Source organism: Gammaproteobacteria bacterium, assembly GCA_013697705.1.
Lineage (GTDB): Bacteria > Pseudomonadota > Gammaproteobacteria > UBA6002 > UBA6002 > UBA6002.
The window spans coordinates 1-57,671 of record JACCWJ010000005.1 but is presented as its reverse complement, the minus strand read 5'-3'; the positions used below and the strand labels follow the sequence as shown (position 1 = coordinate 57,671).

Annotated in this window: 58 protein-coding genes, 1 tRNA gene and 1 pseudogene (1 of these 60 running past the window's edge); 16 read left to right on the top strand and 44 right to left on the bottom strand. The window is 37.4% G+C overall.

Annotated elements, in window-relative coordinates:
* Positions 1-1,403, top strand: the 3' portion of a protein-coding gene (gene rpoD / locus H0U71_01845; GenBank protein ID MBA2653792.1) for an RNA polymerase sigma factor RpoD. The gene continues 652 nt to the left of window position 1, outside the view; only the last 1,403 of its 2,055 coding nucleotides appear in the window; the start codon falls outside the window, past its left edge; the stop codon is at positions 1,401-1,403.
* Between the two features lie 52 nt (positions 1,404-1,455).
* Here the strand turns inward: rpoD and H0U71_01840 are convergent, their stop codons facing one another.
* The gene (locus H0U71_01840) at positions 1,456-3,720 is read right to left on the bottom strand and encodes a bifunctional SulP family inorganic anion transporter/carbonic anhydrase (protein ID MBA2653791.1); all 2,265 of its coding nucleotides are present in this window, start codon (positions 3,718-3,720) and stop codon (positions 1,456-1,458) included.
* A gap of 601 nt (positions 3,721-4,321) precedes the next feature.
* Positions 4,322-5,176 (bottom strand): hypothetical protein, encoded by an 855-nt coding sequence (locus H0U71_01835; protein ID MBA2653790.1) that lies wholly within the window; start codon positions 5,174-5,176, stop codon positions 4,322-4,324.
* Between the two features lie 163 nt (positions 5,177-5,339).
* Between H0U71_01835 and H0U71_01830 the strand changes: the two genes are divergently transcribed.
* From H0U71_01830 to H0U71_01820, 3 genes are all read left to right on the top strand, one after another.
* Positions 5,340-5,416: transfer RNA gene (locus tag H0U71_01830), tRNA-Ile, on the top strand.
* Between the two features lie 229 nt (positions 5,417-5,645).
* Positions 5,646-6,089, top strand: a complete 444-nt coding sequence (locus tag H0U71_01825; GenBank protein ID MBA2653789.1) for a nuclear transport factor 2 family protein — start codon at positions 5,646-5,648, stop codon at positions 6,087-6,089.
* Positions 6,090-6,266: 177 nt separating this feature from the next.
* The gene (locus H0U71_01820; protein MBA2653788.1) at positions 6,267-7,070 is read left to right on the top strand and encodes an SDR family oxidoreductase; all 804 of its coding nucleotides are present in this window, start codon (positions 6,267-6,269) and stop codon (positions 7,068-7,070) included.
* A gap of 126 nt (positions 7,071-7,196) precedes the next feature.
* Here H0U71_01820 and H0U71_01815 read toward each other — a convergent pair whose 3' ends face one another.
* The 7 genes from H0U71_01815 to H0U71_01785 all read right to left on the bottom strand — a co-directional run bounded on the left by H0U71_01815 (position 7,197) and on the right by H0U71_01785 (position 13,767).
* Positions 7,197-7,799 (bottom strand): hypothetical protein, encoded by a 603-nt coding sequence (locus H0U71_01815; protein MBA2653787.1) that lies wholly within the window; start codon positions 7,797-7,799, stop codon positions 7,197-7,199.
* Positions 7,800-8,128: 329 nt separating this feature from the next.
* A complete protein-coding gene (locus H0U71_01810; GenBank protein MBA2653786.1) occupies positions 8,129-9,115 on the bottom strand; it encodes an AAA family ATPase in 987 nt (328 codons plus the stop codon).
* A complete protein-coding gene (locus tag H0U71_01805) occupies positions 9,112-10,167 on the bottom strand; it encodes a toprim domain-containing protein (protein MBA2653785.1) in 1,056 nt (351 codons plus the stop codon). The genes H0U71_01810 and H0U71_01805 overlap by 4 nt, the downstream gene beginning before the upstream one ends.
* Complete coding sequence (locus H0U71_01800; protein MBA2653784.1) at positions 10,160-10,525, bottom strand: helix-turn-helix domain-containing protein; 366 nt, start codon at positions 10,523-10,525, stop codon at positions 10,160-10,162. The genes H0U71_01805 and H0U71_01800 overlap by 8 nt, the downstream gene beginning before the upstream one ends.
* A gap of 88 nt (positions 10,526-10,613) precedes the next feature.
* The gene (locus H0U71_01795; protein MBA2653783.1) at positions 10,614-11,462 is read right to left on the bottom strand and encodes a hypothetical protein; all 849 of its coding nucleotides are present in this window, start codon (positions 11,460-11,462) and stop codon (positions 10,614-10,616) included.
* Between the two features lie 12 nt (positions 11,463-11,474).
* Positions 11,475-12,545, bottom strand: coding sequence for a DUF1016 domain-containing protein (locus tag H0U71_01790; protein MBA2653782.1), 1,071 nt, complete (start codon positions 12,543-12,545; stop codon positions 11,475-11,477).
* Entirely contained in the window at positions 12,529-13,767 is a 1,239-nt protein-coding gene (locus tag H0U71_01785) for an integrase family protein (protein ID MBA2653781.1), read from the bottom strand. The genes H0U71_01790 and H0U71_01785 overlap by 17 nt, the downstream gene beginning before the upstream one ends.
* Before the next feature lie 511 nt (positions 13,768-14,278).
* On the opposite strand from H0U71_01785, the gene H0U71_01780 reads away from it, so the two are divergent.
* The 3 genes from H0U71_01780 (at position 14,279) to H0U71_01770 (ending at position 17,346) form a co-directional block, all read left to right on the top strand.
* Positions 14,279-15,817 (top strand): hypothetical protein, encoded by a 1,539-nt coding sequence (locus tag H0U71_01780; protein ID MBA2653780.1) that lies wholly within the window; start codon positions 14,279-14,281, stop codon positions 15,815-15,817.
* Complete coding sequence (locus H0U71_01775; GenBank protein MBA2653779.1) at positions 15,817-16,812, top strand: aminoglycoside phosphotransferase family protein; 996 nt, start codon at positions 15,817-15,819, stop codon at positions 16,810-16,812. Before H0U71_01780 ends, H0U71_01775 begins: the two co-directional genes overlap by 1 nt.
* Positions 16,813-17,007: 195 nt before the next feature.
* A complete protein-coding gene (locus H0U71_01770) occupies positions 17,008-17,346 on the top strand; it encodes a hypothetical protein (protein ID MBA2653778.1) in 339 nt (112 codons plus the stop codon).
* On the opposite strand, the gene H0U71_01765 is transcribed toward H0U71_01770, so the two are convergent.
* Entirely contained in the window at positions 17,343-17,891 is a 549-nt protein-coding gene (locus H0U71_01765) for a hypothetical protein (protein MBA2653777.1), read from the bottom strand. The two genes, H0U71_01770 and H0U71_01765, sit on opposite strands and share 4 nt — an antisense overlap.
* A gap of 3 nt (positions 17,892-17,894) precedes the next feature.
* The gene (locus H0U71_01760) at positions 17,895-18,668 is read right to left on the bottom strand and encodes a transglycosylase SLT domain-containing protein (GenBank protein ID MBA2653776.1); all 774 of its coding nucleotides are present in this window, start codon (positions 18,666-18,668) and stop codon (positions 17,895-17,897) included.
* A 115-nt stretch (positions 18,669-18,783) separates the two neighbouring features.
* On the opposite strand from H0U71_01760, the gene H0U71_01755 reads away from it, so the two are divergent.
* On the top strand, positions 18,784-20,091 hold the full coding sequence (locus H0U71_01755) for an amino acid permease (GenBank protein ID MBA2653775.1): 1,308 nt from the start codon (positions 18,784-18,786) through the stop codon (positions 20,089-20,091).
* Between the two features lie 127 nt (positions 20,092-20,218).
* Here H0U71_01755 and H0U71_01750 read toward each other — a convergent pair whose 3' ends face one another.
* The 19 genes from H0U71_01750 to H0U71_01660 form a co-directional block, all read right to left on the bottom strand.
* On the bottom strand, positions 20,219-20,941 hold the full coding sequence (locus H0U71_01750; protein ID MBA2653774.1) for a DUF1003 domain-containing protein: 723 nt from the start codon (positions 20,939-20,941) through the stop codon (positions 20,219-20,221).
* Positions 20,942-21,025: 84 nt separating this feature from the next.
* Positions 21,026-21,175: a CBS domain-containing protein gene (locus tag H0U71_01745; protein MBA2653773.1), complete on the bottom strand. Its 150-nt coding sequence runs from the start codon at positions 21,173-21,175 to the stop codon at positions 21,026-21,028.
* A gap of 163 nt (positions 21,176-21,338) precedes the next feature.
* Positions 21,339-22,304, bottom strand: a complete 966-nt coding sequence (locus tag H0U71_01740; GenBank protein MBA2653772.1) for a hypothetical protein — start codon at positions 22,302-22,304, stop codon at positions 21,339-21,341.
* A 16-nt stretch (positions 22,305-22,320) separates the two neighbouring features.
* Entirely contained in the window at positions 22,321-22,794 is a 474-nt protein-coding gene (locus H0U71_01735) for a hydrogenase maturation protease (protein MBA2653771.1), read from the bottom strand.
* Positions 22,791-24,083: a Ni/Fe hydrogenase subunit alpha gene (locus tag H0U71_01730; GenBank protein ID MBA2653770.1), complete on the bottom strand. Its 1,293-nt coding sequence runs from the start codon at positions 24,081-24,083 to the stop codon at positions 22,791-22,793. The genes H0U71_01735 and H0U71_01730 overlap by 4 nt, the downstream gene beginning before the upstream one ends.
* A gap of 9 nt (positions 24,084-24,092) precedes the next feature.
* On the bottom strand, positions 24,093-24,917 hold the full coding sequence (locus tag H0U71_01725; GenBank protein ID MBA2653769.1) for a sulfhydrogenase subunit delta: 825 nt from the start codon (positions 24,915-24,917) through the stop codon (positions 24,093-24,095).
* 1 nt (position 24,918) lies between these two features.
* Positions 24,919-25,758, bottom strand: a complete 840-nt coding sequence (locus H0U71_01720) for an FAD/NAD(P)-binding protein (protein MBA2653768.1) — start codon at positions 25,756-25,758, stop codon at positions 24,919-24,921.
* Positions 25,751-26,899, bottom strand: a complete 1,149-nt coding sequence (locus tag H0U71_01715) for a 4Fe-4S dicluster domain-containing protein (protein ID MBA2653767.1) — start codon at positions 26,897-26,899, stop codon at positions 25,751-25,753. The genes H0U71_01720 and H0U71_01715 overlap by 8 nt, the downstream gene beginning before the upstream one ends.
* A gap of 21 nt (positions 26,900-26,920) precedes the next feature.
* Positions 26,921-27,988: a hydrogenase expression/formation protein HypE gene (gene hypE, locus H0U71_01710; protein ID MBA2653766.1), complete on the bottom strand. Its 1,068-nt coding sequence runs from the start codon at positions 27,986-27,988 to the stop codon at positions 26,921-26,923.
* Between the two features lie 13 nt (positions 27,989-28,001).
* Positions 28,002-29,123: a hydrogenase formation protein HypD gene (gene hypD, locus H0U71_01705; GenBank protein ID MBA2653765.1), complete on the bottom strand. Its 1,122-nt coding sequence runs from the start codon at positions 29,121-29,123 to the stop codon at positions 28,002-28,004.
* 49 nt (positions 29,124-29,172) lie between these two features.
* Entirely contained in the window at positions 29,173-30,093 is a 921-nt protein-coding gene (locus tag H0U71_01700) for a histone deacetylase family protein (protein MBA2653764.1), read from the bottom strand.
* Positions 30,090-32,765: a bifunctional acetate--CoA ligase family protein/GNAT family N-acetyltransferase gene (locus H0U71_01695; protein MBA2653763.1), complete on the bottom strand. Its 2,676-nt coding sequence runs from the start codon at positions 32,763-32,765 to the stop codon at positions 30,090-30,092. The genes H0U71_01700 and H0U71_01695 overlap by 4 nt, the downstream gene beginning before the upstream one ends.
* 55 nt (positions 32,766-32,820) lie before the next feature.
* On the bottom strand, positions 32,821-33,039 hold the full coding sequence (locus H0U71_01690) for a HypC/HybG/HupF family hydrogenase formation chaperone (GenBank protein ID MBA2653762.1): 219 nt from the start codon (positions 33,037-33,039) through the stop codon (positions 32,821-32,823).
* A 9-nt stretch (positions 33,040-33,048) separates the two neighbouring features.
* Positions 33,049-35,277 carry a carbamoyltransferase HypF gene (hypF, locus tag H0U71_01685; GenBank protein MBA2653761.1) on the bottom strand — a complete coding sequence of 743 codons (2,229 nt, stop codon included), beginning with the start codon at positions 35,275-35,277 and terminating at the stop codon, positions 33,049-33,051.
* A complete protein-coding gene (gene hypB / locus H0U71_01680; GenBank protein MBA2653760.1) occupies positions 35,277-36,071 on the bottom strand; it encodes a hydrogenase nickel incorporation protein HypB in 795 nt (264 codons plus the stop codon). Before hypB ends, hypF begins: the two co-directional genes overlap by 1 nt.
* Positions 36,071-36,412: a hydrogenase maturation nickel metallochaperone HypA gene (gene hypA / locus H0U71_01675; GenBank protein MBA2653759.1), complete on the bottom strand. Its 342-nt coding sequence runs from the start codon at positions 36,410-36,412 to the stop codon at positions 36,071-36,073. The genes hypB and hypA overlap by 1 nt, the downstream gene beginning before the upstream one ends.
* A 38-nt stretch (positions 36,413-36,450) precedes the next feature.
* A complete protein-coding gene (gene ppsA / locus H0U71_01670; protein MBA2653758.1) occupies positions 36,451-38,808 on the bottom strand; it encodes a phosphoenolpyruvate synthase in 2,358 nt (785 codons plus the stop codon).
* Positions 38,744-39,358: a cation:proton antiporter gene (locus tag H0U71_01665; GenBank protein MBA2653757.1), complete on the bottom strand. Its 615-nt coding sequence runs from the start codon at positions 39,356-39,358 to the stop codon at positions 38,744-38,746. The genes ppsA and H0U71_01665 overlap by 65 nt, the downstream gene beginning before the upstream one ends.
* A 4-nt stretch (positions 39,359-39,362) precedes the next feature.
* Positions 39,363-42,062, bottom strand: coding sequence for a cation-transporting P-type ATPase (locus tag H0U71_01660; protein ID MBA2653756.1), 2,700 nt, complete (start codon positions 42,060-42,062; stop codon positions 39,363-39,365).
* A 211-nt stretch (positions 42,063-42,273) separates the two neighbouring features.
* Here H0U71_01660 and H0U71_01655 point away from each other — a divergent pair, with 211 nt between their 5' ends.
* Both H0U71_01655 and H0U71_01650 read left to right on the top strand, forming a co-directional pair.
* Complete coding sequence (locus H0U71_01655; protein ID MBA2653755.1) at positions 42,274-42,627, top strand: CBS domain-containing protein; 354 nt, start codon at positions 42,274-42,276, stop codon at positions 42,625-42,627.
* Positions 42,628-42,681: 54 nt separating this feature from the next.
* A complete protein-coding gene (locus tag H0U71_01650; GenBank protein MBA2653754.1) occupies positions 42,682-43,524 on the top strand; it encodes a universal stress protein in 843 nt (280 codons plus the stop codon).
* Between the two features lie 36 nt (positions 43,525-43,560).
* Here the strand turns inward: H0U71_01650 and H0U71_01645 are convergent, their stop codons facing one another.
* The 10 genes and pseudogenes from H0U71_01645 to H0U71_01600 form a co-directional block, all read right to left on the bottom strand.
* Complete coding sequence (locus H0U71_01645; GenBank protein ID MBA2653753.1) at positions 43,561-43,890, bottom strand: hypothetical protein; 330 nt, start codon at positions 43,888-43,890, stop codon at positions 43,561-43,563.
* A gap of 34 nt (positions 43,891-43,924) precedes the next feature.
* Entirely contained in the window at positions 43,925-44,770 is an 846-nt protein-coding gene (locus tag H0U71_01640; protein MBA2653752.1) for an MBL fold metallo-hydrolase, read from the bottom strand.
* A gap of 229 nt (positions 44,771-44,999) precedes the next feature.
* Positions 45,000-45,350 carry an IS66 family insertion sequence element accessory protein TnpB gene (tnpB, locus tag H0U71_01635; protein ID MBA2653751.1) on the bottom strand — a complete coding sequence of 117 codons (351 nt, stop codon included), beginning with the start codon at positions 45,348-45,350 and terminating at the stop codon, positions 45,000-45,002.
* On the bottom strand, positions 45,344-45,676 hold the full coding sequence (locus H0U71_01630) for a hypothetical protein (GenBank protein MBA2653750.1): 333 nt from the start codon (positions 45,674-45,676) through the stop codon (positions 45,344-45,346). The genes tnpB and H0U71_01630 overlap by 7 nt, the downstream gene beginning before the upstream one ends.
* A gap of 657 nt (positions 45,677-46,333) precedes the next feature.
* Positions 46,334-47,218: pseudogene (locus H0U71_01625) on the bottom strand (ribose-phosphate pyrophosphokinase).
* The gene (locus tag H0U71_01620) at positions 47,219-47,443 is read right to left on the bottom strand and encodes a hypothetical protein (GenBank protein MBA2653749.1); all 225 of its coding nucleotides are present in this window, start codon (positions 47,441-47,443) and stop codon (positions 47,219-47,221) included. It abuts the pseudogene before it with no gap.
* A gap of 56 nt (positions 47,444-47,499) precedes the next feature.
* Entirely contained in the window at positions 47,500-48,159 is a 660-nt protein-coding gene (locus H0U71_01615) for a dienelactone hydrolase family protein (GenBank protein ID MBA2653748.1), read from the bottom strand.
* A 2-nt stretch (positions 48,160-48,161) separates the two neighbouring features.
* Positions 48,162-48,824, bottom strand: a complete 663-nt coding sequence (locus H0U71_01610) for a phosphoribosyltransferase (GenBank protein MBA2653747.1) — start codon at positions 48,822-48,824, stop codon at positions 48,162-48,164.
* 383 nt (positions 48,825-49,207) lie between these two features.
* Positions 49,208-49,348, bottom strand: a complete 141-nt coding sequence (locus H0U71_01605) for a 2-oxo acid dehydrogenase subunit E2 (protein MBA2653746.1) — start codon at positions 49,346-49,348, stop codon at positions 49,208-49,210.
* A gap of 65 nt (positions 49,349-49,413) precedes the next feature.
* Positions 49,414-49,596, bottom strand: coding sequence for a 2-oxo acid dehydrogenase subunit E2 (locus H0U71_01600; protein ID MBA2653745.1), 183 nt, complete (start codon positions 49,594-49,596; stop codon positions 49,414-49,416).
* A gap of 483 nt (positions 49,597-50,079) precedes the next feature.
* On the opposite strand from H0U71_01600, the gene H0U71_01595 reads away from it, so the two are divergent.
* The 3 genes from H0U71_01595 (at position 50,080) to H0U71_01585 (ending at position 52,470) form a co-directional block, all read left to right on the top strand.
* A complete protein-coding gene (locus tag H0U71_01595) occupies positions 50,080-51,381 on the top strand; it encodes an erythromycin esterase family protein (GenBank protein MBA2653744.1) in 1,302 nt (433 codons plus the stop codon).
* Between the two features lie 326 nt (positions 51,382-51,707).
* Positions 51,708-52,127, top strand: a complete 420-nt coding sequence (locus H0U71_01590) for a CBS domain-containing protein (protein MBA2653743.1) — start codon at positions 51,708-51,710, stop codon at positions 52,125-52,127.
* Positions 52,128-52,197: 70 nt separating this feature from the next.
* Positions 52,198-52,470: a transposase gene (locus H0U71_01585; GenBank protein ID MBA2653742.1), complete on the top strand. Its 273-nt coding sequence runs from the start codon at positions 52,198-52,200 to the stop codon at positions 52,468-52,470.
* Here H0U71_01585 and H0U71_01580 read toward each other — a convergent pair.
* The 3 genes from H0U71_01580 to H0U71_01570 all read right to left on the bottom strand — a co-directional run bounded on the left by H0U71_01580 (position 52,467) and on the right by H0U71_01570 (position 54,352).
* Positions 52,467-53,273: a hypothetical protein gene (locus tag H0U71_01580; protein ID MBA2653741.1), complete on the bottom strand. Its 807-nt coding sequence runs from the start codon at positions 53,271-53,273 to the stop codon at positions 52,467-52,469. The genes H0U71_01585 and H0U71_01580 overlap by 4 nt on opposite strands.
* A gap of 436 nt (positions 53,274-53,709) precedes the next feature.
* A complete protein-coding gene (locus H0U71_01575) occupies positions 53,710-54,030 on the bottom strand; it encodes a transcriptional regulator (GenBank protein MBA2653740.1) in 321 nt (106 codons plus the stop codon).
* Positions 54,017-54,352 carry a type II toxin-antitoxin system RelE/ParE family toxin gene (locus tag H0U71_01570; GenBank protein ID MBA2653739.1) on the bottom strand — a complete coding sequence of 112 codons (336 nt, stop codon included), beginning with the start codon at positions 54,350-54,352 and terminating at the stop codon, positions 54,017-54,019. Before H0U71_01570 ends, H0U71_01575 begins: the two co-directional genes overlap by 14 nt.
* 285 nt (positions 54,353-54,637) lie before the next feature.
* On the opposite strand from H0U71_01570, the gene H0U71_01565 reads away from it, so the two are divergent.
* Entirely contained in the window at positions 54,638-54,847 is a 210-nt protein-coding gene (locus H0U71_01565) for a hypothetical protein (GenBank protein MBA2653738.1), read from the top strand.
* Positions 54,848-54,936: 89 nt separating this feature from the next.
* Here the strand turns inward: H0U71_01565 and H0U71_01560 are convergent, their stop codons facing one another.
* On the bottom strand, positions 54,937-56,082 hold the full coding sequence (locus tag H0U71_01560; protein MBA2653737.1) for a transposase: 1,146 nt from the start codon (positions 56,080-56,082) through the stop codon (positions 54,937-54,939).
* A 55-nt stretch (positions 56,083-56,137) separates the two neighbouring features.
* Here H0U71_01560 and H0U71_01555 point away from each other — a divergent pair, with 55 nt between their 5' ends.
* Together H0U71_01555 and H0U71_01550 are read left to right on the top strand one after the other, a co-directional pair.
* On the top strand, positions 56,138-57,085 hold the full coding sequence (locus tag H0U71_01555) for a hypothetical protein (GenBank protein ID MBA2653736.1): 948 nt from the start codon (positions 56,138-56,140) through the stop codon (positions 57,083-57,085).
* A gap of 60 nt (positions 57,086-57,145) precedes the next feature.
* The gene (locus H0U71_01550) at positions 57,146-57,529 is read left to right on the top strand and encodes a hypothetical protein (GenBank protein ID MBA2653735.1); all 384 of its coding nucleotides are present in this window, start codon (positions 57,146-57,148) and stop codon (positions 57,527-57,529) included.
* Positions 57,530-57,671 lie beyond the last annotated feature (142 nt).

The window sequence follows — 57,671 nt, the reverse complement described above, 5'->3', positions numbered from 1 at the left end:
AGAAAAAGTTAGACGAAGAAATTCCTGAAGAAATAGCCTTAGCACCTGAAGGTGATGAAGAAGGCGATGGAACCGAAGCCAAAACGGGTGAAGAAACCGAAGAGGAAGAAGAATTCGAGGCCGCTAAGCCTAAAGGTGATGAAGAAGAGGATGAAGAAACGACCGAAGGCGCCGACATCATGGACAGTGGTCCAGATCCCCTCATTGCAAAACAGCGTTTCGAGGAATTACGCTCGGTTTATAATTCTTTCTGCACTACCGCAGCAAAACACGGCAAACACAGCGCCAAAGCGTTAAAGATCCAAGAAAATTTAACAGATCTCTTTATTCATTTCAAATTGTCTCCTAAACAATTCAATAAGTTATCGCGTAAGTTACGGGAAATGTTGGTAGAGGTGCAGGAACAAGAACGTATCATTGTAAAATTGTGCGTTGATAAAGCCAAAACCCCTAAAGCTAATTTTCTAGATTCTTACATTAATAACGAGACCAATCTTGAGTGGTTTGAAAGTTATATTACTAAGCACAAAGATAAAGAGAAGATTTTGCGTGCTCATGAAACCGAAATTTTAAGGCTGCAAAAAAAACTTATTATTATTGAAAAAGAATACAAGCTCACTATTCCAGATATCAAAGAAGTCAATCGCCGCATGTCTATTGGTGAAGCCAAAGCCCGGCGCGCCAAAAAAGAAATGATTGAGGCAAATTTACGTTTAGTTATTTCTATTGCGAAAAAGTACACCAACCGTGGCCTTCAATTTCTGGATCTAATCCAAGAAGGTAATATTGGTCTTATGAAAGCGGTGGATAAATTTGAATATCGCCGTGGCTATAAGTTTTCTACCTATGCAACCTGGTGGATACGTCAAGCCATTACCCGTTCGATTGCTGACCAAGCCAGGACTATTCGAATTCCTGTGCATATGATTGAAACTATCAATAAGCTCAATCGTATATCTCGTCAAATACTGCAAGAAACCGGAATAGAACCCAGTCCAGAAGAACTGAGCAAGTTTATGGACATGAGTGAAGATAAAATACGCAAGGTTCTAAAATTGAAAGAACCCGTTTCGTTAGAAACGCCGATAGGCGATGATGACGACTCGCATCTCGGTGACTTCATTGAAGATACCACAATGTTATCTCCGATTGATGCTGCTACGATTGAGGGCCTCAGAGAGGCCACCAAGACGGTACTTTCCAGTCTTACCCCTCGCGAAGCCAAAGTATTACGGATGCGCTTTGGTATTGATATGAATACTGACCATACGCTCGAAGAAGTGGGCAAACAATTCGATGTTACCCGTGAGCGTATACGACAAATTGAAGCGAAAGCATTACGTAAATTACGCCATCCTAGCCGATCAGAAAAATTACGTAGTTTCTTAGACGTAGAAGAGTAGTTTCAGGTGATAGCCCGGACAAGCTAAGTCCGGGCTATCATTCAAAGTGACATTAATTAAATACCTCGACTGTTTCCTTGTCTGCATTTAATAGTTTTGGCATCGCAGTCCCCTCAGCACCAATCGCTGTGAAGCTTTTAACACGCTCATTCCATTCAAAAATCACATGTTGCTCTAAATCAATAAACCAACCATGAATGTTAAGAGATTTCTTTTCCAGTTTTTGTTTAACTAATGAGTATTGTTTTAAGTTACCGATTTGATTCATTACATTCTGTTTAGCGAGTTCGTTAACATCTTTAATGCTTAAATTTAACTGACTCTTGATCCTATCTACCCAACCCGTTAACTGTGCAGGTAAATTTAGATTGCCTTCGCTAGCCGCTTTCATGGCGCCACAGTTACTGTGACCACAGATTACAATCTCTCTGATATCAAGTTGGGTGAGGGCAAACTCAAGCGCAGCCACTTCACTGTGCAGCTCCTCCGGGTTATAGGGAGGAATAAAATTACCCACATTTCGAACGATAAATAATTCTCCTGGATCAGATTGAGTGATCATGGATGTTAAAATGCGACTATCAGAACAAGTGATAAATAAAGTATGCGGATCTTGCCGGTTGGCAATATGTTCGTATAGCCGTTTGTCCGCCCCTTCTATATCCGCATGAAACTTCTGCACCCCATGCAATAAGCGTCCATGAAAGGATTTTAATGATAATTTATCTTTTAATTCACTTTCTGACGAAATGTAACATTCCTCAAATATTTTCTCTCCTTCACACACCATGAAGAGCGATTCAAATCGTCGTGGTAAACCTTTGAGGAAGACATTGAAGTCGCGATTATGAAAGTTATTTACAAAGTCGATGATAGCGGAAGCCCCTGAGCTATCTAAATCTGTTACATCCGACAGATCTAAAATGATCGGTTTTGAGGGGGATTCATCTTGCAAATTTTTCTCCAGTTCTGAGACCTTAGTCATTGATAAGAATGTGAGAGGTCCATGGAGTGATAAGCGCACCGCATCTTTAGAATGAGAAGAAATATGCATATGGTTTTTTGAAGCCCGCACTAAGATAATCAAACAAGCGGCAAGAATACCGACCTGAATACCCGCGGTAAGATCCACAAAGATAATCATTAAGAAGGTCACCGCATAAATAGCGGCCTCACTATGAGAAGTGCGTAATAAATTGCGGAACTCTTGATAATTGATCATCGAGAATGCGACCGATACTAATACCCCTGCTAATGCTGCAATAGGGATCATCGCAATAAGTGGTGCTGCAAAAAAAACTGCTAATAATAGGACAATAGAATGAATAATGCTTGCTCGTCTGGTCTTTGCGCCTGACTTAACATTCACTGCTGACCGCGCGATTACGCCAGTCAGCGGGATGCCACCAAAAAGAGAGGATACAATGTTACCTAAGCCTTGCCCTATCAATTCTTGATCTGGGTCATGCTTCTCTACCTTAATGAGTTTATCAATGGCGCTAGAGGACAGCAGGGTCTCAAGACACGCCAGCATATAAATAGTAAATGTTGTTAGCATCAGTTCACCCATGGAACTTATCGCCATGGAAGGTAATTTAGGCATAGGTAAGGTACGGGGTATGTCTCCGATAACGGGAAGCCCAGATAGAGAAAAGAGGTGCACTATACTTGTAGCTGCTATCACAGCGATAATGGCCGCAGGGATTTTTGGCAAGACCTTTGGCAATAAACGAATTATAGTGATAGTAACCGCTACCACAATCAACGCTACTGGTTGAATCGAGGACAAATACTGCCAAAGATGACTAATAACACTAAAAATGCTCGCCGTAGCAGGCTGACTTAATCCAAAAATCCGGGGCAATTGGCCAATAATAATGATAACGCCGATACCGGAAGTAAAGGCAGCGATTACAGGAAGGGGGACAAAACGACTCAATCTTCCCAGCCTAAGAACTCCGCTCAGAAGCTGCATCAACCCAATCACTAAACAGATAAACACGAGACCTTTGACACCAAACTTTTCCACACTATTCGCGATTAGAATAGTCATCGCTGCCGCAGGACCACTCACTGCTAATGGGGTACCTCCAAATAAAGCACAAACGATACCCCCAATTATGGCAGTGACCAAACCTACAGCAGGGGAAACACCTGACGCCAAAGCAATCGCAAGAGAAAGTGGAATGGCGACACAAGCAACTGTGAGGCCTGCGTTAATATCATCAAGAAGGTATTGTTTAGAGAATAGCTTTTTCCATTCGGGTATTAAATTGGGAATTCCAAAATCTAAATTCAGATATCTTCTTAGGCTCATGATGTTATTTTCCTCGTTGCAATTTAAGGGGAAGCGCGACACCTACCATGTCTTCCTCTATTGAACTTGATTTGATCTAACAAACCCCGGGTCACTTTTAAATGACAAAAGTATTCAGTCTACTGTTTGAATATTAATATTTTCTTAAAGTCTGCTTCTAAGAGCCGTCCCGTAGTTCCCTCAGTCGTCGTCTTGCGACTTGATCGCGGGATCCAGCGATCAGTCGGAGATGGCGAATGGATTTTGCGTTTTGTCTCGTACCAGTGGCTCAAATCGCTAAAAACCTTGATTTCGCTTTGCTACATCAAGGCTACTTTGTTGGTGTTCTGTATTTCTTTTAAGAAGGGAGGTTATGGGTATTAAGTGTAAATTTTTCATCCATTTTCTTACCTTTCTTCTTTCAAACCATAAGCACTATACAGCATTTTAGCCAAAAAATTAAGATCGAAAGCAAAGATTCAAGAAATGTCCTCTTTGGCGCCTAAAATGAGCAAAAGTGAATTGCGTGGCTAGATGGTGGATTACAAGCATTTCTAAAGTTAGTTATTACATGAGACAAACGCAGCAACTTCTTACTGAACAAAATTTAGGCACCGCATAATTACGGAATAGGCAGCCCTAGATGTACAGGCATTAATTCAGCTCCAGACTCCACACAGTAGTTAACCGATTCCTCAATGCCACGTGCTTTTTTGTTGACGCTTCTTGCGTTTGCTGTGTGCTCAGCATATGCAGACACAAGCCCAGCTACAATCGATACGGCTAAAAGCCCACCCATTCCACCGGTGGGTATACTTACGCCTGCAACAATGATAATCACACCTATAAGAGCGCATGTATAACAGATCGCTGACGCTATATTGCCCAGTTTTTGCATTTTCTTTTCACGGGTCATACTTTGCATACACCTGGAAAAAGAACGGAAATCATCTTGAACAGATTTATCATTAAAATTTACGATACGCTGCTTTGCCAGCGCTGTAAGAAGTAGAATATCCAGTAGGTTGGCGGGGGTTTTATTCTTAGACGCTTCAACTAGCTCTTGACCCACGATTGAATTGACACAAGTTTTGAAGTCCGATAGCTGTTGCTTCAGCTTATCTACGGCTATTTGATTGGAAATATTTGCTTCAGGTTTGCACTGGATTTCGGGAATACCCTGCATTGTTTGCACAATCCAATTGCGAAGATCAACATGAGACGCCATGTCTTGAAATTGATCTTTTATTTGTTCTTTAATCACTTCTGAGAAGGCTATTTTCTTCATCTCAAGCTGATGAGCCAATAAAAGCAGTGCCAATAAAACGTTAATTTTAACAACTTCATCTGTCTTATTAGCAGCCAGATATTCTAATTCCGACTCAATCTGTGTTGCTGCATCCTCTTTAAGAGCGGAGGTTATATCTTTGGGCACTGTAAGAAGTTTAGCTTTTAAGTAATCCAATTTATCATACATTTTTAGCTTCCTTTTCTAACCAAAAGCACTATACAGCATTCGAGCGGAAAACTTAAGACCGAAAGCAAGGATTAAAAGCGCCTTCGTTCCTCACCGAAAATTTGCAAATTAACACCCCTATTTACCTCGCCAAAACAATACGTTATTATTCTACCCCTTCACCGGGCCCGTAGCTCAGCTGGTTAGAGCAGGGGACTCATAATCCCTTGGTCCTTGGTTCGAGTCCAAGCGGGCCCACCAGTATTTTCAATGACTTAGGATGGAGTTGGGAATTTTGGAAAAATCCATGTAGAAGCTATGTAGAAGGATTAGGGCTCTTCCCCTAAAAAAGGAGAACTTTCTACCTACATAGAACTCTAATCCTAAAACGATAATTCTCAAAAATCCTTCTTTTAAACTGCTTGATATTACAAAAAAAGAAAAACCTAGCTTATGATTATTTATATAGTCAAATTTAAAGAGGCGTTGTATGGATAGAGAAGTCTTTGAAAATCATCAAATTCTTAAAGAAACTGCTGAGAAAATTTACCACGAATGGGACACAGCTCTTGCAAAGAACGATGTGGAAGCCTTACTAAAGCTATATGCTCCTGATGCAATCATTGAAAGTCCGTTAATACCACATCTATTAGAAACTGATACTGGTATCTGCAAGGGCAGAAACGAACTCAGAAAATTATTAGAGATAGTTTCTAAACGTAAGCCACCTACACGCAAATATTTTAAGCAGAATTTTTTTACAGATGGCAAAACTCTCATTTTCGAATATCCGAGACAGACACCCCAGGGAGAGCAAATGGATTTCGTTGAGGTTATGGAAATTAAAGATGGTCTTATTCAGTATCATAGAGTTTACTGGGGTTGGCGCGGTTTCAAAGTTATTAATGAGGATAAGTACCATCACCCGGAGTAAATTAGTTTTGCTTTGGGGCTAGCCAAATAATTTTAGTTTTAATAATGTAATGAATAATTTTGCACTAGGTGTTATCCCAGATTTGATGTCTCTAATTGCAGCAATCAAATATCAGTTTCAAGAATATGAATCTAGATTACATTAAATCGTGGCTAATTTTTTATAATGGGGTCATCAGTGAAAAGATTGTCGAATAAAACTTGTTTAATAACTGGAGCAGCGAGTGGGATCGGCAAAGCTATTGCGAGGTTATTTCATTCAGAAGATGCACTGGTTATTCTAAGTGATATTGCAGATAAGTCAGGTTCTAAGATTGCTAATGATCTTGGAACAGGTGCTACATATATCCATTTAGATGTCAGTAAGGAAAATGATTGGATTACAGCATTTGAATACATAAAAGAAAAATTCGGCAAACTAGACATCCTGGTTAATAATGCTGGCATTGGTGGATTTACACAAACAAAGGGACCCCATAATGCAGAAAATTTTGATCTTGAGAGTTGGCACAAAGTTATGGCCGTCAATTCAGATGGTGTTGCTCTTGGATGTAAATACGCAATTCAATTAATGAAATCAAATAAATCAGGCAGTATAGTTAACATATCTTCGCGCTCAGGACTTGTAGGCATCCCACATATGGTTGCTTATGCTGCAAGTAAAGCAGCAGCTAGAAATCATACTAAATCCGTCGCGCTTTACTGTGCAGAAATGCAATATAATATCCGGTGTAATTCTATTCATCCTGGAGCGATATTAACACCCATGTGGGATCCTATGCTTGGCAAAGGTATAGACAGAGAAAATATGATTAAAAAAATCTCTTCTGAAATACCACTTGGAAAAATGGGAACTGCCTTAGATGTTGCCTATGCAGCTTTATATTTGGCTTCGGATGAGTCTACCTACGTTACTGGTGTAGAATTAAATATTGATGGCGGTATCTTAGCAGGTAGCACAGCAACACCAGAAGAACTCTAGCTGTTACATATTCTCTAACTCTAAATTTTATTTAATGATTTCCGACACTCTGAAATAAAGAGCCCGACACTTCTCATGTTCTTATTATACATGCCATCCTTGCATGCATTGGTCCGGCTGGAGGCTTTACCATGAAGTGTCTTTGGACCTGTAGACCATCTCCACGGTTTCTGGATCCTGATTAACTGAGCCTGTTTTAAGCGTTCCTCCAAAGTCCATTGCCTCATACTTCTCCTTCCTTATCAGTTCGTTTTTGAGATTTTTTTTCCTAAAATTCATCGCTTTCGCATTGTTCACCTGCTGCGTCAGTGCTACATTCTGTTGTCTCACGATAGTCTGTTGCACAGGATTTTTAAGCGAATTTATACCCAGAATAGTTTTTCGGCCTTGGTTTTGTGCCTTAAAAGCAATTTCCATATAAGCTCTAAACATCTCAACATTTTTTGAACCAAGAGCGCGGCTGACCATGTGATTAAAAAGAGTATCAAGTGACTTAGCCTGAGCACATAACATTACCTCATAACCACAAGTATCTCCCTTTAATGATTCACTAACTTGTGCATCAATCTGCTCATGAAGAGTTTTAACATCGACCTCACCAACATCCATCTGCCCCACAATATCATTTATAGTAAGAGCTGCCATTTTGATACTATTCGTGAAAACCTTTGTTCTGGAGATGGCAGTATTTTTTAATTCTTTCATTTTTTCAGATGGCTTTTTATGCATAATCCCCCCATAAATTTTCCTGATAGCTGAAACGCTATAGATAGCAGTGATGCTAAGTCGATAAAAAATTATTTACTTAACTTTCTTATGTTGCGTTTATTATCAATAAAGATTTAAAAAATAATTTAATCCTTTATTTATGTTCAGAATAGGTACCTCTCACCCGAAATTATTTTTATTACACAATACAACTGATTAGTTGTCTTTAAAGTTGCAGCATCAGTTGCATTTTTCGGTATCAAGTTCGCTATAAATAGTCAGTTTATTTCATGGTTGCGTAATTAGTTGCTGGTAGAGTTGTCATTTCGCCTATTAGTTGCATAGTTGCTTTACTTAGTAGAGCAACCATGCAACTTATTATTTTGCTTTTTTTCAATTTTTCCTTCTTGTGTTGCACGCTGCACATAACGAGAAATAGTTCCCTTGTTAAGGTTTAATTCGGATGCAATTTCCTTTTGTTTACGTCCCTCATTCAAAAATTTATAAGTTTTCATGTAATTGCTTTCTTCTAGTGCTCTAGTTTGCCAATTGCTTTTCCCGTTATCATCAATTAATTGTGCCTCAAACTCTCTGGCATCATCCCCATAAAAACCTCTCGCCTTTTCAAACTTGACCAGAAACCTTGCGCCTTGACTAGGATCGTAATCATTGGGTCGTTGCAAAGTAATAACTGTATCAAGAACATCTTCTTTTCTTGAAGTACCACGCTGAAGACCAGTTTTTCCAGAATGATGAATCATGAGAACAGATTTTCCTCGCGCTCGCATTCTGAGTATCCATGTCTGTATCAGGGACCAATCGGCGGCATCATTTTCTTTTATACTTGAGGCTAAGCAAGACATATTATCTAGGATGACCAAGTCCACATCATCCGATATAGATCGATTTAATAAAAGTTGCCCTTCCTCTGTTGCAATATCAGGCATACCTTCGGGTTGCAGATCAGGAGTAATTATCATTAGGTTTTCAGGTATAGATAAATCACCTGACATTTTGGTAATAAGTTTGAGACGCTCTTGTAGTGTAGAGGCTGGCATTTCACCATCCACAAATAGAATCTTCCTGGGAATTAGCGCTTTCCATCCTAAAAATTCACCGCCTGTGGCAACGGCATATGCCACTCCAAGCGACATGTGGGTTTTTCCAATGCCACGGTAAGCATGAATCATACAAAGCCCTGCTTTTGGTAGCCAAGGACTCAGAATTAATTCTCGAGGTGGTAATTCCATTTCAAGAAAACTTTTTAAATCCAAAGTTATTAAGGTTGGAAGTGATTCAAGATAAAAATTATTAGTATTTTCCTTATTATGCATCATAGCCCTACCTCCGGTAAGAGCTCTATCAATTGCTCTGCTCTTTTAGGCTTTATCTTCTTAACTTTTCGCCCTTCACTTATAAGCCTTTTATGTAATAAATTAATAGCTCTTTGGCTCTTCCAATTATCTTCACTTACTACTAGCAAAACTTCGTTTACTTCTTTTGGTAGTAAAATTCTATCCATTCCTTCTTCGCTTAATGCGGCCCACACTGGAGTTTGAGTTGAGTTAAAAAAGGCCAGTGCTCTTTCTATTCCAGCGGTCAGTGCAAGTTTACCTTGATTAGGACCGTACAATTTAATTGTGGCTCCAACAGTAGATCCGGGAATTATAGGTGCCATGAGCTTTCTTGGTTGATGAACTTTTGCAAGACAGCCACTTCCTAAGTAAGTGCGGTGTATTGTGACGCACTTGTTATCTTTATCCTGAACAAGGGTAACTATGGCTGGAAATGCTCCTACAAGAACATGATGGTCACCATAATAGGATAATTGTGGGTGAAAACGTAATATGGATGGAAATGTATCCAATTTGATGCCCTGTAATCTTAAGTAATGATCTATCGGATCACCAATAGATATTGGCTTTCCTTGGTTCCATATAAGATTTAGTGACTTTCTACGTTTGCCCAGATCATTTTTCGATATGTTATTAGGTTGGTTAGCCTTCTGAATATTTAGGTAACTGCTAATATGCTTTGAACTCGTGATATTTCGTTTGATTGGATTACATAGCGCTTTTGAAACCATCGCAAATGCAGTTGCTAAATCACATTTTCTATAAAGCTGTAAAAGCCTAAGGCCGTCGCCAGACTCGCACCAATAACAGATGAAAGAACCAAAACCATTATCGATAAATCTAAAACAATTAAGACCACACCAAATTGGGCAAGTACTAGTTTCTTTTTTTAATAATGAATTATTGATTCCACTGAAACTTAATATTTTCTCCCAGCGGTCTTGAGCTTTCGATGTAATTGATTTTAGCGTAGAATCATTTTTGATTGATTTGTTAAGCGCCGTTTGCAGCGGCGCCTGATTGATACTAACCATTGTTCACCTCCCGGCTATATGCACTTGTGGAAGTAACCAACTGATGGCTTTCTAACCATTCAATTACATCTTTTTTTTGATAAAGAACGCGTCCTCCTACTTTTCTAAATGGAATATCACTTTTCTTCCAGCGATAGCATTCTAAGGTTTTAACACTCCTGCCAGTAATCAAGGCTATGACTTCCTGATTAAAATACGCTTCCAATGAGGCCATCCAAAATAATTGAATAGCCTCAAAATCAGCTTTCACATGCTTAGAGAAACGCATTTTTTGGTTTGAAATATTATAAAACCTCAGTTCTTCTTCTGAGCCCGCATTCTGTAGGAGTTGTTTAGAGAATTCGCTATTAGTACTCATTACAATTACCTCTTCTCGATTAAAAGTTATTCGAGAGAGATCGTAATGGAAAGAAAATGCAATGTAGTGCCGGCTGGATTAGCCTTTTTTAAGCAGTCCAGCCGCTAAATAGATCTATGTGACTCTCAGGTATATCTAAGAAGCTCTTTCTTTGAGATGCTGACTCTTTAATACAATTATTTTTAATGAGTTCGGCCATTTTATTTGCATCATGCTTTTGCTTTGTCTGATAAAAAAATATTCCTGTGATGTCTAATGCAATGTTAGTTACAATATTACAATTAATTTCATTTCCAAAAAAAACAAACATAGACTGCATAATTCTTTTCGTCAGGTGGTCTCTTAATAGATACGAATAGGGTTTTCCTGAATTATAAATACTTCCTTTATTATTTAATTTGTCTACGAGATCACGAAACAAGGCCCCGTCCGATTCAAGCTCAAAATTGCGGCTTAGCATTAATAAATCGGTTTTATGCTTATCTATAAACTTTTGTGAATCAACAGCCACAAAAACAACTTGATTTAAATCGTCAACACAGCAACACCAACAAATCGCTGTTGCTGTAATAATCTCAAGTGCGTACTGCTTAGTATAAAAAAATATATTATTTTGTATGGCCTCAGGTAATTTCCCAGCTAGTAATTTCTTTTTAACCAACCTCTCCTTCGCTTCTTTAAAGTTAGTAGCTTTATTAATCCAACTAGAAAATAGATCTTTATTAATTTCGTTAAAAATAGCTTGGCATTCAGAGAATGTTTTATCTGAAACAGACTTAGTCTCACTTAAGTGCAAAGGGTATAAGCCGGATTCAATCCATAATAAGAGATAATTTTTAGCGTAAGGGTATAGGATCTTTAATACCTCTTCAGCATATTTTGTTTTATTATTATTAATTTTTGATATTTTTTTACTAAGTTCATTCGGCTGCTTCATCAATATCCTTACTTAGTATGAGTCTTCACTATTAGTCTTATTAAGCTCTGCCTCTAGCTGCTCAATTGTCGGCAACTTTGTCTTGAGCTCCTTAGGTAATGCTTTTGCTAAGGTATATTCGGAAACACCAATAGGAGCTTTTATATTTCGTAGTGCATATTCAGCAATAACTTTATTCTTCGATTTACATAACAGTATTCCAATTGTTTGGTTATCACCCTCCTTTCGTAACAAATCATCCACAGCAGCAAGATAAAATCCGAGTTGACCTGTATGTTCAGGTTTGAATTTTGTTGCTTTGAGCTCAATAACAACAAAACAGCGCAAATTTAAGTGGTAAAAAAGTAAATCGACAAAAAATTCTTGATCATCAAATGTCAGTGGCACTTGTGAGCCGACAAATGCAAACCCTTGACCTAACTCCAGCAAGAAATCACGTATATGTGCGATTAACCCTTCTTCGACTGATCTTTCATAGGCTTGACCGTGAATAGTAAGAAAATCGAAATTATAAGGGTCTTTCAAAATTTCATTTGCTAAATCAGATTGTGGAGGCGGTAAGTGCAGGTGATAATTTGATATTTTCTTTGTTAAAATTCCCTGGCGTTCATACAAACCACTTTCAACCTGCATTTCCAATATTGTTCGGGACCAGCCATTTTTAATAGCTTGTTGCGCATACCATTCTCTTTGTAAATCATCTTTGACCATCTGCATTAGCCGCGTAATATGTCCCCAAGGTAATTGCGACACAGCTTGTGTCGTAATTGATAGATTGGGATAAAGAGTGGCGAACTGCTTCATTCTTTGCAGGTTACGGACGGAAAACCCCTGCATTTCGGGAAAAGCCAGCCTCATATCATGAGAAAACTGCTCTAAAAAATGTACCCCCCACTTTAGAGCTTTTTGCTTCTCTATTAAATCGGTGCCAAGCTCCCAATAGAACTTAATAAGCTCACTGTTCGCTGCCAGCGCTGCACGTATTTGAGCTGTTTTTAAGCGTTCTTTTATACCACCTAAGAAATCCTTATAATTCTTATCCAGATCTAGTGATGATGCTTTTTTCTCAAGCTGTTTCCCCATGAGCAACTCCTTTTTCATATTGTTTTATTGTTATTATCTCTGCAGATTTCTGCACACCCATACACTTCAACAAATAATCAGTTATCTGCTGCATAGGTTTTCGCAATCGTTCAACATCGGTAACAATGTAACTAGAAGTGATATCTTGTTTCATTTTATGGTTAGCTAAACGTTTAACCGCATAGGCCGAAATGTCTAAGCTCTCAGCAATCGTAATAAAGGTGCGGCGTAGATCATGAAGGATAAAAGAAATTCCAGAGGTTTGGATTACCTTGTCCATCTGTTTGCGGGGTTCAACGATGTAACCACCGACACCTCCTCCAGGAAAAACAAACTGGCTAGTCGCCACTTCTTTTCGTCTGCTTAATAACTCAAAAAGATAATCAGAAACCGGCAACGTATGCGATTCATGATTCTTAGTGTCAACAATAGTTAATGTCCTCGCCCTTAAATCAACTTGACTCCACTTAAGCTGCGCGCCTTCCTGCCGTCGTAATCCCGTAAAAACCAGCAATAACAAATAATCACGCAGAGTTTCATTTTTAAGATTTTGCACACCCTCATACCAAGGTGCTAATTCATGCGGTTTAATATAATTCTGACGATGCTCGACACGATACCAAGCGCGTGATTGCGATAACCTTCTAACAGGATTATCCGTAATAAGTGACCATCCCTGAGCATCTTCATACTGAGTCATCGCAAAATTAAATAAAGCTCGCAACACACGCATCGATAAATTAGCGCGCGCCTGACTATTCTCGCCTAATTTGCTATGGCGTCTGGCAACCAAATCTTTAGTAATGTCGAGCAGAGGTTTATTTTGCCAATTTGCAAATGATTCTCTCATAACCCGCTGATAATCAAATACCGTAGTAGGCTTCAAACCTTTTCGAGCTTTAAGATAATCCTCAAATACTTCCTTCAAAGTCACCGATTTTGCTCTGGCCTGCTGACGTTCAGCAATAGGATCGATCCCAGAAGCAATTTTGCCTAAAAGTTTTTTAGCCTCAACTCGTGCTTGCTCAGTAGTGAGCTTGCCATAACGGCCAATCGTCATCCGACGCACTTTGTTACCAATCAATGTTTCAACAACAAAACTCTTAACACCACTTGCCGTAACGCGTAATGCGAAACCTTTCAGCTCCCCATCTCGGTAAAAAATTTGGTCTTTTTCTTTAGGCGGTTGCGCTTTATCAACAAATGCTTTAGTTAGCTTCATTTGTTCTCCATTCTTATGTAGAAGCTATGTAGAAGGATTATATAGAAATAGATAGAAATAATTGGGAGGGATTATATGTATTAGATAACTGATTGTAAACATTTTTTAGAAATAAATAGAAAAATATAGAATTCCACAGAAACAATATTTTTGGAACTCATAATCCCTTGGTCCTTGGTTCGAGTCCAAGCGGGCCCACCAAATTCAGCTTTAAAATCAGGTGGCTACAAACAAGAGCGACGCAGACAATTTTAGTTTGGAAAAATTTTGGAAAAATAAATGGCTTGCCATCTACTTCAATAATACCCACAAGCTCAAATCCTGGAGTTCAAAACTCTCTGACAATCCCCATTCTTCCCCTTTTATACAAGCAGCTCTCTCAATCACTTAGACCTGTAATCCACAATCGATCGATAATTTAGTTTAGTCATATCAAATACCTTGCTTAAGCTATCTAAATATTCAAAACTTGCACATTTATGACAGAGTTAGGCACCCAGGAGCAAGCGTCATGGAAGATATCATAGCATCACTTCAAAAAATTCAGACACATGGCTCTTTTTGGGCCAAAAGATCAGTATCAATTGACCAATTACAATTAGAAATCAAAGGGTTTGGCCAGTTAAAATTACCGCTTAGCGCACGAAATTCAAACAATCTGATTAAGCATGCCAAACCTGCAAAGTTTGGTTGGCGTGATCAAACTATTCTAGACGAGAAGGTGCGTCATGCATGGGAAATCCCAAATAACAAGATAAAAATAGATCGCTCCTGGAAACAGGTCTTCAATTCTCTCCTGAATTTACTCAAAGTAGATCTAGGATTACCAGAAAGTGCCTTACTAAAAGCAGACCTTCATAATCTTCTGATCTATGAGCCTGGGCAGTTTTTCGCTCCTCATCAAGACTCAGAAATGGATCGTTGGTATCACAGAGCTGCCATCATTCTTTGGCGTAAGCAAGATCATTATCCTATGCTTTTTATCATTGACCCAAATCATGTTATCAAGCAATTGCAGAAACTATCGCAAAAGCGTGCTTATGTGAAGCAAGTTCACGAAATCATTACTAGTTTGCTGCCCTACTGGTCGTGCCTGCGAGGAAATCGTGAACCTTCACTGATTGCAGCTCTTTTTAAGCTGGCGTTATACATTAATGACTCACAGCTAGCAAAAGCCATAATTGAACATTTTGATATTGAAGTGTTATCTCCCAAAACAGCTTCAATTATACCCTCCTTACAAAAAGCATATGGAAGCTCATGGTGTCTTGACACCTTCAAATTGTGGACAAGCTCTAAAAACCATTGGAATAGTCCTACTCAATGTGAAAACTTATTTCAGACAATCGTTAATTTGTCTAGCAATAATGATCACCATCAACCCTTAACGGATTGGCTACTTACCTATCAATTACAGCAGATAAAAGGAAATAATAAGGACTGCAAACAATCAATGAGTCGCGTGGAGTTGCTCAAGGGAACTGCCGAACGAATCAATGAAATTATCGATTTCATTAATGCATGTGACGTTGTTAATAATACTGTAATGCAAATTGCTGGAATCAACTACATCATAACAGAGAGCGAATTGTATCCGGCGCTTGATTTAATTAATGTACTGAATTGTTTTAAAGGAAAAGATGACCTGAAGCAACGGCAATATCCTAAATTGTTCAACTACATTCTAGAATCGCTGGAGAAAGAGCATAACCGAGGCCTGCGCCATGAAGATGACTGGTCAATAAAAGAAAAACTACCATGTAATTGCCAAGATTGTGCTGTTCTTACAGAATTTTTATATTCGAGTGATCAAAGAAATAAAATATGGCCTTTAAATCAAGATCGGCGCGCTCATATTCACGGTATCATTGATGATCTTGGAATCGCAGTCACACATCAAACAGAACGTACCGGATCGCCACATAAACTAATTTTGACCAAAACAGATAAGCTGCACCATCAAGCAAAACGGCGGTTTGAAAGAATAAAGCGAGAACTTTCTTCTCTAAAAATTAATTTTTCTTTCACAAGTTTAAGAACAGCAAAATAATGGACACACCGATTCTTAAAAGTCATTGGGAGCGTTTTAAGGCACATATTGATTTAGATGTCAGTACTGCAATCCATCTACTCGCTCCATACACTAATGATATGATTGATAAACTAGTTCTATTATCTGAAGGTTGTGCAAACACCAATTATAAGGTGTCGTTTAAAAATAATCGTTCACCCGTTGTTATCCGTATTTATATGCGAGAAAAATCTGCACTTGCTCGTGAAATTGCTATTCATAAACTAGTTGCCGATAAAATCCCTGTTCCTGCACATTTTTATTCTAATGATCAATGCACTAATTTCTCTTATCCTTATTCTGTGATGGAATGGGTTGACGGAATATTGATGCGAGAAATTATTTTAAAGAAGAATAAATCAGCTATCATAGCATGTGCTTTTGAAATGGGAAATTATCTAGACATAATGCGACAAATCAAATTTTCAGAAGGCGGTTTTTTTCAAAAGGAATTAACAATTCAACCATTTAATCAAGAAGAACAATATCTTCCATACGTATTAAACCTTTTACAAGATAGGACTATCAAAGAAAGTTTAGGCGATAATCTTTTAAGTGCTGTTTCATATCTTGTTAATGACAATGCAACTTTGTTGCCGGACAGTAATAATGCAAATTTAACACACGCTGATTATGATCCAGCTAACATACTAGTCACCCAGATTAATAACAAGTGGAAAATCGCTGCCATTCTTGATTGGGAGTTTGCTTTTGCAGGCACTTATTTGCTCGATATCGGCATGGCATTGAGATACAGCCATAAAATACCAGACTCTTACGAAAATAGTTTCATCGCTGGTATACGAGCCAATGGCTTTCAATTGCCAGTTAAATGGAAGAAGCAAGCAAAATTAATGGATTTACTCTGTTTATTACAACTCTCCCATTATAATCCTATTTCAGAAAGACCGAAATTAAATCGGGATGTGGTATCATTGATTGCTGACACAGTAGATAATTGGGATTTATTTTAAAACCTATACGCCAAATAAAATATCAGCTAAATCATCCAGGGGCTTTGCGATGATGATTAAATAGTCAGATATTTTTTTTCCGTTTGTTGGTATCTTTTTATACTTAACAACTTCATCTAATAAATTGATTTCAATTTGGGTCAGTGCTATGTCATTACAATTAATTTTGTGCCTGCAGCTGTTAATGGCCCCGTTATGTTGCCAGGGACAGCACCATTAGTTGATAGTCGGCACCAGAAAACGGTACCCGCGGAAGTTTGGCGATCATTGAAAGCTAAAAATGTGACTGTCGAACAAGATACTAGACCTAAAGAAACAAAAAAACTCCGCAAAGAATATTATCGTGCTCCTAAATTTGAACATGCAAAGGAAAGATTCATTCAAGATATTAGGAGATGTAATTTTTTTGAGACATTATCAGAGACAATAATGCTAGATTTAGCTGCAGATCTAGATTTGCCAATTAGATTTGGTGCTCATATGGAAGTTTTCCATCATTGGTCATCCAGCATGAGCTTTTTATTATTTCATTAATGTTCCACAAAATAGGAATTAGAACCTTTTTTCGTCTTAATTTTGTCATAAGTCCAATAATTCTCTTCTATCTTTACTCCATCATTTATTTTCTCATCGTGGCTAATAAACTCACCAGCTAAGCAAACATACTTCTCCCCTTTCATCAATTTTTCCCAACGCAAAAAGACTTCATGATAAGCACTGATAGGATAGGCTCTTCTCATCACATAAATATGCTTCACACCGGGTTCTTTATATGCTGTAAGTAATATATCTGAAATTGTATCTGTTTTGTCAAATTCTTCGGCTGTATAACCCATATCTTTAAGTGTAATTTCAATTTTGTCACGTGGAAAACATTGCCAGTATACAAGACCATCATGCTTAGCAGAAAATTTTTCATATTTCATTTTCTTTTGATATCTAGCCAAATCAGCTTCTTTTAAAATTCCATAGTCGTCTGTTAGCAATAAAAGAGCGTATTTTTTCTTAAGAGCTCCATCTAAAGCATGAACACTAAAAGAAAAACCAAGCACAACAAAAAAAATAAACCATATTTTCATGTGTTACTCCACCAATTTACTATAGTAATCTAGCAAGTCATCCAATGGTTTATGATTATATTCTTTCCCATCTATTATCTTATTAAGATAATCTTTATAGTCCGCTACTACTTCAAACCAAGTTGCATCACGATGTAATTTGTGAGATGCAGTTTCTTTCTTCCTAAATAACCATCTCACACCTATACAAATACCGACTGATGGATCGAATAATTCATTCACTGATACCTGGATTAAATAATTTCTCAACTCTCCTTTATGGTTGCCTATAGCTGTGTGTGTTACTTCAACAATTTGCATAAGACCACGAGCGTGAACTTTTTTGATAACATTCTGAGCCGTTGTGTCAAATCCAGATTCTGTTGCTATAAGTGCTTTAATTAAATTTGGATCTAATCGATCAATTGGGTTAAAAATATCATTCCAATAATGAACCCAGCCTCGGATTAAATGATCGAATTTATCGGCATTTTTAAACTTTAGCATTCCTGAACTGGGAGGACCAATCAAATCTCTAAAATGCTGCCCAGACATCTGCTGAATTTCCTCAAAAGTTAATAAATCTTTTTTTGAGGGATTATTTGCACAATGCTGGTGTCTGGTCACCGTTAGTCCTTCCGGATGTTTTTTGCTAGGTGGTACATGCAAAGCATGTTCCTTAACCAGATGAGTTCCAATTGGACAGATACGCCATGGATGAATTTTTTGGTCAGGTTCGATAGTAGCTTTTAAATTTTTTTCGCCTAAAGTAGCTTCAGCAATAAATTCTTCTGACATATAAACTCCTTATTATTACCACAAAACTTAGTTTAATCTTTTAAAATTTGTTATTTTGATAAAAAGTATTTTTTTAAAGGATCTAAGCAAGTTAATATGAAACAAACATCATAATATGAATATGAAGAGCAGACCAAAACAACACGTACTAAAGCGTGAATTAGGAATATTCGGCGCAACCATGATGGGGCTGGGTTCTATAGTAGGTACCGGCGTTTTTGTTAGTATTGGAGTAGCTGCAGGTGCCGCTGGACCTTCTGTTTTGCTAGCCATAGTCTTGGCGGCAATTGTGGCAACCTGCAATGCTTTCTCAAGTGCCCAGCTTGCTGCTTCTCATGCAGTGAGTGGTGGCACATATGAATACGGTTATCGTTATCTGCATCCTTGGCTCGGTTTCACAGCAGGTTGGATGTTCTTATGTGCGAAAACCGCTTCAGCAGCAACAGCTGCACTCGGATTTGCTGGTTACTTATTACATTTACTGGGGCTTGGTTCAGTTTCAATCATTCCCATAGCAGTCACTGTAGCTTTCATTTTCACACTATTAGTGTTAAGCGGTTTAAAGCTCTCTAATTGGACAAATATTGTCATTGTATCAGTGACTTTAATAGCTCTCATGGCATTCGTGCTCTTTGGGTTACCCGATTTTCTTCATCACGGGGCAGAAAATCTGAGACCTTTCTTTCCTTCACCCAACAAAGGTAGTCTTGGAGGTTTTTTCTACGCCACTGCATTGATGTTTGTCGCTTACACGGGTTACGCACGTATCGCTACACTCGGTGAGGAGGTAAAAAACCCAAGCATTTTCATCCCGCGCGCTATTATAGCCACGCTTATAGTAAGTAGCATTCTTTACATTGCAGTTGGCTTGATTGCTGTTGGCGCAGTCGGTGTCGAACAACTAGCACAAGTGACGCAAAGGCGAGCAACGCCACTAGAAATCGCTGCACGTGGTATAGGTACGCCAGGGCTGAGTACGGTTGTAGCACTGGGTGCATGCACAGCGATGTTAGGGGTATTATTGAATCTTATTCTTGGACTGTCTCGAGTTGTGTTGGCTATGGGTCGAAAGGGTGACCTACCTCCTCTATTTGGCAAAGTCTCCGAGAAAGGACGTGCACCCGCTGCTCCTGTTGTCGGTGTGGGAATTGCGATCATCGGACTCTCCTTGACTGGTAATGTTGAAACGACCTGGGCATTTAGCGCCTTTACGGTTTTAATCTATTACTCGATAACAAATCTTGCAGCATTGCGTTTACCAAAAAAGGATCGTCTTTATTCACCTGCTTTCGCAATAGGAGGATTGATCGCTTGCCTCTTTCTAGCCTTTTGGGTACCTGCAATGATTTGGGGCATAGGTTTAGGGTTGATCGCCATGGGGCTTATTTGGCATTACATCGCTAGTTATTTGTGGAGAATGTAATAAACAACTTAGGCAAGCTGGCATGTAAAAATGGAACTACAAGCATTCCTCGAATGAAGGAGAATCAACAAATGAAACTAGCTTATCATTTGGCGTTTCGGTTTTATTTAAAAGTTTAGAAAAATTCTTATTTTGTTTTAGGAGAATTACCTATAGATGAATTTACTTCAAATTGCTTTAAGATATCCTCAAGATAATCCATCTGCAGCTCTTGTACCTCAAGCATTCTTTTATATTGGTGCATAACCAAATGATCCATTTTCTCATCCAATAAACGAATCTCAAGCTCAGCCTTGAGGTTAACTTTATAATCATGCTCCCCTCTCTTTCGGTCTTTTTCTTCTAGTCTATTTTGACTCATGATAATAATTGGTGCTTGAATGGCTGCTAAGCAGGACAAAATTAAATTTAGAAGAATAAAAGGGTACGGATCAAAGGGCTTAACTGTTAATAACAAAATATTCACCACTACCCAGAAAGTGATAAATAAAAAGAAACAGATGATAAAGGTCCAACTACCAGCAAATTTAGCAAATTTATCAGCAAGATTTTGCCCAAAAGTTAAATCTTTTTCGAAGCCAATTTCAATATCCTTAGAAAGAATTTTATTGATAGAGATAGCCTCCACCACTTCTTGTTCAAGGTCATTTAATTCATGCGTTTCCTTTTTGATCAAACTTGCTAAATAAATTTTTCGATAGTGATTAAGCTCTTCAATAGAAATATAGGAGTCTTGTCTGAAATCGGGATAATCTTTTTGAATGAGTCTGAAGATTTCTTTTCTTATAAGATCTCCGCGATGTCCTTCTTCTATTATTTTATTAGTGATATGACAAATTATATTGTTCATTTTCTTAAAAATTTATTATATTTTTGAGACTCTATTTATTTAACCGTCTACGAATCAATCTAGCTAAGCTGTCTAATTCGTCAGCTAAGAGTAAACCAAATCATCTACAGTTGCAATTCCAACAATATTATCATGTTGATCAACGATTGGAGCTCTGCGCACACCTTTGGCGCACATCATATCAATAGCTTCTTGTACATCTTGGTAATCTTTCAATAATAAATCTTGACTCATTGCATCACCGATAACAAATGATTGATGATCAACCTATTCTGCGATTATCTTTATGGTATATCCAGATCTGTAAAAATACCAATTGGTTTATTACTGTTTTAGTCATTTTGTTCTTCTTGATTAAACTTTCTTCCTAGTTACTTTAAGAGACAGTTTTCTAACATCAAACAGACCGCACAAGATATTTCATCGACATCCAACTTATTAATAATACAAACGTAATAAAAATTCCTACTTCTCCAAAATGATTGATAACCAACTCAACACTGTTCCACAACTGAGGAAGCTTATTCTTGCCAAGAGTAGACACATGAAAAAATTCACAGGTAGCAATACCTAATCCTGTAAATGAAATAAATAAAGTAATAAATAAATTAAAATAACCGCCTACTTTATGATTAATTACTGCATAACGACAGGTAATTAAACTCAACAAACTCACTGTTGTGTCCACTAAACACATACCGGAAGTAAATAAAATAGGCAAGATCAATATATACCACCAATGGATCCCATAAATTGTCTGTGAGCTTGACATACCCAGCAAAGCAATTTCAGTCGCAGTATCAAAACCAAGTCCAAAGATAAATCCAACAAAATATATTTGATAATTTTTATTAATGTATCGGAATAGTTTATTTGTGAAGGAGTTGGAAATAGCTAGTGAATGACTTTGTGTCAATATTACTTTATTTTTCTTCAAGAGATATATTCTTTTTATAACTTGAAAAAACAAATAAATATTTAATAAACTTATCAATGAAAGGAAAAAAACTGAAAAGCCACCACCAATAATAGAACCCACTTTTTTAAATATTTCGAAATTACTGAAAACTTTTTCTGATAAAATAGCAACCAACAATGATAAAATAATGACAACTGTGGAATGCCCCAAAGAGAAAAAGAATCCCACCATTTGCGGATTTTTCCTTTCCTCTATTAACTTACGTGTTAGATTATCAATAGTGCTAATGTGGTCTGCGTCGAATGCATGTCGTAATCCCAATGTATAGGCAACAACACAAAAACCTAGTTGGACAAACTCATTCGAAGAAAATAATAAGGCTACTCCCCATGCAACAACATTAAAAAAAATAATTAAAATATAAAATTGCTTTAAAAGTTGCATTTAAAAAATTACTCCTTTATACAGATAAGACAGCTAGAAGTTCCTTTTCAATAATATTACTCAATCTCACTATCGCTGCTTGCAAATCTTTACTGATCTCAAATTGAGATGAAATATTTTCGATTTCAATTCCAAAAAGAACAATCATTCCAGGTAACTCGGACACAAGCTTCCCCAACTTCAATGTCTGACCAATTCCAAAACTATGACTCGATAAAGGTGTTTCTATTTTTTCGATTTCACTATTTTCAAAACGATGTATAGTTGTCTTTGAAGCACCTGTTTTCACTGCATCAACAAGAAAAGCCGTTTCTGCTCCCTGCAGTAAATTTAATAAATCAAGGCCAGGTCTATCAGAACATTCTATTTGCAGTTGATTAGGAATAAATTTTTGAATATTTTTTTTCTGTTGCAAAATGGACACAACTTTCCACCCTATCCTATCATCACCAAAAGGTGACCCAATTCCAATCACACGGACTTTCATCATATTCTTTTGACACGCAAATCTAAAAAGTGAGTCGAACAAGATATACAGGGATCGTAATTACGAATAATCATTTCGCTGTGCAAACGCAGTTCATCATTTGATCGTGCAAGACCGTATTTTTGTAATGAAAATCGAAGATTTTCTTCTATACGCACTTGATTTTGGCCTGTTGGCGCTACAATACGTGCCTTAGTTACTAATCCTTGTTCATCTAATTCATAAGAATGCCAGAGAATTCCTCGAGGTGCTTCGGTGCAACCATAACCAACGCCAGCACGAGGGATAATTTTTTCGATTCGTGGCGAACTTTGATAAGAGTAATTTTCTAATATTCGTATTGATTCTAATACTCCATAACAAATTTCAATCGCTCGAGCGATGATGCTATAGAACATATTTTTACTGGGAAATTGTATTCCTGTCTTTGCGATCATGTCTCTTAAAGATTTAGGTAATCGATGATAATTTAAATTAACTCTTGCCAAGGGACCTACCAAATAAGACTTTCCTTCTAGTGTGCAATGTAAAGCATTTGAATAAGGAACCTGATATTCTTGAACGTAATCATTAAAATTATCAATAGCAATATTTAAACCTGTATCAGAGACAATATTCCCTTCGTTAATGGGATACTCAGCTGGATGTTGTAATGAAACACAGGTGAAATCTTCTTCTTCGTTGGGAAAAGGTATTTGTGCTACCCACTGCAATAATTCTTCTGCATCTTTTAGTCCTTCGTAAAATCGTTTTAATAGCGAGTCCCTTTCTTGCATGGTGGGTGCTCGAAAAAAACCCCCAACACAGGCGCCCACTGGATGCACGCTGCGACCACCCAAAAGTTTTATAGTTTCACTTCCCAATGCTTGTAAGCGCAAACCTCGCCGAATTTCTTCAGGATATTTTTTTGCCATTTCATAAGCAGATTTAAAACCAAAGAAATCAGGAATGGCTAATAAATGAATATGCGTACTATGACTACCCAACCATTCACCACAATAAAATAAGCGTCTCATTTCTCGTACCCATGTTCCCGGATCAATTGCAAAAATATTTTCCAGCGCATGGACGGCACTCATTTGATAAGCGACAGGACAAATTCCGCAAATACGTGCAACAATGTCTAATACTTCTTCATAACCTCGGCCTTCTAAAAATTTTTCAAATAAACGAGGTGGCTCGAAAATCCTCAGCTCCAATTTAACAATCTGATTATTTTGAATTTGTAACTCTAAAGCCCCCTCACCTTCAACACGTGCAAGAATTGGAATGGATATAGAACCTTGAGTCATATGTAAATCCTAGATTTCTTTTTTATCAATAACAATTTTAATGCCTTTAAACTCATTACCCGCTTTTAAAAATGCAGGAGCTTGATTATTAATGTGCAAAAATAATCGTGAAATTTTTTCTGGTAATAACCCAAATCCTTCAAACCACCGTCCCAAAGAATTTGGATTAGAGTCTTCTTTTGGACCATAACAAGCATAGCAAGCCCGCCCAACGCTTGGGCATAGTGCACCACAACCTGTCATAGTGACTGGTCCCATGCAAGGCTCCCCTTTTGAAACTAATACACATACATTGTTTATCCGTTTACATTCCATACAAACAGCATCTCGTTTAATAGCAGGATGTACACCGAATAATAAAGAACGGATGGCATCGAGTATTTGTTTAGTGTTAATCGGACAGCCCCAGATTTCCAAATCCACCCGCACGTGTTCAGAAATAGAAGTCGACGATACTAATGTTTGAATAAACGCAGGGGATGCATAAATACTCGACATCCATTCCTTAACGTCTACAAAATTGCGTAAAGCTTGGATTCCACCTGCTGTAGCACAGGCTCCAATGGTAATAAGATATTGACTATTGACACGAATTTTTTTGATCCTTTGCAATTCATCGGGAGTAGAAATACTGCCTTCAATAAAAGCAATGTCAACTTTTGCGTCAATATCAACAACACCTGCTTCTGCAAAATGAACAATATCAACTAGCTCAGTCAAAAGAAGAAATTCGTCTCCTGCATTTAAAAATGCCAATTGGCACCCATCATCAGAAGTAAATTTGTACACTCCAATTTTTGGCTTTTGTGTTTGATGGCTTTTTATTGGCAGCATTTTAAAACCCTGGCTCCATCAATAGCGCTTTAATTTCAGGATATTGAAAAATTGGACCATCTTTGCATACAAATAATCCTCCATACTGGCAATGGCCACAGTGACCTACTCCACATTCCATATTACGTTCCATACTTAAAAAAATATTCTCCTCAGGAATATTTTTTGCGAGCAATTCCTTGATAGCCACTTTCATCATGATCTCAGGCCCGCACATCATGACAATCGTATTATTTTCATTCAATGACAATTGACGCGTCATATCCGTGATATGCCCTGTATACCATGGCCAACCAGGCACACTTACATCTGCAGCAATAAAAACTTCTGTGTCGAACATTTTTTGCCACTCACCATAACGATGACGAAAAATAAAATCGTCACTATGCTTTAAGCCTTGTAAAATTATTAATTTTCCGTATTGATCACGCCGTAACGCAATATAATTGATTACTGAAACAACTGGCGCGCACCCAAGTCCTCCCGTGATAATCACAACATCTTTATTTTGAGCAAGCGCTAAAGGCCAACCCCGACCAAATGGCCCACGAATACCCAAATAATCACCTCTTTGTAGCTGCTCCAACCCTCTTGTGACACGTCCAATAGCACGAATAGTATGATCATAAAGTTGACTATTTTCTGGATCTGATACAATGGAAATCGCAACCTCGCCCACACCATATAAATAAAGCATATTGAATTGACCAGGTTGAAACACAAATTCCTTTTGTAATTGAAAGTCGGTAAACTGCACTCGCAAGGTAAATACCGTTGGTGATTCTTGAATTCTCTCCACAACTTTCACTTCGTGTGGCAAATAGAGATTAGTATTATTCATTGCCATGTTTAGAATCTTCACTTGTGACTACATTTGATTCACCGGTAATTGCTGCTAATTCTTCCGTAATATCGATACCCACAGGACACCAGGTGACACAACGACCGCATCCCACACAGCCACTAGTATCAAATTGGTCAAACCAACTTCCCACTTTATGAGTTAACCATTGACGATATCTTTTGCGAGTATCCTCTCGAAGAACCTTGCCATTTAAGAGACTGTGGCCTGCTGTAAAACAGGAATCCCATTCACGTTGATGTTCACTGCTATTACCATCTAGACTGGGCGTGTCATGCTCGCTGTGGCAAAAACATGTTGGACAAACTTGAGTGCAATTCCCACAAGACAAACAACGCTGCGCCACCTCATCCCATCTCGGATGATCAAGATTAGAGAATAAAATATCCCGCAAGCTGCCTGTGTTATTCACAGGAATCTTTTTGGTCTGCATTTTACCTGCATTGATAACACGTTGTTGTGCTTGTTGTTGTTGTTCGACCGTTGCTAATTGGAGAAACAAATTCTCTACAATACTTTTCCCTTTTTCACTACCTGATCGCATAATAAAACCGTCACTTATTTCTGTCATTGCGATATCATTATTACTTTTAACATTGGGTCCTGTCCCCGCAGATACACAAAAACAATTATCCGATGAATAAGTACAATTGACTGCGACAATAAACATATTTTCACGACGTGTTTTATAAAGTAAATCCACGTGCTTTTTTTCTAAAAAAACTTTATCTTGGATTTCCATTGCAACTAAGTCGCAGGAACGAGCTCCAATAAATGCAATAGGTTTTTCTTTTGCCTGTTCTGGATAAAATTCCAATTTACCCTCTTGATTGCGTCCTACCTTCCACAATGTTTCGCGTGCTTTAAAAAGCCAAGGTTTAATTGCCTGTGGTCCATTGGCGAAGGAAAACGCCTCATGTTGTGGAATCTTTTCTAGACGATACTCCCCTGGTTTTTGATGATCACGCATACCCCAAGGTAATTGAGTTGCGTTCTCAAGAACATCATAGACAATGGCACTATCGCGGACTTGTGGACCAACACAGGAATATCCAGAAGTTTTCAATTGTGATAGTAAATTTTGAAATTGATCGCTTGGCAAATAATAAACATCATCCATAAAATATTTTTCCTATTATAACTAGCAGATGCGAGGCAACTGCTCTCCTACTAACCAATCCACAATGCGCATACCTCCAAACCCTGTTTTCAAATGTACAAAATGACGTGGATCCTCAATTACTTCTCCTATGATGGCTGCATGTTTTGCTAATGGATGAGCTTGCATGACTTGCAACAATTTTGCGGAATCCTCTGGACCACAAATAGCAACAAGTTTTCCTTCGTTTGCCACATACAGTGCATCCAAACCTAATAATTCACACGCACTTGCGACTTCCTCACGCACTGGAATTTTCTCTTCCTCAATTAAAAATCCGACATTAGACTGCTCTGTCCATTCATTTAAAACAGTTGCTATACCACCACGGGTGGGATCACGTAAGCAGCGAATATTGGGAACCGCTGCAATCATGGTTGCCACTAAATCATTTAACGCGGCTGTGTCCGAAGTAATGGTAGTGTTAAATTGTAAATTAGCGCGATGTGACATTATGGCAACTCCGTGGTCACCCATATAACCACTCACTAGAACATGATCGCCAGGACGAGCACGATCTCCCGAGATATGAATTCCTTCAGGCACCATCCCAATCCCAGTTGAGGTAATAAAAACACCATCACCTTTCCCACGTTCAACAACTTTTGTATCGCCAGTAACGATAGGCACATTTGCTTGTGCAGCTGCTGTTGCCATTGAAATGACAATTCGCTGCAAATCCTTTAATGGCAAGCCTTCTTCTAAAATAAAGCTCACTGATAAATAAAGTGGTTGCGCTCCAGCCATGGCAATATCGTTAATTGTGCCATGTATAGCTAAGCTCCCTATATCCCCACCCGGAAAAAATAATGGAGAAACGACATGAGCATCCGTTGCCATTACCATTCGACCTGAATTAATATTGAAACAAGCTTGATCGTTTTTTTGTGCGAGCCATTCATTATCAAAAGCAACTAAAAATAATTCGTCAATTAATTGCGCTGTCGCCCTACCACCACTGCCATGGCTAAGATCTATACATCCATTTTCAATATCTAAACGTGATCCGTATTTTTTTTTGCGTACTGGTAATTTTCGTTCTAGTAACATTAATACAATCCTATCAATGAATATCTGCTCGACTATAAGCATAAACAGCAGCGCATGCGCCCTCTGATGACACCATACATGAACCTAATGGATTCTCAGGAGTACACACTTTCGCAAACAACTTGCAATCTGTTGGTTTTTTTACACCTCGTAAAATGGCACCACATTCACATGCTTTGTGCTCTGTTCCAGTAGAAGGAGGCAATTGAAATTGATATTCAGCATCAAAAGAACGATAAGGGGCTTTTATTTGTAAGGCACTGTTTGGAATCCACCCTAGGCCACGCCATTCGAAACTTGAGCGAAGTTCTAATGTTTCTGCCATTATGGATTGGGTTTTCAAATTACCTTCAATATTAACCGCTCGCTTGTATTGATTTTCAACTTCACAACGATTTTCATTAAGCTGCCTTATCAACATTAATATTGAATGCAATACATCCAACGGCTCAAAACCTGAAATAACGATGGATTTTTTGTATTTTTTACCCACAGCTTCATACGCTTGACTGCCAATGACAATGCTCACATGCGCAGGTCCAATAAAACCATCCAAAGGTATAGAATCTATTTCGTTATTTTGAGCTTGCAAAATGCTTTCCAGTGCAGGTGGAGTTAATACGTGGTTACAAAACACAAAAAAATTTTTCAGCTCAAGTTGTCTTGCTCTAATTAAAGCAGCCGCAGTAGGAGGGGTTGTTGTTTCAAAACCAATGGCGAAAAAAACTACATTTTTACTTGGATTCTTTTGAGCAATGGATAGGGCATCATCTACAGAATAAATCATACGTACGTCTGCACCTTTAGCCTTTGTTTTTAGCAGACTGTTCTTATCAGCACCTGGTACCCGCAACATATCACCATAGCTGCATAGAATAACATTAGCCATTTGTGCTAGTGCAATGGCATTATCGATTCGTGCCATAGGAAGCACACAGACAGGACAGCCCGGCCCATGAATCATTTCGACATTTTTGGGTAGCAAGCTAGGGATGCCATAACGATGGATGGCATGAGTATGACCACCACAAAATTCCATAAACTTATAATGGCGCAGAGGATCCACTTCATACGCGATTGTTTTTGCGAGAGCTCTCGCTAATTTTCCATTTCGAAAATCATCAATATAGTCCATTAATTAACTCCTTTAGTCGTCCATATTGATTCTACTATGGAGTTACTGATTAATCTAATAACCCACGAATGTGGGCTACGACACTAGGACCCAATACCTCTAATGAATATCCCCCTTCCAATGCAGATACTATACGTCCTTGGCAAGTACTATCGGCGATCAGTTTAATTTCTCTGCTTAGCCAGGCGTAGTCATCTTCATTCAATAATACATTTGACATAGGGTCTCGCATATGACCATCAAAACCCGCTGAAAAAAATATCATTTCAGGTTTAAATCGATGGATAGCTTCTAACCAGAACTCTTCCGTCTTTTTACGAAACATTGTCCCTGTGGTTCCCGCCGGTAAGGGTAGATTAATGATGTGATCACTTTTCGTCTCAGATCCGCTAAAAGGATAAAAAGGATGTTGAAAAAAAGAACATAGCAGCACTCTTTCATCATTTTCAAAGATATTTTCTGTTCCATTACCGTGATGTACATCAAAATCGACAATAGCGATACGTTGGAGTTTATAATATTCTAATGCATGCGCAACGCCAACAGCAACATTGTTAAAAATGCAAAAACCCATTGCCCTGCTCCTTTCTGCATGATGCCCTGGGGGACGCACGTTACAGAAAGCAGCTTTCACTTCACCTGACATCACTAAATCCACACCACTTACTGTTGCACCGGAAGCACGTAGCGCCGCTGTTAAAGTATGAGGATTCATCAAAGTATCAAGGTCTAAAGAAATTAAATTTTCTTGAGGCGAGAGTTGAAAAATTCGATCAATATATTCTACATCGTGCACTCGCAATAGTTGGTCTCTAGTAGCAAGGGGGGCTAAGAATTTTTTCAAACTTGAAACCAAACCTGATTGAGAAAGTGCGTCTTCAATGACTTTAAGTCGTGCTGGTTGCTCAGGGTGCCAATCCCCAATATCATGCAATATACAATCTGGATGTGTGATTAAGGCGATAGTCATAGAAGCTTTGTCACTATTTTGAGAGTAGAATCATCACTACTTGAAATTGAAAACCCAAGATAGTGCGCAAGTTCGAGCATAGCTACATTTTCAGCATAAACAACTCCAATCATTGCTGTTATGCCTCTGACCTTAGCAATGTCCATTAAAGAATTCATTAATTTCGACCCTATGCCTTTCTTTTGCCACGCATCAGCAATAACTAACCCAAACTCACATGTCTTTAGGTCAGGATTAATAACATAGTGAATAATCCCAATATTCATTTCTCTCCTATTTTGTTCCACAGTTGCAACAAGAGCCATTTCGCGATCATAGTCAATTTGGGTCAACCGAACTAACATACTGGGCGTTAACTCACGCATCTGTTCCATAAAACGAAAATGTTTTGATTGTGGCGAAAGATTAATTATAAATTCTTCAGCAATCTTGGCATCCTCTGGACAAATTGGACGAATAATAATTTTTGTATCATCAGATAGTTGGTAGGATGAAATTAAATGATGAGGATAAGGATGAATTGCCATGTGAGCATAAGGGATCGATGAGGGTGGTTGTTTATTGATTACAATCCTTGCATCAACAGCAATAGCTTCTTGTTCGTTGATGATGACAGGGTTTATATCCATTTCTTGGATGTAGGGAAGCTCGCATACCATTTCTGAAACACGTAACAAAATATTGATGATCGTATCCAAGTTTACTGCTGGCATATTGCGATAAGCGCCCAACAGCCTAGCAACTCGAGTTTGTGAAATTAAACTTTTGGTAATGAATTTATTGAGTGGTGGCAAAGCCAGTGCTTTATCATCCATGATCTCAACAAACGTACCGCCTGCACCGAAACTTATAACTGGGCCAAAAACTTTATCCCGAATCACGCCTACCATCAGTTCACGAGTGTTTGAGCCTTTAAACATAGACTCAACGGTAACTCCTAAAATGTTTGCACTCGGTGATAATTTTTTTGCATTTGTCACTAATTCTTCAAATGTGCTTACCACAGATTTCGCATCGATGATATTAAGTGCTACACCTCCCACATCCTGTTTATGAGTAATGTCGGGAGAATGAATTTTCATCGCTACTGGGAACCCCAGTGATTCTGCAGCAGCTAACGCTTTTTCTGGAGTCGAAGCGTCAATTGTTTGACTGACTGGAATGCCAAATGCTTTTAAAACTGCTTTGGATTCGATACCTGTTAATATCTGCCGCTGCTGCTCTAAAACAGTTTCAATAATGAAACGTGCTTTGGCAACATCAGGTTTTGGTTGGGGTGATAATGGATCAGGAACTTGTAATAATAGTTGTTGATTATGGTGGTAATCTACCAAATAAGAAAATGCTGCCACTGCTTTTTCAGGTGTATCAAAATAAGGAATTTTATTTGATGCAAATAATTTCCAAGAAGATTTAACTTGTTTTTCACCAATCCAACACGCTATTAAAGGTTTATCGATACCTTTTGCATCAAGGATAACTTGTTCTGCTACCTTCTTAGGCTGAGACATAGCAACGGGTACTAAAATAGTCAAAAACCCATCTATATTTTTCTCTTTAGAACAGATATTAACACTTGCATGATAACGCTCAGGAGTTGCATCGCCGATAATATCAACAGGATTTTGGTGTGACCACTGTGTTGGCAACACTTCGTCAAGTTGTTGCATTAAAGTTTCATCTAGCTTAGGTAGCATTATATTCAATTCAGAGGCACGATCTGCTGCCATAACACCTGCCCCACCCCCATTAGTGATAATACATAAACGGTTTCCTTTCGTTCTGCAGTTACTTGAGAGAATTTCAGCCGCTGAAAAAAGTTCTTCTATCGTCATGACTCGTACCACACCCGCACGACGTAACGCTACATCAAATACATCATCATCCCCTATAAGTGCACCTGTATGCGATAAAGCTGCACGTGATCCTTGCGAGAGCCTACCCGCTTTGATTGCAACGATAGGCTTCATTCGGGCGCAAGCACGAAGCCCGCTCATAAAACGACGGGAATTACGTATCCCCTCAATATAAAGCAAAATACTTTTTGTTTTTTGATCTAATGCCAAATAATCTAGTACATCACCAAAATCAATATCGGCGCTGTTACCAAGAGAAATCATGGCAGAGAAACCAATTTTTTTCTCAATAGCCCAATCTAAAATCCCGGCACATAAAGCCCCCGATTGCGAAACAAGTGCTAAATTTCCTTCCAAGGCAAAATTATTATCGAATGTTGCATTCATTTTGATATGTGGCCGCATCACACCTAAACAGTTAGGCCCGATTAAACGTATCTGATAACGATGGGCAGCTTCTAAAACCGCTTGTTCTAACTTTTTTCCTTCTTTTCCTGTTTCACTAAAACCTGCTGAAATCACTATAGCAGCACTAATACCTTTTTCACCACATTCCCTAATAATAGAAGCAATCTTTTTAGCAGGAGTGGTGATGACAGCAAGATCAATTGGCTGACTGATTTTTTTTACAGAAGCAAAACAAGGCTGACCTTGAACTTGGGTATGTTTAGGGTTGATGGCATAAAGTTTCCCACCAAAGTTCCCTTGTAGTAAATTTTTAAAAACTTTCATGCCAACGGAATGAGGTCGGTCAGTTGCACCGATGACGGCGATTGAGGCAGGTTCAAATAATTTTTTAAGATAATGTGAACCTATATTGAACATTAAATTTTGTTTATCTTCTTCCATGATTGTTTCTAGCTTAATCTCATCAACGACTTGCCATTTGCTGTATCATGGCTAATGTTTTCTTTGCTTCGACTTCATCCAATTTAGTTAAAGCATATCCAACGTGAATGATAACATAATCTCCCTCTTTGACTTGATCAATCAAATCAATGCATATTTCTTTTTTGACTCCGCCTAAATTAACAATGGCTCTATTATTTGGAAGCAACTCAGTAATTTTTGCTGGCAATGCTAAACACATAAATTTTCCCTATTTATATCTATTACCAACTACCCATGCTTGACCTAAGCTTAATCCGCCATCATTAGGCGGTAATTGTTTAGGTAACAAAGGAGAAAGGCCATTGGCAAGTAAACCTTTAACTAAACCTTCGGCTAAAACTTGATTTAAAAAACAACCCCCAGCTAATAGTACTTTTTTTATTTGCAATTTTTCAGCCCAATGCCTTACCCATTCTACTAACGCCACAATGAGAGTACCATGAAAGATATTCGCACCTTCAACTGAATCACAACGAAGTAAATAACGAATAGTCGGTAATATATTCAGATTATTATCATCAATTTTCCAGCCGTTTTCCAACGATTTTGGTGTCGTTACTAAACTTTCCAGCATCATAGCTGCTTGTCCTTCATATTGAGTTATGTATTCTACGTCAAGCAACGCACTTACTGCATCAAATAAACGGCCACAACTGCTTGTCATGGGCGAGTTTATTCGCTTCTGAAGCATCTGCAGGATGATATTTATATTAAAATTTGGACTAAATCTCTTAAACGCCTCCAACTGACAATCTAATTGATGCAAAATACTGGCACCCATACGCCAAGGTTCTCTTGCCGCTACATCACCCCCGGGTTGCGCCATGGGCAACAAAGATCCAAGTCGTTGGTATGTTGCGTCATTGATTAACATCAATTCCCCACCCCATGCGCTCCCATCATCACCGTAACCATAACCATCCAATGCTAAACCCAGTGCAGGATCCAGCACATGGTGTTCCGCTGCAACTGCTGCTAAATGAGCATGATGATGCTGAACCGCAATGGCAGGAAGACCATAATCTTTTGCAAAACGCGTACTATAAAAATTGGGATGCAAATCATGAGCGACATATTCAGGTTGAACATCTAATATTTTCAGTAAGTGCATAATTGTTTCATGAAAAAAATCAATCGTTGCTACATTCTCTAGATCACCTATATGTTGCGAAACATATGCTTCATCACCACGCGTAATGCACACCGTATTTTTTAAATGACCACCAACAGCTAATGTGGGTGGAATCGCATAAGGTAATTTAATTGCATTAGGGACATATCCTCTTGCTTTTCTTATAAACAAGGGGGATTTATTGACAAGACACAAAACTGAATCATCTACGCGAGTTAAAATTTCACGGTTGTAAGAAATAATCGTATCAGCAATATTTCGTAGTTCAATTTGAGCATCATCGTCTTTTATCAACAAAGGATTATTGTGTGTATTTGCACTTGTCACAATGAGAACAGTTGTTTGTTTCTCCCTTAACCAATTTAACTGTTCAGGAAAACCTGCAAACCCATGAAACAGTAAGTAATGAAGTGGTGTATAAGGTAGCATAACACCAAAATGTGAGAGATGAGGCGCGATAATTTCTGGCAAAAAATCAGAGCCTTTAGACAAGAGCACGATGGGTCGAGACCAACTAGTTAACAAATTTTCTGCCTCACCATCGCAATTTGCAATACTTCGAACGCTCGCAACATTTGCTACCATGAGCGCAAAGGGTTTGGCCTTACGTTTTTTTCTATCACGCATTCTCCTAATAGTTTTTTCATTGCGTGCATCACAAACTAATTGATAGCCTCCCAAACTTTTTATGGCAAGAATTTCACCCGCTTGAAGGCGTCCAACAATCTCAGGAATAGGCATAGTAAGTTGTGGTCCACATTTTGTGCACGCAACAGGTTGCGCATGAAAACGGCGATTTTCAGTATCAGAATATTCATTTTTACACTCTCCACACCAATGAAATTTCGACATAGAGGTTTGTGCACGATCATAAGGAAGTTGGTGAGTTATCGTTAATCTTGGACCACAATGCATACAATTTAAAAATGGGTACAAATAAAAACGACTTTGTGGATTAAATAATTCTCTTAAACAAGCTTCACAGATAGCAATATCCGGTGAAATCTGAGTCCGTATTTTTCCAGCAACACTTTCAATGATTGAAAATTTTTGTTCCGATAATTTCAAAGATAATTTAAAACTATGCAATGAATCAATTTGAGCTAGAGGAGGCAAAGTATGCGTAATTTTGTCCAAAAAAACTTGAGTACATTTACCTTGAATTTCAACTACAACACCATCTGCATTATTTCGAACCCAACCTGTCAACCCTAATTCACAAGCAACACGATATACATGAGGACGAAAGCCTACGCCTTGAACCCTCCCTCTTATAATTATTTGCCAACGTTCCGACATTTTCATCAGAAAGCGGTTGAATGGTGATGAACACTAAATAATTTTTTATGTTCATTCATTAACCATTCATACCAATTCTCCAAACCTTTATTTTTTGTCGCTGACAAAGTAATGACTTGAAGATCTGGATTGATTCTATGTGCATACTCAATACATTTTTCAACATTAAAATCAACATATTCAAGCAGGTCAATTTTGTTAATTATCATTAAATTTGCTACATAGAACATATCAGGGTATTTTAAGGGTTTATCTACACCCTCTGTGACAGATAAAATGACAATTTTTTGGCTTTCACCTAAATCAAATAGTGAAGGACAAACTAAATTACCTACATTTTCTATGAATAATATCGTTTTATCTTCAACCGTTAATTTCTGGGTTGCGTGGCCAACTTGATGCGCATCAAGATGACAACCTTTACCTGTATTAATTTGAACCACAGGGACACCTGTTGCTTTTATGCGCTCTGCATCGCAATCTGTCTGCTGGTCTCCTTCAATAACCGCTATATTGAACTGATTTTTTAATGCAGGAATAGTTTTTTCTAACAAGGTTGTTTTTCCAGATCCAGGACTTGAAAGTAAATTAAGAGCCAAAATTTTTTGACCTGAAAAATAACGGCGATTATCTTCAGCAAATTTGTTATTTTTGCTCAGAATATCCTGCTCAATTAGAAACAAACGATTCTCTTCATGAGAATCGTGAGAATGAGCATGCGAATGTTTATGATCAAGACTTTCTTTTCCGTGATCGTGAAGCGCACTTTCTTGATCATTACATCCACAAATTCCACACATTATTCAACCTCCATTGTTTTAATTCGCAATTCATCGCCTTGTATGACTTTTAAAGAAAAGTTGCCACAATGAACACAAGGATCAAATCGTTGCTTTATAGTAACAAAAACCCCACAGTAATCACATAATCCTTTCGCCGGAACATCCGTAATAGATAAAATAGCACCTTCAGCAATTGTACCTTTTGCTACCAGCTCAAAACTAAATGTTAACGCAGATTTCTCAATCAGTGCTAACTCCCCAATTTCAAGATATATTGCCTTCACCTTTTTTACTGATCGATTCCTTGATTGTTCTTCAACTATATCAATGATGTTTTTACACAGTGAAAGTTCATGCATAATGTTTATCTCTACTGCTCATCTCTAATTGACAAACGTTATTTAGCCAAATATAACCACGTATTAATAATTGAGTCCGGATTTAATGAAATGCTTTCGATTCCTTCTTCCATCAGCCATCGTGCCAACTCTGGATAGTCAGAGGGAGCCTGACCACATATCCCTACATATTTGTTTGCTTTTTTACAAGCGGAGATTGCATAGTGTAACAATAGCTTTACAGCATCATCTCTTTCATCAAAAAGCGATGCCACTAATTCTGAATCCCGGTCTAAACCTAAAGTTAATTGCGTTAAATCATTTGAACCAATAGAAAAACCATCCACAAATTCTAAAAATTTTTCAGCGAGTAATGCATTTGAAGGTATTTCGCACATCATATAGATTTTTAGATCATTCTCACCTCGAGTCAATCCATAACTTGTCATTAATCCAATAATATTTTTAACTTCAGTTATGGTCCGTACAAAAGGAATCATAATTTGAGCATTAGTTAAATCCATATCATTTCGTACACGTTTAAAAGCTTCACACTCTAATGCAAAACAATTTTTAAAATTGTCAGAAATATAACGTGAAGCTCCACGAAAACCTAACATTGGATTTTCTTCTTTAGGCTCGAACTCATTCCCACCTAACAAATTGGCATACTCATTCGATTTAAAATCTGAGAAACGGAAAATAGCTTGTTTGGGATAAAATGCTGCAGCAATGGTCGACATGCCTTCACGCAACTTTTCAATATAGAACTCTTTCGGGGATTCATAAGCAGCTGTTTTATCAATCACCTCTTCACGAATTGCATCTGGTAATTTTTCCAAGTTTAAAATTGCATTAGGATGAATGCCAATCATCTGACTAATAATAAATTCCATGCGAGCTAATCCCACACCATCATTTGGTAAATATTGTAATGAAAATGCTTTATCAGGATTTCCCAAATTAATACATAATTTTATGCTCAGCTTAGGCATATTTGATACGGCAATTTTTTCTTCTTGATATTTTAATAGCCCATCATAAACATAACCTTTTTCACCTTCGGCACAAGACACCGTCACTTCTTGACCTGAAATAATTTTTGATGTGGCATTGCCACAACCCACAATCGCTGGAATACCTAACTCACGAGCAACAATGGCTGCATGGCAAGTACGCCCACCCCGATTAGTGACAATCGCAGATGCAAGCTTCATAATTGGTTCCCAATCGGGATCTGTCATGTCAGTTACTAATACTTCTTTCGTTTGCAGCTCGTGCATATCTTTGGGGTCAGCAATGATACGCGCAATCCCCTGACCTATTTTCTGTCCAACACTACGACCAATAGTTAAAACATCACTTCTTCCTTGAATATGATAGTTCTTAATATATTGCTCTTTTTTGAGACTTTGCACTGTTTCAGGACGTGCTTGCAAAATGTATAACTCACCATCAACACTATCTTTGGCCCACTCAATATCCATCGCTCGTCCATAATGCTGCTCAATAAGTAATGCTTGTTTAGCAAGTATTAAAATATCCTGATCCTTAATACAGAATTGTATTTGTTGTTCTTTAGTGACTGGAATAATTTTAAGTGATTCTTTTGAATCACCTTGGTTGGAATAAACAACTTTAATTTCTTTTTCACCTAACTGCCTACGCAAAATAGCAAATTTCCCTTTTAGTAAGGTAGGTTTGTGCACACAAAATTCATCCGGATTTACTTTGCCTTGCACAATGGCTTCTCCTAAGCCATAAGAAGCATTAATTAAAATCACTTGATCAAATCCACTTTCCGTATCTAAAGTGAACATCACCCCACTAACACCTTGATCACATTTGACCATACGTTGAATACCCGCAGAAATACCTACTTTTGCGTGATCAAAACCATGATGTATACGATACATAATCGCGCGCTCGGTAAACAATGAAGCAAATACTTTTTTTATTGCGAGCAAAACATCCTTTGAACCACAAATATTTAAGAAAGATTCCTGTTGACCAGCAAACGAGGCTTCAGGTAAATCTTCGGATGTAGCAGATGAACGTACAGCAACAGAAATCTCTTTTCCATCATTAAAGTTTGTATAAGCCTGGATAACATCCTTTTCAAATTCAAGGGAAAATGGCGTGCTTAAAATCCATTGACGAATATTTTCACTTGTTTTTTTTAGCGATTCAAGTTTCTTCGTATTTAATGAATTCAGCACAGAATAAATTTTATTATCTAAGTTATTTTGTGATAGAAATAGCTGGTAGGCCGAAACTGTCGTTGCAAAACCATTTGGAACTTTAACACCTACAATGGATAAATGTTTTATCATTTCCCCAAGTGAGGCATTTTTACCCCCAACTTCTAACAAATCTTTTAGACTTAACTCTGCAAAAGAAATCACATTTTTCATCATTTTTCCTAAAATTAAAAATCATTCCCTTCAATAAGATATTGCTCAACCTCTCCAAGATTAGCTTGTGACCCATAAAGTCGTAAAGTATCCCCAACTTGTAATCGAGTGCTCGATGAGAAATGAAAACTCTCAACAACGTCGTGATTGATCGAGCCAATAAAACCCCATTTTTCTCCAAAGCTAATTCTTTAATTGTCAGACCAACTGCATAGACATTTTCGGGTAAAGTGACATGATTTTTATGGTCAAAAGGCACTTGTGCAAGCTTTATCTTAGATTTTTCCATTTTCTTTGGGAAAATTTTTCGCAAAATAGTCTCTGCAATTTTTTCATTACATTTAATTGTAAACATCAAAAACATTACATCAAAGTCTGCTAGTTGGGTGATATTTTTAACATCTCGAAGCCAATCTAAGGCATGTGAACCAACCAAACTACCAACGAATAAGTAACCGAAAATAGATGGTAATTTATGGCGACGAAATAGAACGATTATTGCAACAACTAAAAATAAGATGATAATTACACTATTGAAAACGCCTAAATTCATCTAATTATTGTTTCCTTGAATATAGCTTTAAAAAGCGCCGAGCAATTGTTTTCTCAAATTCAATTATTAAAAATAAACTTAAGGCGATAATAAATATTAGACTCCACTGATTTAAACTAATAGGCTTAGTTTCAAAAAAAAATTGCATGGCAGGCAAATAGGTAAAGCAAATCTGCAAAACTAAAACTAAAAGAATGGAAATCAAAACAGGTTTGCTCCCCAGCAAACCTTCTTTATTTAACACAGAATCAAAGATTTTTCGGCAATTGATTACATATATAGCTTCTGCAAGAACTAACATGTTGACAACCATAGTTCTTATCCAAAAAATATCCAGACCACTTTTTATCTCATAGATAAATAACCCAAATATACTACAAACAAAAAAAAACGAAACAAAACTAATGCGCCATAATAGAAATGGAGTAAATAGAGATTCTTTTGGATTTCGAGGTAGCTGCCTCATAATGTGGCGCTCCGGTGGTTCAAATGCTAATGCTAAACCGAGTGTCACAGTGGTTATCATATTCACCCAAAGAATCTGCAGTGGAGTAATTGGCAATGTATAACCTAATAAGATCGCAAAGAAAATAGAAAGGCCTTCACCACCATTGGTAGGGAGGATAAATAAAAGTGCTTTTTTTAAATTTTCATAAACAACCCTAGCTTCTTCAACAGCATGTTTAATAGAAACAAAATTATCATCTATTAAAACAATCTCTGCCGCTTCTTTAGCGACATCAGTACCTTTGTAACCCATTGCAATACCAATATCAGCATGATGTAATGCAGGAGCGTCATTCACTCCATCACCAGTCATTGCAATAATATGATTCTTATTTCTTAGCGCTGTGATCAAGCGGAGTTTGTGTTCAGGAGTTGTTCTAGCATAAACATCGACATTATCTACCCATTTTTCTAACATCGTATCATCCATGGCATCAAGATTTTCACCTACCAGAACATGTTGGTTATTAATACCTACCTGCTCGGCAACTGTCCGAGCTGTTGCCCGATGATCGCCTGTAACCATTTTGATGCGAATACCTGCTTTTTGACAATCGATAACCGATTCACGGGCCCCAATTCTAGGGGGATCGATGAGTCCAACTAGACCTAAAAAAATAAGGTTTTTTTCAACATCTTTAAATAAAAGAGATACATATTTCCTATTTGCTGAACAATAAGCAAAAGCAAGAACACGCATTCCTGTTTCTGCTAAATGATTGATTTGTGATTGCCAATAATTTTTATCGATACTTTCTATATTTTGGTTTTTTTTCTGATGAGAACACATTTCTAAAATTCTTTCAGGAGCACCTTTAACAAAAATAATAGCGTTACCTTTATGATCGTGATGCAAGCTAGCCATAAATTTGTGTATTGACTCGAAAGGTATCGTGTCTGTTCGATGATAGATATCCATTTCATCCTTATATTGAATACCTGCCTTTAAACCTAAAGCTAATAATGCTCCATCCATAGGATTTCCATATAAATGCCAATCTCGATTCTCTTTCTTCAACTCTGCATCGTTACATAAGACACATGACCTTATTAACAACGCTAAATCAGGGTGCTGATTTATGTCGACTTCCTTGTTGTTATAGATTATTTTACCACCGTCATTATACCCACTTCCTGAGACAAAAAATTGTTGATTACTTGTGATAATTCTTTGCACTGTTAATTCATTGCGCGTGAGTGTTCCGGTCTTATCCGTACAAATGACTGTCACAGAACTTAGTGTTTCAACAGCAGGCAAGCGACGAATAACAGCATTACGTCGCGCCATTCGTGTAACACCAACTGCTAAAATAATTGTTATGAGTGCTGGTAGACCTTCGGGGACAACAGATACTGCAATCGCAACTGTAGCCAAAAACATCTCTTGCAAAGGATATTGGCGGAAGATCACACCAAACAAAAATATCGATAGTGAAAATAACAAAATAATTATGGCTAACCATCGTGCAAACTTATTCATTTGCTGTAATAAGGGGGTGGTTAGCTTGGGCAAGCCCGTTAATAAAGTAGAAATATGACCAACCTCTGTGTTCTTAGCAGTGCTCACCACAATACCCATCCCTGTTCCATAAGTGACAAATGTTCCTGAATAAGCCATTGAGCTTCTATCAGCAAGAGGGGTATTTACTTGAACAGGGAATGTATGTTTCTGGTCGGGGACTGACTCACCTGTTAATAAAGCTTCTTGAATTTGTAAATTAGCCGTTTTGACTAAGCGTAAATCGGCAGGAACTTTATCTCCAGAACGCAATAAAACCATATCGCCAGGCACTAACTCATCAGCCAGAATTCGATCTCTTTTCCCAGATCGAATGACATTGGCATATAATGGCAACATTTGCTTAAGGGCCTCTAAGGCCTTTTCAGCTTTTCCTTCCTGAATGAGACCAATAATAGCATTGATAACAACGACACTGAGTATTACACTGGTATCAATCCAATGCTGTAATAATGCAGTAATAACAGCAGCACTGAGTAAAATATATATCAGGATGTTATTGAATTGATCGAATATTCGGTGGCCAAAAGTTCGTTTTTTTTCAATTGGTATTTTATTTGGGCCGTATTTTTTTAAACGAGCCAAAGCCTGATGCCAAGATAATCCCAATAATGTGGTATCTAGTCTTTTTAAAGTTTCCTCGACCGTGATTGCATGCCAATTTTCTTTCGTTATCATCACTTTTCCCTGTGTGTAAGGCTATCTATATATTAACGCAGTAGACTGATAACTCCAATTCATCCTAGTTACTAATACCTTAAGTTAACACTTGTATTATAGAATTTAAAAGATTTATATAAAAATGTATTGTCATATTAGCTTTGGGCAACACTTTAGACGGATAATTTATTCTATACTAATAAGAGCTATTTACTAGAGGAGTACAACTATGTTAGTGAAAGACATTATGACCAAAAATCCAGAAACCTTACCACCTAATAGTACTATTCAAAAAGTAGCCGAAGAGATAAAAAAACTAGATTGTGGCTTTATGCCAATTGCAACTAATGGAAAAATTATGGGAATAGTAACTGATCGAGATATTGCCATACGAGCAGTTTCTAATGGTAAAGATCCAAAAACTACACCTGTTGAAGAAATAATGACGTCACGATCCTATCACATTTTAGAAAATGATGATGTTAGCATTGCAGCAGAAAAAATGTGCCAGTACCAAATTCGAAGACTAATTGTGCTCGATAAAAATAAGTCCTTACTGAAATTGATAAAGAGATCTTGTTAGCCATCCAAATCATGAAGTTAAATTTTTTATAGGATTACTGCCTAAGGATTGATTATGCGAGCAAAAGATAAATTAAGAATAGTATATCCCACAGATTTCTCATTGGGATCGAAATTAGCCTTAAAAACATTAAAGCTAATTCAAAATAAATACCAAACGGACGTATCCTTAATCTATGTTATCGAATCCATTTGGAAAAATTGGATTAGCTCAGGTTTATGTCAAAAAGAAGCAATGCAGAGGCTACAATCTTGGCAAAATGAGTATTCGAGTTCCACTGAGTTAAAAAAACTATATATCAAGGTGGGCAATCCTGCTGATTGTATTCTTGATGTGGCACGCAAAAGGAAAGCAAATTTAATCCTCATGGGGGGTAAAGTAACAGAAGAATTCAGTCGCTATAAGACAGGCACTACTGTTGAAGGTGTTGTTCGTTCAGCAACAAAAACTGTTTGGATTTGCCAAAAAGATAAAATATCAAAAATACTTTGTGGTATAGACGGCTCTCCTTCTTCAGCAAAAGCTCTTAAATTTGCTATTGATCTTTCAAGACGATATTCAGCCAAGCTTTGTATCATCCATGCTTTGCCTAGCTATTTACCAGCTTTTAGTATGACAAAAAAAATAATTAAGTACGAAGAGGAAAAATTGAAAATTGAAATTACAAATAAAATGGCTAAATTTCTAGATTCTTTCGATTTAAAAAAGATTAAACATGAAATCCAATTTCAATGGGGTGTCTCTGCAAATCTTATACTTGATCTTGCTGAAGATTTTAATTATGACTTAATTGTCATTGGAGCAAAAGGCTACAGTATGCTACATCACGTGCTGCTTGGCAGCACAGCAGAAAAAATATTGCGTCATGCGCCCTGTTCTCTATTGGTGGTGAGGTAGTCAAACGTCGTGATAAATGCATCTCCAATTTCTAGATTAGAATTTTCGATCACTTTGTCGAATAATTTGGAAGGAGGAAACAATGAAAAAATAATGGGATTCATTCAGAATCTTCACTGCATGATATAATATCTTGTCTTTCTTGAAGAAATGATAGGACATATTCAAGTTCACCTGCGTTTCTAAATGTACAGTGAAGAAAGGGTCATCGTTACTTATTTTATCTGTAAGACGAACATGTAAATCTACACCTGCAGATTTAGATTGTGGAGCACCAGCTAATTTCGCAATTTTTGCTAATTTTCTGTTATTGATATTTTTGATTACACCAGATTTGTCTGAATGAATAGTATGAGTAAATACCAAAATATTTTAGACGTAAAGAATATCGCTACATTTTCTATAACTCTTCCGTTTGCAAATACAGGGGTATATTACATTTCCAAGCTAATTCTTTTTCTATTGTGTTTTTTAAGGATTGCGCTGCTTCTGGTTCGTCATGGGTGATAAAGATTTTTACAGGTGGTTTAGTAAATTTTTTTAACCAGGCTAAGATTTCTTGATAATCGGCATGTGCTGATGTATTACTAAGCTCAATCACCTCCGCTCGTATTGGAATCATATGACCATGAATTTTAACTTCAGATTCACCATTAACCATCCGGGCACCGCGCGTACCACCCACCTGATAACCAGTAAATAAAATCGTATTGCGGTAATCTTGAGCAAATTGTTTCATGTGGTGAACCCGTCCACCTGTTGCCATTCCACTTGCAGAAATAATAATGATTGGATATTGATAATTATCAATAGCCTTGGATTCTTCGACTGTGTTGATATAAGTAGCACCGGCACAAATATCAAAACACTGCTGTTTAGACAACTTGTGTTCGTTAGTATAATGACAAAAGGTTTTAGTGGCGCTTATCGCCATTGGACTATCTAAAAAAACAGGTATATCAGGTATTTTGTTTGCTTTTTTTAGCTGGTAAATAAAGTACAAAATGCTTTGTGCTCTTCCAACAGCAAATGCAGGAATAATAACAGAACCTCCTCGTTTTGCGGTTTTATTAATTACTTCACTCAACTGATCAATAGGATTAATTGCTTCATGCAAACGATTACCATAAGTAGATTCTAACACTAAATAATCTGTTGATTGAACAATGGCAGGGGGATACATGACCGGATCATGTAGTCTACCTAAATCACCACTGAATAATATTGAACGATTATGATGTTTCATACGCACAAAGGATGATCCAAGAATGTGACCAGAATGCGTTAAGCGAATATAGCGCTCTTTATAAGAGATAATTTCTTGTTCTTGCAAGGTAATTTTATTATTTTTTTTTGATTTCTTGTTGTTGAAGCAAGATAATCTTCTGTAGCTCTTCAATCGTTTTTGGTAATTTTTTGATATCCATTTTCATCGCACAATAATAATTAATAAATGCATAAAATTCTAGGTTTTTTTAATAAAAATGGCTTATTTGCTGAGGCAAACCTGCATCACGATAAGAATATTTATCGCTTGCAAGCAACCACTTAAAATGTTCTGGTGACATCTCAATTTTACCTGCGGAATTTCGCTGAAATACATAACGTCCATTTTCTAAACGACGATACCAAATGGTAAAACAATTTGTTTCATAGTAAAGTGCCTTCAGTTTATTTCCACTGCGATTCCGAAATAAAAATAAAGTGCCATCTGCTGGATTGCGATGTAATGTCTCTGTAATTAATATGCAAAGCGCATTGATCGACTTTCGCATATCGATAGGATCGCTATAAAATAGAATGGGTAAATTATCCAACATCAGCATGAAAGTAATGCTCCAACTATTTTCTTAAGTATCTCGGGAGAAATATTGTAAGCTATCTGACAGCGAAAACCATTTGGCAATTTAATTTTGATTTCATTTTGGGCTGAGATAACAGCTTGGTTAACGACAACTTGCGAAAAAGATGGCTGTGCTTCTTGTCGTGTAGCGTTAATATTATTTTGTTTGCGATATACCTGCAGATAATAGGCAAATTTGGCAAGCGTCACATTTTTTTGCTTGCAAAACTCAGCTTGAGTTAGATCGCTGGTTTGGTACTCTTCAATAATCGAAAACCATTTGGTTCTGTTTTTGGGTTCATTTTCCATGCTATCATCCTAATTAGAAAACTACAGCATGTTGCATATTGATTTAGTGAAAAGATGTATTTGCCAATACGCTTACCTAGAGACAGAACAAAGAAAGCGGTGAAAAACAACAACCTTGTTACCAACAAGAATAGTAGCGCATACCACTATTAACTGAATAAAATATCAAAATGAAATGCTTTATGATTTGTCCTCGGGCCTCCGCAAATCTGCAGGATTATTTTTCGATAACCTACGAGATTGTGACGTATACATCATGCTGGGCTAACCATGCATGATAACACACTTGCCACTAAACCAGAGTCTACTGACAAGTAGAGGCTCGGGGATAATTAAAATATAGTCCATTCCATCTGTTTTTTCATGTAAATTTAGTATTAAAATGATATGTCTTTGAATATTTTATTAATTTTTGCTAATACCCAGGAATCAATTAACCTTGTCTTCTATCAGCTGCATTCGTTAGCGCAGATCAAATATCATTAAGTCATGACATTGAAATCGAGTAACTTTTTTGATTGTTTTTGTATGGCTGAGCTAAATGATGTTCTGATCTTTGCTCTACAGAAGCGGCTGCAGCGAGTACAGCTTCCTGAGTTATGTTTGATATGCAACTATTTCCACTACCTCAGGCTGTCCCAATGTGAGATTCTTATATCAGTCAAAGTTCAAGCGCTTTACAATAGTCTCACCCAAATCAATCGCATTAGATGCATGCTGAATAGTATTACAAGTAACAACCTTGACTGCTCCTGCCGCCAATAAATCCTGGTATGCACTTCCAGAAAAAACGGCGTGAACGCCAATACAAATAGGTAAGTTCATATTTAAAGCTTTAAGGTGCTTTATTGTTTCGATCATCGTTCTTGCTGTAGAAATAATATCGTCCACTAAGATGGGTGTGCAATTTATATATTGATCGATGTGGGGAATTGAAATTTCAACTTCTTTATCACCTCTTCGATTTTTTTCTAATATCGTAAAAGGCGCATCTGCTTTTTTGGCTACATCTGAAACCCCATTGCTCACTTTCTTTATCATGTCCTATTAGTACAGGCGTTTCAACGTTTTGTTTAATCCATTTTTCTATTTTATCAGCAGCATGTAATACAATTGTGGGAATTTTATAGATCTCATTGAGAGATCCTCGTCGATGCAAATGAGGGTCAACCGTCATCAGCCAATCAAAATAATGGGATAAAAGTGCAGCAAAATATTGAGATGAAATTGGCTTCCCCCGGATTAAATTCCTGATCTTTGCCGCATATAAGGAAGATAAGGTGCGATGAGACCTACATGCTTTGCCCCTAAATCTTTTGCTGTTTGCGCAACAAATAATAAAGGTAAGATTTTACTGTTGGGTCGATTCAAAATTGCAATGACAATAACATCGGCCCTCTTCACATCGGATTCAATTTTCACATAAGTTTCTTCATCAGGAAATTGACGCACCACTATTTTTCCAATCGCGTTCCTTAAGTGCGTTTTTATCATATTGACTAAATACTCTTCTGCGAAGAGATTAAATATAATAGGCTTCATTTATATCGGCTCCAGATGAATAATTTCGTTCCCTTCTTGAAAAAACGTCAGCGCATATTCGAGCTCAGCCTTTGTTTCAGAATGTAGTGTGAATAAGGGCTGATCTTTATCGACAACCTCTTCTATCTTGGTTGCAGCTCTACACCCACGTACAGCTAAGACACCTTGTAAATACCGATGAATGCGATAAACGTCTGGCCAATATCCTTCTATGGCAACAACCATAAGGCCTTTGAGGCTATATCTCAAAAATAAGTTTTGTCTTTTTCAATGGAAAACTCCTATCCTAATTTCTTTAAAAACCATGCCTCGGCATATCGGATAACTTCATCTAATTTTCCAGGCTCTTCAAATAAATGAGTTGCCTCAGGAATGATTTTAAGCTCCGTTTCACTATTCATTTTAGATTGAGCGGCTTCATTTAATTCAATCACAACATCATCCCATCCACCCACAATGAGTAATGTAGATGATTTAACATGAGGCAATGAATCACCTGCCAAATCGGGTCGCCCTCCTCTTGAAACGATTGCTCGAATAACTTCTGGTCTTTTGGCTGCAGCTATTAATGCAGCGGCAGCACCGGTACTAGCCCCAAAATAACCAATTGTGAAATGTTTATATTGGGGTTGTTTGATTAGCCAATCCGTTGTGGCAACGAGCCGTTCTGCCAGTAATGAGATATTAAAACGAAGTTCTCGGGTTTGTTCATCAATGACTTCTTCTTCAGCTGTTAATAGATCAAATAATAAGGTAGCTAACCCTTTTTGATTAAAAGCTTCTGCCACATAGCGATTTCTGGGACTAAATCGACTACTGCCGCTACCGTGGGCAAATATCACCATCTGGGTTGCATTAACAGGGATTTGCAAATTTCCATGAAGTGTTACCTCATTTGCTTGAATTTTGACATCTTTGATTAATGTAGATGAGTTAGTCATCTTCACGCCCCCTCTGGTTTCCCAAAATTTTCTGCTTGTATCAATAAATCTTGCACTTCTTCATCAGAGGTCTGAGAAAAATCCTGATACCAGCCTCCAATAGCATAAAAGGGATAAGGCATTTCTAAACAGACTATTTCATCAACTTCTCTACGAAGTTGCTCACACGTATCTGGAGGTGCCACTGGTGTTGCTACAACGATTTTTTTGCATTCTAATTTTTTTAATGCCGTAATAGCAGCACGCATTGTCGCACCGGTTGCAATCCCATCATCAATCAAAATAATGATTTTATCTTTAATCATCGGAGGAGTTCGATTACCCCGATACAATGCTTCGCGACGTTTTAAAACCGCTAATTCTTGTGCTTTTACATCCTCAATAACATGGGGAGAAATGTGAATCATACGAAGAATATCTTCATTAAATACGGTTATGCCACCCGATGCGATAGCACCCATTGCCAATTCTTCCTGAAAAGGAACACCTAATTTACGCACCAGAAATATATCTAAGGGCACCCGCAACGTTTTTGCAACTTGAAATCCTACCGGCACTCCTCCTCGAGGCAGTGTGAGTACCAGAACGTTTTTATTATCTTGGTATTGAAGTAAATGTTTCACTAGTTGTTTACCAGCTTCAATTCGATTTTCAAATAATGTCATTTATAATTTCCTATTAAATGAAGATGAAGCAAAATATCCTACTCATGATTCGATGATCGTATGAAAGGAAGCATCCGTTGAGCAGTTTCTAATGCCATTGCTATAGATTCCCGCTTGTATGTTCTGTGAATTCTATTATTCTGTACAACGGGAACGACGGACTGAATGATTACCTTCTCCCTAACTATTTATTTTTAAGTTCAGATATTCAACAATACTCTTCAAAGATATTAGCATAGGATAATCCTTTTGCGGAATATTTTTCGAGCTCTTCACGCAATAGCGATTCCAGATTCAATTCTTGCAAATCCACTTCTGGGGCGATTTGATTTAAGGCTTGCAGTACAGAACTAGGGATTTCTTCAGTTGATTTTTTAAACTCGTCATAGTTTCTCAGGTTCCTGCAAAAATTTATTGATGGTTGAAAGAAAACGACTTCCTAACAAGCCATTGGTGACCCTATGATCTGCTGAAAGTGCAGTGATTATCGTTTTGTTTGAAAGAATTTTTCCAAATCCGATCAATGCAACTTGCGGGGGATAAACAATTCATTATTCAGAAAATAACCCTTGAAATCAGGAAACTACCTCTAGGCATTAACAACCCCCTTAATAAGAAGAACGGCGTACAATAAGCATTCAGTGATTACGTGCTCTGCATTATATTTTTCTAACCAAGCCAGTGCCTTATTCAAATCAATTTCGCTGGAAAGATAATAATGAGGAATTTCGTGTTTTGATTTTGTCATTGCAGCAGCAATAACTTTTTTCATCGAAAGGGTATGATCTTCTTTTAATGTTTGGCTCTCTGTTAAGCTTCGAATAAATCCTTTATACTTAAATCATCAAAATGAAGCACGTTTTTCATTATTTTTCCATAAAATCAAAAGATATTTCTCAATCTCTTCAAGATTAACTTAATCCATAATGTCGCAAGGTATCTCCCATTTGAGGGTTAATAAAAAATTAACTCTCAATCCCACGTGTTGAGGTATGGAAATCAGCTTTTTGTAGTCTTTAATTCTCATGCAAATATAAGGTGAAAGATAAAACATTTTTAAAAATTACCCACATTAGCCGCTATACTGTTTGGGTAATAAATTCACAATGTTTTTTTACTTGTTATTGAATATATCGGGACGAAACATGGGCAATAAAATTATAAAAAAAACTTAAACTTTCTATAGAGATTTCATCAGTTGCATAGGGCAGAAAAGAATTGAAAAAACAAACAATGTCGAGGGTTGATATATAAAATGAATACTGAAAAAGCTTATACAGATTTAGTTAATACACTAAACGATGCTGCCATTTCTTTTTCTGATGATAGAGAATCTCTTTATAAAGAATTGCTTGAAAAAATAGGTGATGCCCGTTTTGTTCTAATTGGCGAAGCAACTCATGGTACCCATGAATTTTATGCCATACGCGCTGAAATTACACGGCGTTTAATAATTGAAAAAAATTTTATGGCAGTAACAATAGAAGGCGACTGGCCTGATGCTTATAACATTCACCGTTATATACAAGGAGAATTAGAAAAAGAACACTGGGCTCAATCACTTGGTGCGTTTTCGAGGTTTCCAACTTGGATGTGGCGTAACAAGGTAATGCCATCTTTCATTAGATGGATGAGAGATTTCAATGATAATCAAAAAAATTTAACAAATAAAATTGGTTTTTATGGATTAGATTTATATAGCTTGCACTCTTCAATGCAAGCTGTAATTGAGTATCTTCAGAAAGTAGACAGCTTGGCTGCAGAACGAGCCAAAGCCCGTTACTCATGCTTTGATCACTTAAGTGTAGACCCACAAACTTATGGCCATCTAACCACCCTTGGCATAAAGAAATCATGCATAAAAGAAGCTATTATGCAACTTCTGGAGATGCAACATCGAGCTTTTGAATATGTACACAACAATCATATTTCTGTTGCTGATGAGTATTTTTATGCTACGCAAAATGCCCGACTTGTGAAAAATGCAGAAATCTACTATCGCTCTTTGTTTGAAGATCGAGTTTCATCTTGGAATGTCCGTGATCTTCATATGATGGAAACTTTAAATACTCTTTCAGATCATTTAGAAAATCGCTTCAATAAACCTGCAAAAATAGTTATATGGGCACATAATTCTCATGTAGGTGATGCACGTGCTACTGAGATGGGACAAAAAGGAGAAATAAATATTGGTCAACTAGTACGAGAACAGCATGATGCTGACACATACTTAATTGGATTTTCAACTTATGAAGGTTTTGTAACAGCGGCATCAGAATGGGGTGGTCCAGCAGAAACTAAACCAATCACCCCAGGACTGCCAGGAAGTTATGAAGCGCTATTTCATGATGTCAAATATCCAGAGTTTCTACTAAATTTGACAGAGGATAAACAATTGGAACATTTTTTAAATATTTCTAGATTGCAACGCGCTATTGGGGTTGTGTATCGACCAGAAACCGAACGCCTTAGTCACTATTTTTTTACAGATTTACCTTACCAATTCGACAGTATTATACATTTAGATCAAACAACAGCCGTCAAGCCTTTGGATTAAAATTATCGCACTCTTTCGTCTAAGCAAAAAGAACAAGATTGCGCGGGAATCTCTTTATTTCGTATACCCCAACCATACTATAAACAAAAAGCAACGAAACAAAATCAATGCCACAATAGAAATGAGGAAATAGAGATTCTTAGGGATTTCTAGGTAACTGCTTCAAAATCTTCTATCGAATTAGTAATTGAATTAGTATCTATTTAGTTGAATTAAAATTTTTTCATTTGAGGCATTATAATTTTATCTTTAGACAGCTCTCTAGAAGAATAATTTAGTTCTATAATAATAAGACCTATTTACTAGTTTATTAGAGGAATATAATTATGTTAGTAAAAGATATTATGACCAAAAATCCGGAAACTTTACCACCTAACACTCCTATTCAAAAAGTAGCCGAAGAGATGCAAAAACTAGATTGTGGCTTTATGCCAATTGCAACAAATGGAAAAATTGTGGGTACCGTGACAGACCGAGATATTGCTATTCGAGCAACTTCTAAGGGTAAAGATCCCAAAACTACACCTATTGAAGAAATAATGACATCACGATCTTATTACGTTTTAGAAAACGATGATGTAAGCCTTGCAGCAGAGAAAATGTGTCAACATCAAATTAGAAGATTAATTGTGCTCGATAAAAATAAGCACATCTCAGGTGTGGTTTCATTAGGAGACATTGCCACTAAATTCAAAAATCATGAAATAGATGCTGAAATCATTGAAGAAGTTTCAGAAAAGAAGTAGGTAGTGTTTAAATAACTGTGTCAGCTTTCATAAATAGTTATAATCCTATAACTTTGGAGAGCTGACAAAAATGAACAGTAAAAAAATTGATTTAGAAAATTTCGACTTTAGCCAATTTAAACAAGAAGCAATTGGTCGATTAAAATCAGGTGAATCTTTAACAGGCAAAGATGGTATTCTGACGCCGCTCCTGAAAGAGATACTCGAAGCTGCATTAGAAGGTGAAATGGATGCTCATTTATCTGACTGCAAAGATGCGGGGATCCCTAACCGCCGCAATGGCAAGCTTCAAAAAACCATGAAAACAGCAACCGGTGCTATAGTCAGGAAATCTTCTAATTAAGCTATTTCGGGTAAGACAATTATTTTTAATATCTTCATGCTTTTTAGTTTCCTTTTATACTGCCTGGTATCTTCTTCTATGTAGTCTAAATCTGGTGCAAAAAAACTATTTTTTGGATGATCTAAAAATTCTTGAAGAACAGTATTTCTCATTAAACCAGACTGGAGCTCATGAGCTAGATCCAAGCTTAAACCTTCATTATTACTTACATTCAATTTAACTAAGCTTTTGTTATCAATTAATACCTTTGACAGTTTCTGAAAAAATGGGCCTGAGCTAGATGATAAATCGAGCGATAATTCTCTAGGGCAATCCACATGAGTTAAAGCATCTAAAAAGTAATTAAATATCCTATTGCTCGGAGTCCGATCCCACGATGCTATTCTAGGATTGAAGCCGTTTTTATTTTTAGCTAATTTCAAGCTAAAACCTCGAGGTAACTTTCCACTCATTAGTGCATCGGCTAATTGAATAATTTGTTCCGATGTTAAATTAGTACGAGATAAATCTAATTCAAAATATTTGGGCAGCTTACCTTTTAGCATTGCTTTTATTAATATTTCAAAGCACTCATCACTAAGATCACTATATGAAAGATTAAGACTGAATCCTTCCGGACACTCGCCTGATTCCAGGGCTTCGGCAATAAATAGCATTCGTTGTTTTGCTTCCGGCTGGGTTTTTTCAAAATAGTTTCCAGAAAGCCCGAGCTTAAAGCCTTTCAGAAAAATTTTTCTAATAGCGTGTGAGAGAATTTGAAAGCATTGAGTAGTTAGTGGATTACCCCCTAAATTCAATTCCAAATGGATAGGGCCTTTCTCTTTTCGTGAGGCCAAAACAAGTAAGAAACTCATGACCCCGTGTAACCCAATTTGATTATTCGATAAATCAAAACTTATCGACTGTGAGTAAGTACTTTGAATAATGCTTTTTTGAGTTCTTCTTCTTTGCCTGGCTTGGCTTCTAAAATGCAAATAACCGTGTGTGCTTTAGACATATTCATCATCCTTTTGTTATGCTTCAATTTTACTGGCCTCGTTAATTGTAACTAATTTAAAGCTATGTTCACTAGCTATATCCGGTGTCTCCCACAGTGTGGATAGAACAATCTACCGGAAATCAGCCTCCACTTTGGCAGGTGCTCGCTGAGGTGTTTAAAGTTAATCGCGGATAGGGAATTATTTATTCATAACATCACATTTTCTAATGCCTGAGGCAGAAGAGGGGACCCTTTAATTATTAAGACGCTTTAATGGATAATTTAAATCCGAGACCTTTCAACAAAAGACCTAAAGTTTGTAGTTTGGGATTTCCTCTGCTCGAAAGAGTACGATATAAGCTTTCTCGGTTCAAATGAGTTTTTTGAGAGAGCTTGGCAATTCCGCCTTGTGCAAGAGTGACATGACGAAGTGCAAGGAGGAGAGCCTCAGTGTCTCCCTCTTTTTGATACTCGTCTAATGCGACTTGAAGATAAACTGCCGCTTCTTTTTTATTTTTTAAAGAATTGATAAGCCATTCATCGTAACTGCCAGTTAATTGCTCAATTTTATTTTTGTTCATTTAAATTCTCCTGAAATTCCTGCCAAAATTTCTTAGCTTTAATGATATCCCTTTCTTGAGTTCTTTTACTGCCACCGATTAGAAGTAGAATAATTGATTTATCCTGCTCTGCTATATAAATTCTATAACCTGCACCATAATGAATGCGTAATTCAAAAACTCCATCACCTACAGATTTGATATCTCTATTATGTCCAAGCATCAATCTGTTAAGACGATTTTTTATATGGGCCTTTGTCACAGTATCTTTTACTGAAGCCAACCATTTGGCAAATGGCTCCTTCCCATTTTTAGTACGAAACAAACGCAATTCTTTTTGCATGGATTAATCCATATCTTTTTATTTAATTGTAGCCTACAGACCACATAAGTTGCAACTCTGGCAACCCATTAGATAATACTCAGTAAGTGCAATCTGGAATAGAGGGATTGTTACAGGCTGATGATATACCACAGCGCGAAATCCAGGAGTTAAGCCCCATCTAGCAGTAAATTTTTCTAAAATGAGTTGCAATTTATTATAACAAAGCAGAAAATATTGGGCGCGTAAGACAGGTGCGACAACACCCGCCTCACGCTAACCACGTCAACCTAAACGGAGATTGAAATGGCTCAGAAGATTGTATCCAAACGTTCCTCAAAAATGAACCTTTCTCGGCATCAAGTTGCGCTTTTCCAAAAAATTATTTTTGTCGGTAGTCAGATGGCGGGCCTAATTAATCAGGCCAATGGCCAATCTGTGCTCCCAAAAATGGCAACTAGGTATGCTCAGAAATGGTCCGATTTGATGGTTCAATTGGCTAAAACTTTACTCTGAGGGGGTATGGGCGGGTCCTGCGCAGTTGTGCAGGACTTCATGTGTGACCGGCACATAGGTAACAAAAGTGGCCGGACACATCGGTAACATTAATCTACCATAAGTTTATTAACTTTAAGCATTTTTTCATTGAAGATAGCCAAAGGCATAAAAGAGAAATGTAAAAGCCATTCGGTCTCACTATAAGGTTTCATGCCAATTGTTTCCCCAATAAGAGTTTCAGAAATAAAAATTTCTCTCCCTTGCCATTTCATAGTCCCATTTGTTCGTATCCTTCTCGTTTTTTCAAAAATGTTACTATCATATTCAACTCCAGGAAGTTTTGATGGAAATTGGCGAGTAGAATGAGTGTATAGCCATGCAGGTCTATTAAAATTAATTCCCTCATGAGGTCTTTGCTCATTAAATTCTTTTTTAAACTCGTCAAAACATCGTTGTTGTTGTGCTTGATTTTTTTTAGGAGGTAAAGCTGTTTCTTTTTTAAGCGTAAGATGCATTCGCTCATGCCGGCCATTTTCTTCAGGGTGTCCTTTTCGTATGCGCTCTGGAACAATGCCTAATTTTATTAGCCAAACAGATAATCCAGAAAGTCCTCCTATAGCATGACTCGCAAAAGGTGGGCCGTTATCGCTTTTCATTGCGCACGGCAAACCACACTCTAAAAATAAATTAGTTAATGTCTTTTTCACCTTTGTGCCTGAGATCTGCTTTGAACCCTCAACTGCCAGTAAAAAGCGGCTGAAATTATCTGACACTGTTAACGGATAACATAATTGATCGTTACCCAACAAAAATTGACCTTTATAATCAATACTCCAACAATCATTGGGCTCCCCACATAGAATAAATGGTTGAGTATAAGGTGCGACTCTTCTCTTTCTTTTTGCTGGAGTGACTAAGCCATGTCTCCTTAGTAAATCATCTATTGTACTTTTCGCAGGCCATAAAACTTTACTTTTTTCCTGCATTAACCAATTTCTTATCTTTTTGCCACCCCAGGTAGGATGATGATGTTTTACATTGAGTATGCTGTCTTCTATCTGACTGGGCATCCTATTTGCTTGAACATGCGGAGCTCTTGAGCGTTCTTTAAGGCCATCTATCCCTTCTTCTTTATATCGATTTATATACTTATATCCCGTTTTACAACTAATACTAAAACGCTCACATAACTCTTGAAATGTTCCTGCTCCATTATTGAGATACGCCGAGATAAATTTAATTTTTTCATTCATAGGTTCAGTCTCTATCCATGGCATCCTAGTTCCCCAATTTTTGTTAACTAGGAGTATGTTACTGTTACCTATGTGTCCGGTCACTTTCATTACCGATGTGACCGGGTCGGACCCTCAAGCAACCCCGGTAATAATTAAAAATAATGAGGATCAGTTACTTAAGCTAGCCAATGAAGATAACATGCCTCTTGCACAGAATCTTATTTTTCATTATTACAGCCACCGCCCGCCCGACCCGGAAAAACAACAACTCTCCAAGGACTATCTTAAGTTGGCTGTTAAAAAATGTAATGGTCTTGCAACATTGAACTATCTCGCCTTATTAAATAAAGATGTTTCTAGTGGTTCATACCAACAGTTAATGGATGTTTTTGAAAAATCTGTTTCGGCCTTTACAGAACTCATGCAAACCTCCTACAGAGAATCTGCAATTAAATTTCTGAAGAATTTAACAATTAAGTTATCTAGTTTAGACAAGATTGGAAACAATGACGACCCTGCCTTCTTTAAAGAAAATAAATCATCTCAATTGGCACAGTTATGGATAAAACTTTCTAATTTTTATAAAAATTATGGCACATCATCATATATGTATATGGGCTTACAAAAAGCTACCAAATTAGATAATTCATACCGTAATCTGTGGCTTCAGTCCTTAAATGTTGATAAGGCAGCTTTTAGGGATGTTGCACGCTACTTAGACTTTTATATTAAAGTACTCGAAATTACACAAAATAAGCTAACCTCAACACCTAGCAATGATGAGTTAGAAAATACTTTATTATTTTTAAAGGTTGAAAAAAATAATTGTGTGTTACTAGCGGATGAATTCTCAAAAACACCCGTATCGAAAGATATCAATGTGATAAACGATAAATTAGAAATTATACAAATACTCTTTGCCGCCACAGAAAATAGTATAAAGGAAACTTTAGAAACGAGAAATCCCGATCTTGTTGCAGGAGAAAATTCATTTATTCAAAGTAGCTACAAATCACTATAACTTGATAGCGCCTATTAAGCATAAGTAGTAAAAGTCTGTGAATGTCGAATTCTTAAATTAGTGCCTTTTAGTACGAATTTCTCCGATACTGACCTTTCTCTATTTCTTTTTAGATTGAGGATAATTGCATGGAGAATAATTTATTTAATTCACTTAGGACAAAAATGTCCTGAGATGAGTTGTGAAACATTCTTTGAGGAAGAAGAATGGCGAGCAGCATATATGGTGCACTACCGCAAGAAGTCGCCAAAGAAAGTACCTACATTAAATGAAATGATATTTGTAGTGGGTGCAACAGACGGTTTTTTAGGCAGAAAATCAGATGGCTTTCCTGGGCCTAAGCATTTATGGATAGGCATACAGCGAATAAGAGATTTCGCGTATGCCTTTGAAGTTCAAAATGAGATTTTTGGAGTCAATATTTGTGGGTTAGGCCATGGATGAAACGCAGTGAAATCAATATAATGACCCCCACATTTTAGACCAGCAAAGAAATAAATTTTGAGAGATAATAGCCTCTAACCGGAGGTAAAAATGGCAAAGAACAAGAAGTGGTCGGCAGTAGCAAAATTTGAAATTGCATTAC

Coding starts and splice junctions, on each gene's coding strand:
- H0U71_01840 (MBA2653791.1), bottom strand. CDS start 3,720: ATGAGCCTAAGAAGATATCTGAATTTAGATTTTGGAATTCCCAATTTA.
- H0U71_01835 (MBA2653790.1), bottom strand. CDS start 5,176: ATGTATGATAAATTGGATTACTTAAAAGCTAAACTTCTTACAGTGCCC.
- H0U71_01825 (MBA2653789.1), top strand. CDS start 5,646: ATGGATAGAGAAGTCTTTGAAAATCATCAAATTCTTAAAGAAACTGCT.
- H0U71_01815 (MBA2653787.1), bottom strand. CDS start 7,799: ATGCATAAAAAGCCATCTGAAAAAATGAAAGAATTAAAAAATACTGCC.
- H0U71_01810 (MBA2653786.1), bottom strand. CDS start 9,115: ATGATGCATAATAAGGAAAATACTAATAATTTTTATCTTGAATCACTT.
- H0U71_01805 (MBA2653785.1), bottom strand. CDS start 10,167: ATGGTTAGTATCAATCAGGCGCCGCTGCAAACGGCGCTTAACAAATCA.
- H0U71_01800 (MBA2653784.1), bottom strand. CDS start 10,525: ATGAGTACTAATAGCGAATTCTCTAAACAACTCCTACAGAATGCGGGC.
- H0U71_01795 (MBA2653783.1), bottom strand. CDS start 11,462: ATGAAGCAGCCGAATGAACTTAGTAAAAAAATATCAAAAATTAATAAT.
- H0U71_01790 (MBA2653782.1), bottom strand. CDS start 12,545: ATGGGGAAACAGCTTGAGAAAAAAGCATCATCACTAGATCTGGATAAG.
- H0U71_01785 (MBA2653781.1), bottom strand. CDS start 13,767: ATGAAGCTAACTAAAGCATTTGTTGATAAAGCGCAACCGCCTAAAGAA.
- H0U71_01780 (MBA2653780.1), top strand. CDS start 14,279: ATGGAAGATATCATAGCATCACTTCAAAAAATTCAGACACATGGCTCT.
- H0U71_01775 (MBA2653779.1), top strand. CDS start 15,817: ATGGACACACCGATTCTTAAAAGTCATTGGGAGCGTTTTAAGGCACAT.
- H0U71_01770 (MBA2653778.1), top strand. CDS start 17,008: ATGTTGCCAGGGACAGCACCATTAGTTGATAGTCGGCACCAGAAAACG.
- H0U71_01765 (MBA2653777.1), bottom strand. CDS start 17,891: ATGAAAATATGGTTTATTTTTTTTGTTGTGCTTGGTTTTTCTTTTAGT.
- H0U71_01760 (MBA2653776.1), bottom strand. CDS start 18,668: ATGTCAGAAGAATTTATTGCTGAAGCTACTTTAGGCGAAAAAAATTTA.
- H0U71_01755 (MBA2653775.1), top strand. CDS start 18,784: ATGAATATGAAGAGCAGACCAAAACAACACGTACTAAAGCGTGAATTA.
- H0U71_01750 (MBA2653774.1), bottom strand. CDS start 20,941: ATGAACAATATAATTTGTCATATCACTAATAAAATAATAGAAGAAGGA.
- H0U71_01745 (MBA2653773.1), bottom strand. CDS start 21,175: ATGAGTCAAGATTTATTATTGAAAGATTACCAAGATGTACAAGAAGCT.
- H0U71_01740 (MBA2653772.1), bottom strand. CDS start 22,304: ATGCAACTTTTAAAGCAATTTTATATTTTAATTATTTTTTTTAATGTT.
- H0U71_01735 (MBA2653771.1), bottom strand. CDS start 22,794: ATGATGAAAGTCCGTGTGATTGGAATTGGGTCACCTTTTGGTGATGAT.
- H0U71_01730 (MBA2653770.1), bottom strand. CDS start 24,083: ATGACTCAAGGTTCTATATCCATTCCAATTCTTGCACGTGTTGAAGGT.
- H0U71_01725 (MBA2653769.1), bottom strand. CDS start 24,917: ATGCTGCCAATAAAAAGCCATCAAACACAAAAGCCAAAAATTGGAGTG.
- H0U71_01720 (MBA2653768.1), bottom strand. CDS start 25,758: ATGAATAATACTAATCTCTATTTGCCACACGAAGTGAAAGTTGTGGAG.
- H0U71_01715 (MBA2653767.1), bottom strand. CDS start 26,899: ATGGATGATGTTTATTATTTGCCAAGCGATCAATTTCAAAATTTACTA.
- hypE (MBA2653766.1), bottom strand. CDS start 27,988: ATGTTACTAGAACGAAAATTACCAGTACGCAAAAAAAAATACGGATCA.
- hypD (MBA2653765.1), bottom strand. CDS start 29,123: ATGGACTATATTGATGATTTTCGAAATGGAAAATTAGCGAGAGCTCTC.
- H0U71_01700 (MBA2653764.1), bottom strand. CDS start 30,093: ATGACTATCGCCTTAATCACACATCCAGATTGTATATTGCATGATATT.
- H0U71_01690 (MBA2653762.1), bottom strand. CDS start 33,039: ATGTGTTTAGCATTGCCAGCAAAAATTACTGAGTTGCTTCCAAATAAT.
- hypF (MBA2653761.1), bottom strand. CDS start 35,277: ATGAAAATGTCGGAACGTTGGCAAATAATTATAAGAGGGAGGGTTCAA.
- hypB (MBA2653760.1), bottom strand. CDS start 36,071: ATGTGTGGAATTTGTGGATGTAATGATCAAGAAAGTGCGCTTCACGAT.
- hypA (MBA2653759.1), bottom strand. CDS start 36,412: ATGCATGAACTTTCACTGTGTAAAAACATCATTGATATAGTTGAAGAA.
- ppsA (MBA2653758.1), bottom strand. CDS start 38,808: ATGATGAAAAATGTGATTTCTTTTGCAGAGTTAAGTCTAAAAGATTTG.
- H0U71_01665 (MBA2653757.1), bottom strand. CDS start 39,358: ATGAATTTAGGCGTTTTCAATAGTGTAATTATCATCTTATTTTTAGTT.
- H0U71_01660 (MBA2653756.1), bottom strand. CDS start 42,062: ATGATAACGAAAGAAAATTGGCATGCAATCACGGTCGAGGAAACTTTA.
- H0U71_01655 (MBA2653755.1), top strand. CDS start 42,274: ATGTTAGTGAAAGACATTATGACCAAAAATCCAGAAACCTTACCACCT.
- H0U71_01650 (MBA2653754.1), top strand. CDS start 42,682: ATGCGAGCAAAAGATAAATTAAGAATAGTATATCCCACAGATTTCTCA.
- H0U71_01640 (MBA2653752.1), bottom strand. CDS start 44,770: ATGAAACATCATAATCGTTCAATATTATTCAGTGGTGATTTAGGTAGA.
- tnpB (MBA2653751.1), bottom strand. CDS start 45,350: ATGCTGATGTTGGATAATTTACCCATTCTATTTTATAGCGATCCTATC.
- H0U71_01630 (MBA2653750.1), bottom strand. CDS start 45,676: ATGGAAAATGAACCCAAAAACAGAACCAAATGGTTTTCGATTATTGAA.
- H0U71_01620 (MBA2653749.1), bottom strand. CDS start 47,443: ATGGTTGTTGCCATAGAAGGATATTGGCCAGACGTTTATCGCATTCAT.
- H0U71_01615 (MBA2653748.1), bottom strand. CDS start 48,159: ATGACTAACTCATCTACATTAATCAAAGATGTCAAAATTCAAGCAAAT.
- H0U71_01610 (MBA2653747.1), bottom strand. CDS start 48,824: ATGACATTATTTGAAAATCGAATTGAAGCTGGTAAACAACTAGTGAAA.
- H0U71_01600 (MBA2653745.1), bottom strand. CDS start 49,596: ATGAAAAAAGTTATTGCTGCTGCAATGACAAAATCAAAACACGAAATT.
- H0U71_01595 (MBA2653744.1), top strand. CDS start 50,080: ATGAATACTGAAAAAGCTTATACAGATTTAGTTAATACACTAAACGAT.
- H0U71_01590 (MBA2653743.1), top strand. CDS start 51,708: ATGTTAGTAAAAGATATTATGACCAAAAATCCGGAAACTTTACCACCT.
- H0U71_01585 (MBA2653742.1), top strand. CDS start 52,198: ATGAACAGTAAAAAAATTGATTTAGAAAATTTCGACTTTAGCCAATTT.
- H0U71_01575 (MBA2653740.1), bottom strand. CDS start 54,030: ATGAACAAAAATAAAATTGAGCAATTAACTGGCAGTTACGATGAATGG.
- H0U71_01570 (MBA2653739.1), bottom strand. CDS start 54,352: ATGCAAAAAGAATTGCGTTTGTTTCGTACTAAAAATGGGAAGGAGCCA.
- H0U71_01565 (MBA2653738.1), top strand. CDS start 54,638: ATGGCTCAGAAGATTGTATCCAAACGTTCCTCAAAAATGAACCTTTCT.
- H0U71_01560 (MBA2653737.1), bottom strand. CDS start 56,082: ATGAATGAAAAAATTAAATTTATCTCGGCGTATCTCAATAATGGAGCA.
- H0U71_01555 (MBA2653736.1), top strand. CDS start 56,138: ATGTTACTGTTACCTATGTGTCCGGTCACTTTCATTACCGATGTGACC.